The sequence below is a fragment of the Marinobacterium sp. xm-g-59 genome, from assembly GCF_013283315.1.
Taxonomy (GTDB): domain Bacteria; phylum Pseudomonadota; class Gammaproteobacteria; order Pseudomonadales; family Balneatricaceae; genus Marinobacterium_E.
The window spans coordinates 1-57,671 of the sequence record NZ_WBYR01000010.1 but is presented as its reverse complement, the minus strand read 5'-3'; the positions used below and the strand labels follow the sequence as shown (position 1 = coordinate 57,671).

Genomic DNA, 57,671 nt, shown 5'->3' with positions numbered 1-57,671 from the left:
ACCAACTCCGGCGGCAGAGATCTGCATGCCGATCAGGTTGGTCACATGCGATTTTGCGACTCGCTCTGAGGTGGTTGAAAGCAGTGCTGGGAAGGTTGGTGCAAAGCCAAGGCCGACCAGAGCAAGCCCATAGACCCCACCTGGCCCACCTATTTGAAGGGTGAACAGAACCAAGCCAATCAGTGAAAGTAAAAGACCATAGAGCGTCAGCTTCATCTCACCTAACTTGGGCGCAAGCAGGCCCGAAACGATTCGACCAAGGGTAAAAGATCCCCAGTAGAGAGTGACCCAAAGCCCTGCCGTGGCAAGGACCACACCCCTCGACTCCGTCAACAGGGTAAATGCCCAAAAGCCCAATCCAATCTCTGCCGAGGTGTAGAGAAAAAAGGCCAACATACTTAGCCATGCCGCCGGTAGTTTGAGCGTGGCGAGCATGCTGGCATTACCCTGCTCTTCCGGTTCACCAGCACTAGGCTGGTCACTCCATAAGCCGCGATAGTGGATAAAAGCAGAAAGCATCAATAACATCAAAAACGCGACCAACAGATAGCCAGGCCGCCACAGACCTGTCATCGCCAGCGATAGGGTCATGATGGCAGGACCTAGAGTGACTCCGACACCAAAACTGGCATGCAACCACTGCATGATACGGCTTGAGTAGTGTTTCTCCACATAGGCATTGAGGCCCGCATCGATACCACCACCGCCCAGACCGGCAATCAGTGCGACAAAGGGCATCCAATACCAGTCAGGCACAACCATAAACAGCACCAATGCGATGACGGTAAGTGAAGCACTTTGAATCAGCAGGCCAGCCAATCCAATACGATTAACAATTGCACCGATCATGAAGCTGCTCAGAGCATAACCGACGGTTCCGCCGGTCATGATGATTCCGAGACGATCCAGAGTGGTTGAGAACTCATCGGCCATGGTAGGCCAAGCCACAGCGAGCAGCGCATCAGGCAGACCTAAAGAGATGAACGCTATAAAGCAGAGAACTAAAAGAAGGCGGCTAGGATGCATGTAAAACTCACTAAAAAAGAGCTTCAATCTAGCGAAGCTCTAATGAAGTTACCAATCCAAAATGTTCTTAAATATCAGTTGGCGACAAAGCGCAAAATCATCTCTTGTACCTGCTGATTAAGATGACTTTGCCCCTCTTCCGTAAATAGATCGTTGCCAAAGGCTGCACTGAAGGTTGAGCGGTTTGAGTTATTGAAGAAACAGGCTGAACTGATCAACCAGTGAAGCTCAATGACACTGATGCCCGATCGAAAAACACCCTCCTCAACACCTCGTTGGTAGATCTCGCCAAGCCGATCGATGGCAGGGTTGTTAACCTCCTCAAACGCCTCTTTTGCGATCAGATTGCGTCCCTCGTGAATGTTCTCAATCATAACCAGACGAATAAACTGCGGATTGTTGCGCTGATGTTCAAAAGTGAACGCCACCAGTGAGCGAAGCGCCTGCTCGGGATTGAGATCATTCAAATGCAGCTGTTGCTCGCCCAAACGGATATCTCGGTAGGCAGCCTCAAGAACGGTACGGTAGAGCTCTTTTTTATCGCCAAAGTAGTAGTAGATCATCCGCTTGGATGTATCGGTTTTTTCAGCGATCACATTGACCCGCGCACCGGCATAGCCTGAGGTGGCAAACTCTTCGGTGGCGACACGCAGGATATTGGCTTTAACTGCTTCAGGATTACGTTTTTTTGCGGCTGAACGGTTCGATGTAGAAGGGATACTCATTTTACTTTTAACCAAACGTTTAAAAAACGGTTATAAAGGTTCTAACAAATTGTTTTAACCAAATAGTACAAAAAGCTTGAATGCCTGTATAGGGCTATGGCAAATTTGCACTACTTAGTTTTAACCAAGTAGTACAAAAGCTAAGAGCAAGACAATAAAACCAGCTTGCTTGGGGTAGGTGGTTTTAGACATCTTGCTACAAAAAATCTTGGAAACGTCATCTCTAGGCGTGAAACGATAATAAATTGGAGAGCCCAATGAAAAAGGCGATGCTAAAAACTCTTGTTGCTACTGCTGTAGCCGCTGCTTCTGTTTCAACTTTTGCAGCACCCACTATCAAACTAGGTCACGTTGACGGCGCTGACTGGCAGACATCTAAAAAAGGTGCTGCTGGTGTCATCTTCAAAAACATTGTTGAAGGTGAGACAGATATCAAAGTAGAACTTTTCCCAGCAAAAGCTCTAGGTAACGAAGGCGATCTAGTTCAGCAAGCACAGGAAGGCACTACGCACATGGCGATCGTTTCTGGCGCTATGGCTAAAATCTGTAAAGAAGCTGACGTTCTAAACATTCCTTACACATTCTCAAACGCAACGATCGCCTGGGACGTACTTGACGGTCAGTTTGGTCAAGATCTTGCTGCACACTGTCTAGAAGAGACTGGCCTACGCACACTTGCATACGGTGAGACAGGTTTCCGTAACTTCACTAACAACGTTCGTGAGATCAAATCTCCAGCAGACATGAAAGGTCTTAAGTTCCGCGTTCAGCCAATCCCTCTATACGTAGAGATGGTTGAAGGTCTTGGCGGTGAACCAACGCCTATCGCTTGGTCTGAACTTCCAAACGCACTTACAACTGGTGTTGTTGACGGTCAGGAAAACCCTGTCGGCACTATCTACAACAACAACCTTCACAAGCTACAGAAGTACATGGTTCTTGATGGCCACGTTTACGCTGCTGACTTCATCGTAATCAACGACGAATTCTTCCAGTCTCTAAGCGCTGCTGAGCAGGACATCATTGCTAAAGCCGCTCGTACTGCAGGCCTAATGGGTCGCGCAATTCAGCAGTTCAACACGGCTGAAGGCGTAACGAAAGTGGTTGCTGAAGGTATGAAAGTACACTCACCAACAGCTGACGAAATGGCTCAGTTCAAGAAGCTTGCACAGCCAGCGGTTAAAGAGTGGCTTGCTAAAGAGCTAGGTAGCGATGAGTGGATCGCTAAACTAGACGCTGCTGTAGAAGCTGCTTCTAAGTAATACTCCAAACCTCTTCAGGTTTGCACGGCTCCGACCATCCGGTCGGAGCCTATTTCTCAAAAAACTTATAACTGTCGGTATGACTTATGCACACTCTATTGCGTAAGGTGACCCGCTTCGTCGGTACCTTTTTTGCAGCAGGTTCAGCCATCTCTATGGCTTCAGTGTTCCTGATCATCTTCATAAACTCAGTACGCCGTTACACCATCGGAGAGTCGATCCCATGGGGCGAGGAGTTACCCGTCTACCTGGCAGTCTACGGAATTATGTTTGGCATGGCTTGGGCTTACCTGCTCGATCGCCATGTCTCTTTTGATCTTGTCGCGGGTCTGCTGCCTAAAGCAGCCCACAAACCGATCAATTTCTTTGTGGACCTCTGCATGGTCGTTATAGGTGCGCTGTTGAGCTACTCCGGCTACCTCTTCATGATGAAGCGCGGCAAAGTCGATGCATCCAGCATCCTTTCAAGTGCGCGTGAACTTCGAGATCTATTCGGTATCGAACAGCTTGCGGTTCTTGGGCAGATGTACCCCTACTACTTCGCTATGGTGCTGGGTGGCGCCATGCTTGCAGTAGCAGCACTACTGCGCCTGCTAAATCGAGCTGCGAATACCGATCAACATGAAGCGGAGGGCGCATTCTAATGACTTATGCCATTCTTCTAGGCGGTATCTTTATTGGCCTACCCATCGCTTTTGCCATCATCGCTGCACTGCTCTACTTCATGGCTGTGGGCGAATTCCCATACCACCTTCGCATCGTGGCAACACAGATGTTTGGTGGCATGGCCTCTTACCCACTATTGGCGATCCCTCTATTTATTCTTGCCGGCGAGCTGATGAATGAGTCGGGTATCACCAGTCGTATCATCGCCTTTGCGAACGTTTTGGTCGGCAAAATGCGTGCCGGCTTAGCCATGGTGAATATCTGGGCTTCGGTCATATTTGCCGGTCTCTCTGGCTCTGCGGTTGCGGATACATCGGCGATTGGTCGTGTCTTTATTCCAGAGATGGAGAAGAAAGGCTACCCACGTGAGTTTGCTGCTGCCATTACGGCGGCCTCTTCCGTCATTGGTCCGATTATTCCACCATCGATTCCTGTCATCATCTATGCCCTGACTGTGACGGGTGTCTCGGTACCCGCGCTATTCATGGCCGGTGTGGTTCCCGGTGTAATGCTTGCGATCTTCCTTTCGGTCTACGTCTACTTCTTCAAAGGCCACTACGAGAAGCAGGGCACAGAGCACGAACTTGGCGAAAAGCAGAGCAACTCTCGCGCCCTGATCCAAGGGATTATTCCTCTATTGATGCCTGTCTTCGTGGTTGGCTCAATACTGATGGGGGTCGTGACGCCAACGGAAGCGGCCAGCTTTGCCGTGGCCTACGCCCTGTTTGTCGGAATCTTTGTCTTCAAAGAGCTGAAAGTCTCTAAACTGGCCGGTCTTTTCGCCCGAGCGATGCGCGACAGCTCGATCATCATGGTCGTTATCGGTGCGGTTGCTGCTGCTAACTGGTTGATGAACTACAACCGCGTTCCCAACATGATCACTGACTTCGCCTTGGAGTACATGACGGTTCAGTGGATGTTCTTAGTCGGCGTCATCATTCTCTTCTTAGTGGTCGGTCTGTTCCTAGAGGGCATCGCGGCAATGTTGGTACTGGTGCCGATTCTGCACCCAATTGCTGTGAGTCTAGGCGTCGACCCAACTCACCTTGGCATCATAATTATCTTCAACCTAATGATTGGCTTGATCACACCACCAATGGGACTCTGCCTGTTTGTCGCGGACTCCATCGCTAAGGTCGGTATGGCGAAGCTGAGCAAGGTGATTTTGCCGCTATTCTTAGTGGAGCTTTTAGTTCTTATTATTATCACGTTCGTTCCAGATTTGGTGATTGGATTACCAACAGCACTGGGCTTGCTGTAAAGGATGACAGCTATGAAGCAACTTAAACTGGGTTTAATCGGTAACTCAATCTCACAATCGCGTGCCCCTTTCCTGCACAAGATGTTGGGCGATATCTATGGCTTTGATGTCTCTTACGACTTGAAGGATCCGGGTCAAAGTGACAAAGAGGCATTTAAAACCATGCTTCAATCACTTCGTAATGATGGATTTACCGGTTGCAACGTCACCTTCCCCTTCAAATCCATTGCCGTTGAGTTCGTTGATGAGCCCGATGAAGCGGTACGTGAAGTAGGTGCAACCAATACACTCTACCTAGCCAATGGTGCTGTAAAGGCAACAAACACGGATTACACCGGTTTTATTCACGGCTACAAAGCTCAACGTGGTGACAAGCCAGCAGGTGAAGTACTGATGCTAGGCGCCGGCGGTGTCGGTCGAGCGGTTGCCTTTGGACTGTTCCATTGTGGCGCAACTAAGCTGAACATCTTTGACCTAAATGTTGAAGGGGCTGAAGCGTTAGCGGCTGCGGTACGGGCTAAAGGCTATAACGCTGAAGTGATCTCTAAAGAGCAGCTAGCCGAAACAGCTAAAGCCGCCAACGGGTTGGTCAACTGCACACCCGTTGGACATTACGCTACACCTGGCATTCCACTAGACCCAGAACTATTTGGTGGTCAAGAGTGGGCGTTCGATGCGGTCTATGTCCCACTAGAAACTGAGTTCCTAACGGCCGCTCACGAAGCGGGTTTGGATATCGTCAGTGGCTTTGACCTCTTCTTCCATCAAGGCATTGATGCGTTTGATACCTTTGCTGGTATCAAAGCGGATGGGCATGAAGCGTTGGGACGTTTTATTGAAGAGTTTGATATTCAGAGCACGTTTATCAAGTTGCGCTGAATGACTTGGGCGCTGTTGGAGCGATCTTGTAAAAGGTCGCGATTCTCTTTCAAATCTATCGCCTCATCTGCGATAAGGCTCCTACAAAGGGCAGCAAAGAGATACTGCACGATCGGTTGGAGCGATCTTGTAAAAGGTCGCGATCTCTTTTCGCCTCATCTGCGATAAGGCTCCTACAACAAAGACTCTACGATGACTCCGTGGATCAGCTTTATAGAGACCAGCAACAGTCCGACTTCTACTAAGCCAAAGAACCATCGATCCTTCAAAATCTTAGTCAGCTTAGCCCCCATAAAGGTACCCAACAGTGCACTGGGCACCATCCAAAGCGCCAGCGTTAAATCCTCTGTGGAGTAGCCACGAAGCGCTAGGTAGGGTGGCAGTTTTGAGAGGTTGATCACAGCAAAGAAGAGCGTTGCTGTCCCGGCAAACACCAGTTTCTCCAGTTTTTGTGGCAGAACATAGACCTGAAAGGGTGGGCCACCAGTATGGGAGATAAACGAGGTAAAACCGGCAATGGTGCCCCAGATCCAACCGCCCACTTTGGTCGGTTTTTTCGCCTCTTTTACTTGGCGCTTTCCAAACCAGATATAGGAGACAAACGTGAGGCCCATAATACCGATCAGCAGGGCGACAAACTGATCAGAGACAATGGATGCCGTTGCCCAACCAATAAACACCCCTAGCAGACCCGCGGGGATAAGATTTTTCAGATTGATCATTGAGAAGTGTTTTCGATAGAGCCACACCGCCACCATGTCACTGATGATATAGATGGGTAGCAACAGAATGGCACCCGTCATAGGTGACATCACTAGGGAGAGGATCGGCACCGACAACATAGCAATGATGGGCAATCCACCTTTTGATAGGCCAACAAACCAGGCGGCAATCAACGCAATGACAAAGGCTGTACTTCCAAATTCAATCAATTAGGGAAACCTGCACTGAACATAAAGAGCTTCAAAGTATACGGCTCTTTTTCAATCTATGTACAAAAGATGTTGCACTCATGCGGCAGGATCTTAGACTAGGAAGCCTGCGAATAAGTCCATAGCATCTCAGCGAGATCTGAAATGTGTAGATACAAGGCGCTTTTTGCCGCTAATGGCCGTAGTCCTTAGCAAGAAGAGCAACACAGTAGATGCACATTACAGGTCACGCCCTGCGGGGCTTACAGTCAAATCCATCTTCAGCGTTGTGCTTTCTCGACTTAGCCCGCTAGGCCTTCGAAAACACGCCTTGATAATGAATTTGACTGTAAGCCTGAGATGCCATGGACTTGTTCGCAGGCTTCCAAAGCGACCAGTTGTCTGGCAAACAGTTAAGGATAGAACCATGGCAAAAATACTTCTGCTTCACGGCATCAACCACGCAATGTTCGGCAAGCGTGATCCGAAACATTACGGCACCTTTACGCTGCAAGATATCGAATCGGCCGCAGCTAATTGGGCTGCTGAGCAGGGGTGTGAGCTTGAGTGCTACCAGACAGACATCGAAGGTGAGCTGGCACGCAAAATTCATCAAGCCTTTTTGGAAGATGTTGATGCGATCGTTATCAACGCAGGTGCTTGGACTCACTACAGCTACGGTCTCACCGATGCGTTGGCGATATTCAAAGACAAAGGCCCTATCGTTGAGGTGCACATGTCCAACGTTCATGCGCGTGAGGAGTTCCGACATAAATCGGTCTTCTCACAGGTCGTTATTGGTCAGATATCAGGCTTTGGCTTGACCAGCTACAAGTTGGGTATTACCGCAGCAGCGGACGCACTTAAAGGAGCCTGATTGCATGAAAGGTTGGTGTCCAGTTTGTGAAACTCGACGCCCTATTCAACGTGAAGAGGGTATGGGCACTGACTACATTTGTACAAGGTGCAAAACAAAACTGTCACTCAGTGGTAAGAATCAAATTCTTATCTTGCCGTTTTTTTTAGCCGTTCTATGGTTAATTATCACTACGGTGTTTACCGAGAGAGGAGCCTTCAATGCTTATGAGATAGCCGCTCTACTCATCTCCATTCCACCATTTGCGCTTTACGCTTTGCGCTACATCACTTTTGAAAAGATCTGCGAGCAGTAGACTCGGCAGTTAACATTCTTGCTTTTAACGGCAACCCCCAGCGGTAACCTCCCAATGAGCCATCACTTCTGACGGCACGATGGCATGGCACCCAATAAGCAATGTTATTTGCACTCAGTGCTGATCCAACCGCCCGAACAGCTTTGGGATTTTTAATGTTTAAAGCAAGCTGAGAGTAGCTCACTGTATCACCCTCTGGAATCTGACAAACCGCTTGCCAGACCTCTTTTTGAAATTCTGTACCGATCACCCATGCTGAAGGTTTGGGTTGATGACAAAAACTCCCAAACAACTCAACCGCCTTCTCATTCGAGATGTACCAGTTTGCGTTGGCAAATCGTTTGCTTAAATCATCCCAACCACAAACCTCATCCCCTTCATAAAACCCAAGAAAAAGGAGACGGTCGTTAAACCATGCAGATCGAGCCACACCAAACTCAGTCCTTATGTCGCCCGTTAATATATCGAGCTGAGAACCTTGATTTTGTAGATGAGCTTTCGGTAACGCTATTAATTCCAAATGACTCATGACTAACCCCGCTAACTTTCTTCGACTCGCTGTTATTAATTGTTAACCCAAACGTCACCAAACTGTCATGTTTAAGGCGTTTAATCACGCTACTAAATTGATAAACGATAAAAAGGTAGCTGCACAATGAATCATAGTGATGCGCTAGTAAGAATGCACCATCGTGGCTTTAACGTTTCTGAGCTTAAAAACCAACCTAATATTGACCGCACCGATCTTGATGCTGCGTTGAAAAAGATCGAACGCGAGCATGAAACCTCTAAAAGAGGTCTAGCTCAACACTCGCAAGCCAGCTTTGCGATGCGACTTTAGACGCTAATTGCTCCAATAGCCCCTCATCTTCGTAGATTAATTGGACTTACACGAACCTTTGGTTATAAACTTATTCGATCGGGCGCTCTAAGCTAAATTTAGCTCCATAAGAGCAAACGAAAGTTCATGAATTGAGGTGGATATAATGAAAAAGACTCTACTTGGCCTAACAGCCGCTGCTCTTATGGTTCCTGCAACTGCAATGGCTGAGCGTGATGGCGCAACTGTATACAACACATACTGTCTAGCTTGTCACATGGTTGGCGTTGCTGGCGCTCCTAAAATGGGTGACGCTGCAGCATGGGCTCCACGTGCCGCTAAAGGTATCGATGCGCTTCTAGCGACTGCTAAGACGGGTATCAACGCAATGCCTCCAATGGGTACTTGCATGGATTGTTCTGATGCTGAACTTCAGGGCGCTATCCAACACATGCTAGATTCCTCTAAATAAGTTTTAGACGTCTCTACAAATAACCGGCCTAGTGCCGGTTTTTTGTTTTCTGGCATACAATAGCGGCTCTTAAAAACTCTCGGGGTACAGCTTGTCTGATCTAATCTGGTGGCAATACCTTCTCATTGCACTCATCTTTGTCTGGAGCGGCTTTGTTCGAACCGGCCTTGGCTTTGGTGGTGCCGTACTCGCCCTACCGTTTCTGCTGTTAATCGTTGATGATCCCCTCATCTTTCTGCCCATAATCGCCGTGCACCTGCTCATCTTTTCAGGGGCTATTACGCTGGGGAATCATTTCAAAGCGAAGCGTTTGGGAACCAGTGGGCTCAAAGAGAATGTCGATTGGCCCTATCTGAAGAAAACCCTAAAAGTGATGATTATCCCGAAGCTGATTGGGGTATTCGGGCTCTTAACACTGCCCAACGAGATCATGTCTGGGCTAATTTTTGTCATCGTCATCGTCTATTCAATTGGTTACATTCTTAATAAACCCTTTAAAAGCAACTCCGCTTGGATCGATAACCTCTTCTTAATGCTGGGAGGCTATGTCAGTGGTACTTCTTTGATTGCAGCGCCACTGGTCATGGCCGTCTACGCTAGCCATGTCGCTAAAGAGCAACTGCGCGATACTCTGTTTGTTCTCTGGTTCATTCTGGTGGTTATCAAGATGGGATCCTTCTTTGTCGTAGGCGTCGATCTGCAGTTAATCCACCACCTCTGGTTGCTGCCCTGCGCATTCATCGGCCACCTTCTTGGGCAAAAGCTGCACCGCTATCTGGTCAAGACCGATTCCGCCCGTTTCTTCAAAATTATTGGCACAGTACTGATCATTACCAGCACCATCGGTATTGCACGGACCTTTGCTTAAGGACAGGGTATACTACAAAACTTGTTCGCAGGTTCCCTAAATTTAAGGACTGAGTAATCATGGCAGAAAGCAAACAGACAACTGACTTCGAAGGCTCCCTAAAACGGTTAGAAGCCCTGGTTTCAGAGATGGAGAAGGGGGACCTCTCTATCGAAGAGGCACTAAAATCCTTTGAAGAGGGGATCAGCCTGACCCGCGAATGCCAAAAAATTCTGCAATCGGCCGAACAGAAAGTCGTGATGTTGACGGAGCAATCCGGCGAGCTGGTTGAACAACCGTTTAACGAATCTGAACAAACCTAATGCCACAACCAATGCTAGCTCTGTACCGACAGAGAGTTGAAGCTGAGCTCAGTCGACGTTTAGCTGAACGTAACGGGATTGACCCTAGCCTTCATCAGGCGATGCACTACAGCCTGATGAATGGAGGCAAGCGCCTTCGTCCCACGCTGGTCTACCTGGCCACTGAGTTACTAGGTGGACAAATTGAGCAAGCGGATACGGCCGCGTGTGCTTTGGAGTGCGTTCATAGCTATTCACTGGTGCATGATGATCTACCGGCTATGGATAATGATGAGCTGCGCCGCGGCAAACCAACCTGCCATATCCAGTTCAATGAAGCGACCGCCATATTAGCCGGTGATGCACTGCTAACCTGGGCATTTGAACTGCTCAGTCAGCCTATTGATGCACTACCAGCGTCCACTCAGTTACAGATGGTTCATACCCTAGCTAGATGCAGTGGTGATCTGGGTATGGTTGATGGACAAGCCTTTGACCTAGGCTCAGAGGGTAAAAGACTGAGTCTAGAGCAGCTGAAAAGCATGCACGCAGCTAAAACGGGCGAACTCATTCGTGCAGCTCTGCGTTTAGGCGCTTTAGCCAGTGGTAATGCTACCGATACGGATCTAGAGGCACTCGATCGTTACGCGCAAAAGATTGGACTAGCATTTCAGATTCAAGATGACATCTTAGATATCGAAAGCACCACAGAACAACTGGGCAAACCCCAAGGTTCTGATGAAGAGAGAGACAAAGCCACCTACCCTGCACTTATTGGGCTTACTCAAAGCAAGCAGTGGTTGAATGAATTGCACCAACAGGCGATTGAAGCTCTAGAAACCTTCGGTGAACGTAACCAGTCATTAATAGCCCTTGCTGATTTTGTCATTGCCCGTAACCATTAATGATTACTGATATCCCCACACAACGTCCTGCGACTCCACTGTTGGACCAGATTGACTCCCCTTCAGATTTAAAAGGGTTGAATCTGGGCCAATTACAGCAGCTAGCGGATGAGTTACGTCTCTATCTGCTCTTCTGTGTCGGTCAGACTGGGGGACATCTTGGTGGCGGACTAGGGGTTGTCGAACTGACACTAGCGCTTCACCAGCTATTAGACACACCAGACGATCATCTGGTTTGGGATGTAGGTCACCAAGCCTATCCGCACAAAATTCTGACGGGTCGTCGTGAGGCGATGCTTAACATACGGCAACGAGAGGGGCTTACTCCCTTTCCCGATCGAGCTGAGAGTATTTACGACTGCTTTGGCACTGGGCACTCCAGCACCTCTATCAGCGCCGTTCTCGGCATGGCGATTGCCGACACACTGCAAGGCAATGATCGTAAATCGGTGGCTGTTATAGGTGATGGGGCTCTGACGGCTGGTCAGGCCTTTGAAGCACTCAACCACGCAGCACATACTGATGCGAATCTACTCGTCATTCTGAACGATAACGACATGTCGATCTCGCCCAACCAAGGGGGATTGGCCACCTATCTAGCCAAGAATCTACGTGAGCAAGCACCCACTAACCCTGTGATGCCTCTATTTGAAGCACTGAACTTTGAATACTCTGGCCCTATTGATGGTAATGACCTGAGCCAATTAATCCCTGCCCTTAAGCAGTCATTGAGCCAAACAGGGCCTCAATTCCTGCATATTAGAACTCGTAAGGGGTTTGGGTTTAAGCCAGCTGAAGAGGATCCGGTCGGCTATCACGCCATCACTAAACTGGAAAAACCATCAGAGATCAGTGCTCCTAATCTGAAATACAGCGATCAGTTTGGCCAATGGATCTGTGAAACTGCTTCAAGTGACCCTCGAGTAGTCGCGATTACCCCGGCCATGAGGGAGGGTTCTGGCCTTGTGCAATTCGCTGACCAATACCCAACACGTTACTTTGATGTTGCCATTGCAGAACAGCACGCAGCCACCTTTGCAGCCGGCCTTGCGGTAGGTGGGATGAAACCGGTTCTGGCAATCTACTCAACTTTTTTGCAGCGCGCTTTGGATCAGGTCATCCACGATATCGCCCTGCAAAATCTCGACTGTTTGATCGCTGTAGATCGTGCAGGATTGGTTGGGGAAGATGGTCCAACCCACTCAGGTATCTTCGATATCCCAATGCTTCGCTCGCTACCCGAGGTTGTCATTATGACGCCCTCCACACTGGATGAGCAGCAGCAGATGCTGACTCTAGGCTACCAATACAATGGCTGTGCTGTGGTCCGCTACCCTCGAGGCGAAGGCGTTAAGAGCAGAACTCCATTAGCGTCCTTAGCCATGGGTCAAAGCCGGTTGGTAAGAGTTGGTAAAGGTGGCGTCATACTCAACTTTGGCCCTCTTTTACCAGCAGCCGAGCAGGTCGCTGATCAGTTGGATCTTGGCTTAATCGATATGCGCTTCGTCAAACCACTCGATGAAGCTATGCTTGAAGAGCTAGTGAATACTTACTCTCACTTTATCACCCTGGAAGATGGGGCTATTGCGGGCGGAGCGGGCAGTGCTGTGAATGAGTGGCTGACTCATAATGGCCAGAACTTACGTTGTCTTAACCTTGGCATTCCCGATCGTTGGATTGAGCATGCGACTCGGGATGAACAGTTACAAGATGCCGGCTTAGATGCTGACTCAATTCGAGAGCAGATAGAGCACTTTCTACAGACCTAAAAAAACCCCAGCACTGCTGCTGAGGTTTATCAATGCACCAAATCAGTACCAACCTATGCCATTAAGCATCCGGTTTGAAATGCACTTCGCTCATCATATGACCGAGTTTACCCATTTTCGTCTCTAGGTAGTGCTCGTTGTAGCGGTTCTTACCGACTTGCAGTGGCACACGCGACGAGACATTCACACCATACTCTTCGAGTGCAGCGACTTTACGCGGGTTGTTGGTCATTAAGTTAACGCTCTTAACACCGATCGCATCCAACATTGGCTGACACATTGAGTAGTTACGCATATCAGCGGCAAAGCCTAAGCGCTCATTGGCCTCTACCGTGTCACAGCCAGAGTCTTGCAGGTTGTAGGCTTTGACCTTATTCAAAAGACCGATACCACGGCCCTCTTGGCGTAGGTAGAGCAGAACGCCTTTGCCCTCTTCGGTAATGCGCTTTAGGGCCTCTTGCAGTTGAAAGCCACAGTCACAGCGCAAGCTGAACAAGGCATCACCTGTTAGACACTCTGAGTGCATGCGGGCTAGAACGGGTTCGTCACCTGCAACATCACCGTATACCAGCGCGATGTGCTCTTTACCGCTCTCGACCTCTTCGAAACCAACCATACGGAATACACCCATAGGCATTGGCAATTTACATTCCGCTATCAGTTTAATATCCAAAATCTTATCCTCAATTCGATGCATCCTTGCATCTTTACCTCTGAATTAGTGAAAGGTATTACGACCAGATCACTAAAGCAGATTGCTATACAGCATAGTTTACCGCTTGCACGACCCCTAGCGCCATCAATCCAGCCAATAGATCATCCAACATAATGCCTAGGCCACCCGAGACGCGTCGGTCTGCCCAGCCTATCGGCCAGGGCTTCCAGATATCGAATAGACGGAACATCACAAACCCGAACACGACCCACTCCCAGCCCGTCGGAAGCGCAATAAAGGTAATCCATAGGCCAACAAACTCATCCCAGACAATGCCGCCATGATCATGAACACCCAGATCGTCTGAGGTTTTGCCACACAACCAGCAACCCAATAAAAAGGTCACCAACATTAATAAAAGATAGGGTATCAGTGCCCAATCGTTGAATAGGTACCAAATAGGAATGGCCGCAAGCGTACCGACGGTGCCGGGTGCTTTTGGCGCGGCACCACTGCCCAAACCAAAGGCTAAAAAGTGAATGGGGTTTCGCCAGATACTGGCAGGCGCTCTATTCATGTTCGTTTCCAAAATGGTTGAAACCCAATGAGGCAGGCAGAGGCACAGGTTCGCCCGATTTCAACAGTGTGATCCCTGTTTGTTGTGTGATCTTGCCTACTAGAGTCAGGGGTAGTGCTAGACGTTCACTGATTTGTTGAAGTTCAGGCACTCTATCCTGTGGAAGTGTAAAGCAGAGTTCAAAATCCTCACCGCCTGAAAGCGCCCATCTCTCTGCCAAATCTGGGGCAAGATCTTTAATGTCGGCTGATAGAGGTAGTGACTCAGTATGGATCTCTGCCCCAACACCCGAAGCGGTTAATAGATGCCCAAGATCCGCTAATAGACCATCCGACACATCCACGGCTGAATTCGCAATTCCACGCAGCGCCTCACCCAGCGCAAGTCGCGCGGTTGGGCGATAGTAGCGTTCAAGTAGGTAATCAGACCCACTTTCACACTCAGCAGTTAATAGCGCTAATCCGGCTCGGGAATCGCCTAGAGTGCCGCTGACCACAATGGCATCGCCAGCTTTAGCACCGCTACGTTTAAGCGCCATGCCTAACGGAACCTCTCCATGCACCTGAGCCGTAAACACTTGTTGTTGCCCTGAGGTGGTATCCCCGCCGACCAATATCAGTGAGTAGTGATGACAGGCCTCTGCTAAACCTTTTGAGAAGGCTGCTAACCACTCTCGCGTAGGCCCATTCAGTGTACAGGCAAGTGTCAGCCATTTGGGGAATGCCCCCATTGCCGCCAAGTCGCTGACACTACTGGCAACTAATCGCCACGCCAAAACTTCTGGATCGATGTCCGGTAGAAAATGAACACCTTCAACCAGCGTATCGACAGAGATAGCGAGTTCGGTATGGGGACTGGACGTTAACAGAGCGCAATCATCACCAATGCCGAGTTGAACACTGGGATGATCGCCACTGATGGAGTCAAAATAGCGGCGAATCAGATCGAATTCGCCTGGCATTACTTACCGCGGTTGGCTTTGATCTCGACAGCGCGGACTTTTTGCGCCAGCTTATCGAGGACGCCATTAACGTACTTGTGGCTCTCGGTTGCCCCAAAAATTTTCGCCAACTCAACGCTCTCGTTGATAGCGACTTTATAAGGGACTTCGATACGATTGATCAGCTCATAAGCACCGATACGAAGTACGCTCACTTCCACCGGATCTAACTCTTCGACGTTACGATCCAGATAGATGTTAAACGCTTGATCAAGCTCTGCTTTTTGCGCATTCACGCCTTGCAACAGTTCAGAGAAGAGCGGTACATCGGTTTCACTCATGTCGTTGTCGACACGAAAATGAGCCTCTACCTCATTCGTTGGGTTTTTTGTCAGCTCTTGAGAGTAGAGTGCCTGCAGCACAAAGCTGCGAGCGTTGCGACGCTTCTCTGTATTAGAGACTTTTTTGCGCTTAGGAGCCTGTTCTTCGCTCATCTTAAACCTCAAGTTGGCGAAGAAGACTCACCATCTCAACAGCTGATAGCGCGGCTTCAGCGCCTTTGTTACCTGCTTTCGTGCCAGAGCGCTCGATTGCCTGCTCGATAGAGTTCACTGTCAGAACGCCGTTTGCAACTGGGATATCAAAGTCGAGAGATACCTGGGCTACACCTTTAGACGCTTCGTTAGAGACGTACTCAAAGTGTGGCGTACCACCACGAATTACCGCACCCAGTGCGATGATTGCATCATCTTGTTTCTGTTGAGCGACGCGCTTAACCGCCAATGGAATCTCAAACGCACCCGGTACACGAACGATGCGGATATTATCTTCAGAAACGCCGTGGCGTTTAAGAACGTCGATAGCACCTTCTAATAGGCTCTCTACGACAAATGAATTGAAACGGCCAACAACGATTGTGTAGCGACCATTTGCAGCGACAAAATCGCCTTCAACTACTTTTACACTCATGATCTTTTACTCTGCAAAAGGGATGTATTCATCAATCTCAAGATCAAAGCCTGAGATTGCATTAAATTTCATTGGTGAACTGAGCAGGCGCATTTTACCTACCCCAAGATCACGTAGAATCTGTGAACCTGTACCTACTGTCAGGTAAGCGCCGGACGCGCTGACATTCACTTTAGACGGTTTAGAACCACTGGTGATCTGGCTGATAGAGTCGCCAAGATCGATGCGATTACCACTATCCAGAAGCAGGGCAACACCCTTACCTTCTGCAGCGATACGCTCTAGTGCGCGACGCAGTGTCCACTTAGCTTCACTCTCCTCAGCTACGCCAACCACGTCACGCAGAACTTCAGAGCGGTTGTGTACACGAACCATAGTCGGCTCATCAGCACTGATATCACCTTTGTGAAGTGCAAGGTGGGTACAACCGAGGATCTCATCGTTATAGGTCGTGTAATTAAATTGACCGTAATCTGTCTCCAGTGAACCGGTGTCTGCCACCGTCACTGTCTGTTCATTAGTCGTACGGTAGTGGATTAGATCTGCAATGGTACCGATCTTCAAACCGTGCTCTTTAGCAAAGATCTCAAGATCGGGACGACGCGCCATGGTGCCATCTTCGTTCATCACTTCGACGATCACAGACGCTGCGCTCATGCCTGCCATACGAGCTAGATCACAACCCGCTTCTGTATGACCGGCACGGCTTAGAACACCACCTGGTTGCGCCATCAATGGGAAGATGTGACCCGGCTGAACGATGTCCTCAGGTTTAGCATCACCCCGCACGGCTGTACGCACAGTATGGGCACGATCAGCGGCTGATATACCCGTGGTCACACCTTCAGCAGCTTCAATAGAGACCGTGAAGTTGGTGGAGTAGGCTGCACCGTTGCTCTGCACCATCAGCGGTAGGTTCAGACGTTCACAGTGTTCACGCGTCAGGGTAAGACAGATTAGACCGCGGGCATTCTTCGCCATGAAGTTGATGTCATCTGGACGCACCATTTCGGCCGCAATCACTAGATCACCTTCATTCTCACGATCTTCATCATCCATCAAGATAACCATCTTACCTTGGCGAATGTCGTCGAGTAGCTCTTCGACGCTGTTTAATTGCATATCCACTCCTAAATTAACGCCTGTGCATAAAGCCTGCAGAGGCCAACATCTCCAATGAAATCCCTTCACTGGACGATTCAGATTCCTGCTTCGTTTGAAGCAAACGCTCTAAGTAGCGAGCGATCATATCCACTTCGATATGAACACCATGCCCCACTTCATACTGACTAATGATCGTCGTATCTGCCGTATGAGGCACAATGTTGAGGTGAAAACTGTCTGCATCAACACTGTTCACCGTCAAACTTACGCCGTCTATTGTAACCGATCCCTTCGGCGCGATATAGCGAGCTAACGAGCTTGGCATGTCGACGGCGATGCGCACTGAGCGGGCATCGCGCTCAATGGAAGCGATGCTACCCACACCATCGACATGTCCAGAGACTAAGTGCCCGCCTAGACGGGTTGTTGGCAGCAGTGCTTTTTCAAGATTGACCGCTTCACCGGGTTGCAGATCCATCAATCGAGTATGTGCCAGACTCTCTTGCGAAACATCGGCCGTGAAATGTTGCTGATCATACTCAATGACGGTGAGACAGACCCCGTTGGTGGCAATACTGTCACCTAATGCCACATCAGACATATCCAATTGACCCGTTGCTAAGGTCAATCGAAGGTCGCCACCAACCTCTTGTTTGGCAGCGACGGTACCGATCGCTTCTATAATTCCGGTAAACACCTTCTGCTCCTAAACCGTCCAGGTCATACGAAGATCATGACCAAACTGTCGGACATCTTTCAGTTTCATCTCGATCGCTTCAGACATCTCAGTTAATGGAAGCTCAGCTAGCGGGCGTGCATCAGACCCCATCAATTTAGGTGCCATATAGTGAACCAACTCATCCACTAGCCCTGCTTCTAGCATGGCTCCGGCTAACTGGGCGCCACACTCAACCAACACTTCATTACAGGACTCTTTTTCCGCCAAATAGCTAAGCAACTGCGGCAGATCGATACGCCCTGCCTCGTTCGCTAGTTGAACCTGTTCAGCACCCTCAAGTAGGTTGCAGTCGTTTGCAGCGACAACCTGTAAGGTTCTGCCAGGCAGCGCCAGCATCTGGGCTGAGGCTGGCAGTCTTCCCTGAGAATCCAGTACCACGCGCAACGGCTGACGAACTTCAGTCAGAGGCACAACGGATGCAGGCAACTGAGCTTCCCGAACCGTCAAAGCAGAGTCATCTTGTAGTACCGATCCGACCCCGGTAATCACTGCACTACTGCGGGCACGCAATCGTTGCACATCGGCACGCGCTTCAGGCCCAGTAATCCACTGCGACTCACCCGATGCCATGGCCGTTCGGCCATCAATACTGGTGGCAAGTTTCAATCTAACAAAAGGACGGCCGCGCTCCATTCTGGAAAGAAACCCAGGATTCAGTGCCCGCGCTTCACTCTCAAGTAACCCGGCAGCCGCATCGATTCCCGCCGCTTTCAACATTGCAATGCCTTTTCCGGCGACTTCAGGGTTTGGATCAACCATGGCCGCAACGACACGCGTCACTCCGGCGTCGATGAGTCCTTGAGAGCAGGGTGGCGTCCGACCAAAGTGGCTGCAGGGTTCCAGAGTGACATAGGCAGTCGCACCGGTTGCATCACCGGCCGCTTTTAACGCGTTGACTTCTGCATGGCCCTCACCGGCGCGCTGGTGGTAACCCTCGCCGATAATCACACCATCGCGCACCAATACACAGCCGACTCTGGGGTTAGGGTCTGTGGTGTAGGTGCCTTTAGCCGCCAGCTGTATGGCTCTTGCCATGTACTGGCGATCTTCGATCGTAAAACTCAAAGTAGCTCGTCTCCAAACAGATCTGGACTATCTGGAACCTGTGGCTCCGGTTTTTTCTGACGAGATTTACGACTCGGTTTCGATTTAGGTTCTGGTTGGGCGTTAGCCGTCAGTGCCGATTTCGAGGCACTTTTAGTCTCAACTACTTCGGGCTCAGCTAGACGCTCAATTTCAAGTTTAAACTCATTGATGTCTTGGAAGTCACGGTAGACCGAAGCAAAACGAACGTAAGCGACCTGATCAAGCTTACGCAGTTCAGCCATGACCGCTTCGCCGACCAGTTTTGACTCAATTTCACGCTCTCCCGGTGCACGCAAACGCTGCTTTACACGGTTCAAACAGGCTTCAATCTGTTCAATACTGACCGGGCGCTTCTCTAGGGAACGTGTAATACCTGAACGGAGTTTCTCTTCGTCGAACGGCTGGCGACTGCCATCATTCTTAATCAGACGCGGCATTAACAGTTCAGCCGCTTCAAAGGTGGTGAATCGCTCATGACAGCTCACGCATTCGCGACGACGACGAACCTGCTGACCTTCTGAGATCAGTCTTGAGTCGTTCACTTTGGTGTCCGATGCGCCACAGTAGGGACAATGCATATTGGCCTCTCAGTGCTGTTAAAAGAGCGAAAAAGGGCAGCTCAATGCTGCCCTCGGTATTCTATGTGGTTGAGAGCGAACTCTCAAATCCACAATTAAGCGTAAACTGGGTACTTCGCGCAGATCGCTTTAACCTGCTCTTTCACGCGGTTGATCACATCATCATTGTCGATGTTCTCAAGCACGTCACAGATCCAGTTAGTTAGCTCAGCCACTTCAGCCTCTTTGAAGCCACGACGAGTAACGGCTGGAGTACCGATACGTAGACCTGAAGTGACGAACGGTGAACGTGGGTCGTTTGGAACCGAGTTCTTGTTCACAGTGATGTTAGCACGACCTAGTGCCGCATCAGCATCTTTACCGCTGTACTCTTTGCCAATTAGGCTCAGTAGGAATAGGTGGTCATCAGTACCGCCAGAAACGACATCAAAGCCACGCTGCTGGAATACTTCAGCCATCGCCTGTGCATTCTTAACAACCTGTGCTTGGTACGCTTTCCACTCTGGCTCCATCGCCTCTTTGAAGCAGACAGCCTTAGCCGCGATAACGTGCATCAATGGACCGCCCTGAGACTCTGGGAATACCGCAAAGTTCAGTTTCTTCTGCAGCTCTTCATCAGCGCGCGCAGATAGAATCAAACCACCACGTGGTCCGCCCAGTGTTTTGTGAGTCGTTGTTGTCACGACGTCAGCGTATGGCAGTGGGCTTGGGTAAACGCCAGCAGCCACTAGGCCTGCAATGTGTGCCATATCGACAAATAGGTATGCACCCACTTTGTCAGCGATTTCACGGAACTTAGCCCAATCAACGACACGCGAGTAAGCAGAGAAACCGGCAATGATCATTTTCGGTTTATTTTCTAGAGCAAGACGCTCAACTTCCGCGTAGTCTAGGTCACCGTTCTCATCAAGACCGTACTGGAAGGCATTGTAGATACGGCCTGAGAAAGAGACTGCAGCACCGTGAGTCAAGTGACCACCGTGTGCAAGGCTCATACCCAAAATAGTATCGCCGGCTTTACAAAGCGCCATAAATACAGCCGCGTTAGCTTGTGAACCTGAGTGTGGCTGAACGTTTGCAAACGTTGCACCGAAAAGCTCTTTAGCACGCTCAATCGCAAGCGTTTCTGCTTTATCAACGTACTCACAACCGCCGTAGTAACGTTTGCCTGGGTAACCTTCCGCGTACTTGTTAGTAAGAACTGAACCCTGCGCTTCCATAACACGTGGGCTGGTGTAGTTCTCTGACGCAATGAGCTCGATGTGCTCTTCTTGACGCGTCTCTTCAGACTGCATTGCTGCCCAAAGTTCTGCATCGTAGCTAGCGATGTTCATATCCTTACTAAACATGGAGATCCCCTGTATTGGTTCAACGATCTGACGACTTTGGCTGCAATCGAGAAGCCTGGTCAGCTCGAAAGATTTTGATGGCGCGCATTATAAGGCAAAACGGGTAGAAAAATCACTTGAAAAGCGATCAGGTCAACCTGCAATTGTTCTCAAGTTTAAGTGTGCCGCCCTGTGATTTGACCGCCCCCTATCTGGTATACTCTGCGCAACCTTTTTAAATGGGTCATGCAACGGCGTTGTAGCCCAGATATTTTGCTAGGAATCAACACATGGCACAGTTTGTCTACTCAATGAACCGCGTTGGTAAGGTGGTCCCACCTAAACGCGAAATTCTTAAAGATATCTCTCTATCCTTTTTCCCTGGCGCGAAGATCGGTGTCCTCGGTCTTAACGGTGCAGGTAAATCAACGCTGCTAAAAATCATGGCAGGCGTTGATCAGGATTACATCGGTGAAGCGCGCCCAATGCCCGGCATTAACGTCGGTTACCTACCGCAGGAGCCTGAGCTGGATGAGACAAAAACCGTTCGTGAAGTGATCGAAGAGGCGGTGGCCGATGTTAAAGGCGCTATGGCTGAGCTGGACGAAGTCTACGCAGCATACGCTGACCCAGATGCTGATTTTGATGCCCTAGCTAAACGCCAAGGCGAATTAGAGAACCTGATCACCGCCAAAGATGGTCACAACCTTGATACAGCATTAGAGCGTGCGGCCGATGCGATGCGTCTACCGCCTTGGGATGCTGAGGTAAAACACCTATCTGGTGGTGAGCGCCGCCGTGTTGCTCTGTGTCGTTTGCTGCTTGATCACCCAGACATGCTGCTACTCGACGAGCCGACCAACCACCTGGATGCTGAGTCGATCGCATGGATCGAACGCTTCCTCCAGGAGTACCCTGGCACCGTGGTTGCGATTACCCACGACCGTTACTTCCTTGATAACGCGGCTGGTTGGATTCTGGAACTGGACCGTGGCCATGGTATTCCATGGGAAGGCAACTACAGCTCTTGGCTAGAGCAGAAAGATGCACGTCTAGAGCAAGAAGCGAAACAAGAAGCGGCTCACCAGAAAGCGATCAAAGCGGAACTTGAGTGGGTTCGCCAAGGCGCTAAAGGTCGTCAATCGAAATCGAAAGCGCGTTTGAAGCAGTTCGAAGAGATGAACTCTAAAGAGTTTCAGACTCGTAACGAGACACAAGAGATCTACATTCCACCTGGCCCACGCCTAGGTGACAAGGTGATCGAACTGAATAACGTGACTAAGAGCTACGGCGACAAGTTGCTATTCGAGAACCTAAACTTCTCCATCCCACCGGGTGCAATCGTCGGCATCATCGGCCCTAACGGGGCCGGTAAATCGACTCTATTCCGCATGATTGCCGGTGAAGAGCAGCCAGATTCAGGCTCTGTAGAGCTTGGTTCAACGGTACAGCTTGCCTACGTCAACCAGTCTCGCGAATTAGATGGCAACAAGACGGTCTTCGAAGAGATCTCTGACGGTTCAGATATGATCACGGTCGGCAACTACACCACACCTTCACGCGCCTACTGTGGTCGCTTCAACTTCCGCGGCTCCGATCAGCAGAAGTTTGTCAAAGATCTTTCAGGTGGTGAGCGTAACCGCCTGCATATGGCGAAACTGCTTAAAGAGGGTGGCAACGTGCTGCTTCTCGATGAGCCGACCAACGACCTCGATATCGAGACACTTCGTGCACTTGAGGAGGCGATTCTAGCCTTCCCAGGTTCTGCGGTAGTGATTTCCCACGACCGTTGGTTCCTAGACCGTATCTGTACGCACATGATCGCCTACGAAGGTGACTCACAGGTGACCTTCTTCGAAGGTAACTACACTGAGTACGCGGAAGACTACAAAAAACGCTTCGGCAAAGATCATCAGCCAGAGCGTATCAAGTATCGCCGCATGAGCTAAGCTCCTGCCACCATCAAAAAAGCCGCTTCTCAGCGGCTTTTTTTATCTCTCAATCCTGATCAAAAACCAGATCTGCCTTTCGGCTTCGTTCTACCACCGTTTTGGCGTTCGGAAGGTCGTTCTTCCAAGCTTTTTGCTCAGCCTGCTGTTGTGTGTAGCCATGATCTAACCAACGTTGGATCAGACGACGTTCCAGCTCTTCAAATGTGGGTGATGTGAACACTGTCAGATCAAAATAGGGGGCCAACTCTGACCAAGGCGCCTCGTCTAGTAGAAGGTAGTTACCCTCTACTACGACCACTTCACACCCTTTAGGCAGAAGACCCGCATCGATATGACTCGCCTCAATTGAGCGATCAAAAATGGGGTAACGCACATCAGCATCCGCTTGTTTAATACGTCTTACTAGGCTGATCAATCCCTGCACATCGAAGGTGTCTGGAGCACCCTTTCGATCTAGACGACCTCGTTCGACCAGGATCTCATTGGTTAGATGAAATCCATCCATTGGGATAACAGCGGCCTGTCCATCCCCTTTGGTGTTATTGTAAGTGTCGACCAGCTCCTCAGAGAACGTCGACTTGCCGGCACCGGGCGGGCCAACAACAGCGATGACAACCCGTGTGCCAAGCTGATGATAATTGGTTAACCATGAGAGTAGATGTTGTACCTGTTTTGAAATCATTAGTGCTAACTCAGATTAGATAGAGTCTAAGGCTTCAGAGAGGCGATCAACGGCGATGATCTTCATACCCGGAACGTTCTCTTTTGGCTTGTTCCCTTTGGGCACAATCGCACGAGTAAAGCCGTGTTTAGCCGCCTCTTTAATTCGCTCCTGCCCGTTTGGCACTGGACGAATCTCACCGGACAAGCCAACTTCACCAAAGACGATCAAGTCGGTTGGCAGTGACTTATCACGAAAACTGGAGACAATCGCCGTTAATAGCGCCAAATCCGCGCTGGTCTCCATGACTCGTATGCCGCCAACCACGTTGATAAACACATCTTGATCACCGGTCATTAATCCACCATGACGGTTCAATACCGCTAAAAGCATCGCCAGTCGATTTTGGTCCATCCCCACGGCCACACGTTTAGGGTTGGAGTGGTGCGATGTATCGACTAGGGCTTGAAGCTCGACCAGCATCGGACGGGTGCCCTCCCAAACCACCATCACGACACTGCCCGGCCTTGCATTATCATCACGACTTAGAAAGATAGAGCTGGGGTTCTTAACCTCTTTTAACCCTGTCTCGAGCATGGCAAACACACCCAACTCATTAACGGCGCCAAAACGGTTTTTATGGCTGCGCAGTGTGCGGAATCGGCTGTCGCTCTCGCCCTCTAGTTGCAGTGAACAGTCGATCATATGCTCTAGTACTTTAGGGCCTGCTAATGAGCCATCTTTGGTCACATGACCTACCAGAAAGATCACCGTGCCCGTCTGTTTGGCGTAACGCGTTAAATAGGCCGCACTTTCACGAACCTGAGATACAGAACCTGGTGCAGACTGGACATCGGAAACGTGCATCACCTGAATAGAGTCGATGACTAACACCTTAGGCTTGAGTTGATCCGCCACATCACAGATAGTCTCGACAGAGGTCTCAGAGAGCATCTTCAGATCCCCAACTGCTAGGCCTAAGCGTTTAGCACGCATGGCGACCTGTTGCAGTGACTCCTCACCGGTCACATAGAGTGCTGGCATATCGGCCACCAGTGCGGCCATGGTTTGTAACAACAGGGTCGATTTACCGGCACCGGGATGCCCACCGATCAACACGGCAGATCCAGGTACTAAGCCGCCCCCTAGGACTCGGTCCAATTCACCGATCTTACTGCTGATACGATCTGTCGCTTTCAGCTCCACCTCTGAGAGGCTCACCACTTTCGACTGACCCGCTTCACCGGCATAACCCTGACGACGCACGGCAGCCTGAGCACCACCTGCCGGTGCAGAGCCAAGACGCACCTCTTTCAATGAGTTCCAAGCTTTACAGGCAGTACATTGCCCTTGCCATTTACTGTAATCAGCTCCGCACTCGTCGCAGACGTAGGCTAACTTTGCCTTTGCCATATAAGGTTATTACTCCATAGAAGTTGCGTAAGGTTTGGATTACGCGTACAAAATGTCTATCTATTTTGCATTAAGCGTAGATCAATAAGAAGAGAAGGAAAGATAAATGAAATTGGAAACACAAGCGGTACACGCGGGCTATCAAATCGATCCAACCACCAAGTCGGTTGCGGTACCTATCTACCAGACAACCTCTTACGCTTTTGACGACGCACAGCATGGCGCTGACCTATTCGACCTTAAAGTAGTCGGCAACATCTATACGCGCATCATGAACCCAACGACTGACGTTTTAGAGCAGCGTGTCGCAGCGCTAGAAGGTGGCATTGCCGGTCTTGCCGTCGCTTCAGGTATGGCAGCGATCACTTACGCCATTCAGACCATTGCCGAAGTCGGTGACAACATCATCTCGGCCAGCGATCTTTACGGCGGTACCTACAACCTATTTGCACACACACTGCCACGCCAAGGCATTGAGGTACGCTTTGTAGCCAGCAATGACATAGCCGCCATCGAATCTAAAATTGATGCGCGTACCAAAGCGCTCTACTGTGAATCGGTTGGCAACCCATCGGGCCGTGTTGCAGACATCGAAGCACTGGCAGAGGTCGCACACCGTCACGGCATCCCGCTGATCTGTGACAACACCGTTCCAAGCCCTGCGCTTTGGCGTCCCATTGAACAGGGTGCCGATATCATCGTGACTGCTGCCACTAAATACATCGGCGGCCACGGCAACTCCATTGGTGGTGTGATTGTCGATTCCGGCAACTTCCCCTGGGCTGAGCATGCAGACCGCTTCCCGCTTCTCAATACGCCTGACATCTCTTACCACGGCGTAGTCTATACAGAAGCCTTTGGTCCGGCGGCATTCATCGGCCGTTGTCGCGTAGTGCCTCTGCGTAATACCGGCGCAGCGATCTCTCCAATGAACGTCTTCTTGTTGCTACAGGGCATTGAGACCTTGCCACTGCGTATGGAGCGCATCTGCTCAAACGCACAGAAAATCGCTGAGTTCCTTGAGAATCACGATCAGGTAACTTGGGTGAAATACGCAGGCCTTGCCTCGCACCAAGATAACGCACTGGCTAAGAAGTACATGGACGGTAATGCGTCTGGTGTCATGAGCTTTGGTGTCAAAGGTGGACGTGAAGCAACGCGTAAATTCTACGATGCTCTGCAGATCTTCCTGCGCCTAGTGAACATCGGTGACTGTAAGTCACTCGCCTCTATCCCCGCCGAAACGACTCACCGTCAGTTGAATGCCGAAGAGTTAGCCTCTGCCGGTGTAACTGAGGATATGGTGCGCCTATCGATCGGTATTGAGCACGTTGACGATCTGATTGCCGATCTTGATCAGGCATTAGCAAGCGTCTGATACGAAGAAGAGCCAACAAAAAGCCCGCAAATTTGCGGGCTTTTTACTGTTTATTAGCCGCTCGGGCTCAGTTTAATCATGATCGCAGAAGGTACTGCAGGTATGACCTTCAACCTGCGTGCCTTTCGCTTCGATCAGATTCACTGCTTCGATAAAGGTAGGGCGAATCATCTCTTTGCTGCTAACCGTGAAGCCAAGGTCACGCAATAGACCATCACCAAGACCGTAGATCCATCCGTGTACGTTTAGCTCTTGGCCCCGTGCCCAAGCATCGGTAACCGTGGTGGTGTTACAGACATTAAGTGCCTGCTCAACCACGTTGAGTTCACAAAGACGATCAACTTGATAGGGTTTCGCTTCCCACTGCCCCAGGAACTTGCGGTGATTATAGTAGACATCACGAATGTGGCTTAGCCAGTTATCGATTAGGCCGTGGCGTTCATCTTCCATAGAGGCTACGACACCACCACAGCCGTAGTGACCAACGACCATGATATCTTTGACTTTCAAGACATCGACTGCGTATTGAATCACCGACAGACAGTTCATGTCTGAGTGCACGACAAGATTCGAGACGTTGCGGTGAACAAACAGCTCGCCCGGCATCAGATCCACGATCTCATTGGCAGGGACGCGACTGTCAGCACAGCCTATCCAGAGATACTCCGGTGCTTGCTGTGCTGCCAAGGTTGCGAAAAACTCTGGATTAGCCCGGTGGATCTTTTCCGACCAGCCTCGGTTTTTTTCAAACAGCCCGCTCAGTTTTTTCATAGTCTCTCGTCTACCGCAGTCTCAGTTTAATCCTGGTGCTTCTTATTTGTGGCGCTTCTTATTTATGGTAAGGGACACTCAGCTCATGCACCGCATCGACAAAGATTTTGGCGTGATCTGGGTTCACAAACTGGTGAATACCGTGGCCAAGGTTGAATACGTGACCGGTACCCGAGCCGTAACCTTCAAGAATGCGGCTCACTTCAGCGCGTATAGTATCAGCCGGCGCATAAAGAACCGATGGATCCATGTTGCCTTGCAGTGCCACTTTATCACCGACACGACGACGCGCATCTGCAATGTCTGTTGTCCAATCAAGACCCAGTGCATCCGCACCCGCATCAGCCATCGACTCAAGCCACTGACCGCCGTTCTTAGTGAACATGATCACCGGTACTTTGCGACCATCGTATTCACGAATCAGACCATCGGCGATCTTCTTCATGTAGTCGAGTGAGAAGGCTTGGTACATAGGACCGCTCAGAGCACCACCCCAAGTATCAAAGATCTGAACCGCTTGAGCACCGCTGCGAATCTGCTCATTTAGGTAGAGCGTGACCGACTCAGCAAGCTTATCCATCAATTTGTGGAGTACTTCTGGTTGTGAATACATCATCGCTTTGATGTGACGGAAGTCTTTAGAAGAGCCCCCTTCGATCATGTAAGTCGCCAGTGTCCATGGGCTACCAGAGAAGCCGATTAGAGGAACACGGCCGTTCAACTCGGAACGAATGGTCTTCACCGCATCCATCACGTAGCCAAGATCTTTGACTGGGTCTGGAACCGGAATCGCGTCAACGTCTGCCTCTGTGCGTACCTCTTTCTTAAAGCGTGGGCCTTCACCCGCTTCAAAGTAGAGACCCAGACCCATCGCATCTGGAATCGTCAGAATGTCAGAGAATAGAATCGCCGCATCAAGATCGAAACGCTCTAGAGGTTGAATGGTCACCTCACAGGCTAGATCTTTGTTCATGCAGAGTGACATGAAGTCACCCGCCTGGGCGCGTGTTGCTTTGTACTCAGGAAGGTAACGACCCGCCTGGCGCATCATCCATACTGGCGTGTAATCGACTGGCTCTTTCAATAGAGCACGAAGAAAACGATCATTTTTCAATTCAGACATGTTCGCAAATTCCTAAAAATAACTGCGCAGATTGTACCTGCTTTGAGCCTGTTAAGCAGTTAATAAAAAGCCGCTGGGGTCAGCGGCTTTTGATGTAGATCAGCGAGGATTAAACCTCTAGGTAATCAAGAATACCTTCAGCTGCGTTACGGCCTTCGTAAATCGCGGTTACGACCAGGTCAGAGCCACGCACCATATCACCACCGGCAAACACTTTAGGGTTTGACGTCTGGAACGGCAGGCGATCACCCTCTAGTGCAGCATCGACACGACCGTCTTGGTGAAGGTTGATACCGAAATCAGCCATCCAAGGCGCTGGGCTAGGACGGAAACCGAATGCAACCAATACCGCATCAGCAGGTAGGATCTCTTCTGAACCTTCGACCACTTCTGCGCGACGACGACCGTTCTCATCGGGCTCACCCATCTGAGTCGTAACCACTTTGATACCGGTTACTTTGCCGTTTTCACCAACCACTTCAACGGGCTGACGGTTAAACATGAAGTTGACGCCCTCTTCACGCGCGTTTTCGACTTCGCGCTTAGAGCCTGGCATATTCTCTTCGTCACGGCGGTAAGCACAGGTTACGCTCGCCGCTTTTTGACGGATCGAGGTACGGTTACAGTCCATCGCAGTGTCACCACCACCAAGCACAACAACCTTCTTACCTTCCATGCTGATGTATTCAGAAGCATCTTTCTCGTAGCCACGGCAGTGGTTTACGTTAGAGATCAAGAAAGGCAGTGCATCGTAGACACCGTCAAGATCTTCACCTGGGAAACCACCCTTCATGTAGGTGTAAGTACCCATGCCAAGGAAGACTGCATCGAACTGATCAACCAGTTCCTGCATCGTGATGTCTTTACCCACTTCAGTGTTCAGTTTGAACTCAACACCCATCGCTTCGAAGATCTCACGACGCTGAACCATGACATCTTTCTCAAGCTTAAACTCAGGAATACCGAAGGTCAGTAGACCGCCGATCTCTGGGTTACGATCGAATACCACTGGCTTAACGCCGTTACGCGCAAGGATGTCGGCACAACCAAGACCTGCAGGGCCTGCTCCGATAACAGCAACCTTCTTGTCAGTCCACGTCACATTGGACATGTCTGGACGCCAGCCCATCGCAAAAGCGGTATCCGTGATGTACTTCTCTACCGAACCGATGGTCACCGCACCAAACTCTTCGTTGAGTGTACAAGCGCCTTCACAGAGGCGATCTTGTGGGCAGACACGGCCACACACTTCGGGCAGTGAGTTTGTCTGGTGCGACAGAGTAGCCGCTTCAAACAAGTTACCCTCTGAAACCAACTTCAACCAGTTAGGGATGTGGTTGTGTACTGGGCATTTCCATGAACAGTATGGGTTACCACACTCAAGACAACGATGTGCCTGTGCGTTAACGTCCTCTTGCTCAAACGGCTGATAGATCTCAGCAAACTCGCCACGGCGTACTTCTGCTTCGATCTTTTCTGGGCCCTTACGGCCTACTTCAACAAACTGAAAATTGTTGTGAAGACGGGTAGTCATAGTCCCACCTCTTGTCTAAGCCCAGACGCATCTGGGCGATAATCTAATAAACCTAAATCTTACTCTGGAGCGTGTGTCATGCTGTTAAGCAGAACATCTAGGCTCGCCGCCTTTGGCTTAACCAGCCAGAAGCTGCCAAGGAAATCTTCGTAGTTATCCAGAATTTCCTGACCCCAAGCACTGCCCGTTTCACGAACGAATTCGATGATCACTGAGCGCAGGTGGTTTTTGTACTGCTCCATGTGTTCGGTGTGGATACGGTGGATATCAACCAATTCGTGGTTGTACTTATCCACGAAACTACGATCTTTATCCAGTACATAAGCGAAGCCGCCCGTCATACCTGCACCGAAGTTGTAACCTGTATCACCCAGAACCGTTACCAAACCGCCCGTCATGTACTCACAACAGTGATCACCGGCGCCTTCAACCACGGCATGTACACCTGAGTTACGAACACCGAAACGTTCACCTGCACAGCCCGCTGCGAACAACTTACCGCCCGTTGCACCGTATAGACAGGTGTTACCGATAATCGCAGTCTCTTGTGAGGCGTAAGTCACTTCAGAGAATGGTTTGATGACGATCTTACCGCCCGCCATGCCTTTACCAACGTAGTCGTTCGCATCACCCTCTAGAAGAAGGTTCTGACCACCGGCGTTCCAGACACCGAATGATTGACCAGCGTGGCCACGGAACTTAAAGGTAATTGGGCTGTTTTCCATGCCCAAGTTACCGTGTTTCTTAGCGATAGCACCCGAGGTGCGTGCACCCACTGATCGGTCACAGTTAGTGATCGTTAGTTCAAACTCACCGCCGGCTGCTGAATCGATTGCTGCTTGCGCCATCGCTAGCATATCAGTGTTTAGACGGCCTTCATCAAACGGAAGGTTGCGCTCTTGCTGAACCGTCTGTGGACGATCTGCTGGCACACCGGCATCGCTGATGAGTGGTGAAAGATCCAGTGATTTCTGACGATCTGTTTTGCCTTCGATGATCTCTAGTAGATCAACACGGCCAACCATCTCTTCGACAGTGCGCAGACCAAGCTGAGCCATGATCTGACGAACCTCTTCTGCCACAAAGCGGAAGTAGTTCTTAACCATCTCTACGGTACCGCGGAAGTGATCGCTACGTAGACGATCATTCTGCGTCGCAACACCGGTCGCACAGTTGTTCAAGTGACAGATACGTAAGTACTTACAACCTAATGCAACCATTGGCATGGTACCGAAACCGAAGCTCTCTGCACCCAGTAGCGCGCCTTTAACAACGTCTAGACCCGTTTTCAAACCACCGTCTGTCTGCAGACGAATCGCACCACGCAGGTGGTTACCGCGCAGTGACTGGTGAGTATCGGCTAGACCAAGTTCCCAAGGCGAGCCTGCGTAGTGAATCGACGTTAGAGGTGATGCCGCTGTACCACCGTCGTAACCAGAAATTGTGATCAAATCTGCGTAGGCTTTAGCAACACCACAGGCAATGGTACCAACACCTGGACGAGAGACGAGCTTCACAGAGACCAGACCTTCAGGATTCACCTGCTTAAGGTCGAAAATAAGCTGTGCCAAATCCTCGATCGAGTAGATATCGTGGTGCGGTGGAGGTGAGATCAATGTCACACCTGGCACCGAGTAACGTAGGCGTGCGATTAGGCTGTTAACCTTACCGCCTGGTAGCTGACCACCTTCACCCGGTTTCGCACCCTGAGCCACTTTAATCTGCATAACATCGGCATTCACCAGGTATTCCGGAGTCACACCAAAACGGCCCGATGCGATCTGCTTGATCTTAGAGCGCTTAATGGTGCCGTGACGGACAGGGTCTTCACCACCCTCACCTGAGTTAGAGCGACCGCCCAGTTCGTTCATAGCAACAGCTAGAGCTTCATGCGCCTCTGGAGAGAGTGCACCCAGCGACATTGCCGCTGTATCAAAACGTGGGTAAATCGCTTCAGCGGGTTCTACTTCATCAATACTAATCGGAGTGACATCTTTAAGCTTAAGCATGTCACGAATCGTCGCGATGCCACGTTCATTAACCAGTTTAGCGTAACGGTCGTAGTGCTTCTGATCACCCGACTTAACCGCTTCGTGGATCGCTTGTACCACATCTGGGTTGTAAGCATGGTACTCACCACCAAACTTGTACTTCAGTAGACCGCCATCAGTGATTGGCTTACGCGCGATGAAGGCAGTTTTAGCCAACGCCGCTTGGTCCTCTTCAAAGTGAGCAAATTTAGAGCCCTGAATACGGCTGGTAACCCCTTTGAAACAGAGATCAACCACTTCATCGCTAAGGCCGATCGCTTCAAACAACTGAGCACCACGGTACGACGCGATGGTTGAGATACCCATCTTAGATAGGATCTTGAATAGGCCTTTATCAATACCTTTACGGTAGTTCTCGTGGCTTTGTAGAGCATCTTGTAGCATCTCGCCAGTACGACAAAGATCAGTCAGCACACGGTAAGCCAAGTATGGGTAGACCGCGGTAGCACCAAAACCGAATAGAACTGCGAAATGGTGTGGGTCACGAGCCGTACCAGTCTCTACAATGATGTTGGCATCAGTACGGATACCTGTATCGATTAGACGGTGGTGAACGGCACCCGTCGCCATCGCTGCATGGATAGGTAACTTACCTTTCTCAATGTTGGCATCCGATAGGATGATGATCGATTTTCCAGCACGAACCTCAGCTTCAGCCTTATCACAGACAGCAACGATCGCTTTATCAAGCGATAACTCTTCTGGGTTGTAATTAAGATCGATAACAGCAACCTCAAACCCTTTTTCGTCGTTGTCACGAATACGGTAGAACTTGCTTGCAGAGAGTACTGGCATCGTCAATACAACACGACGAGCGTGATCCGCAGTCTCTTCAAATACATTTTGCTCACGACCTAGGCAGGTCTCTAGTGACATCACGATCGCTTCACGTAGTGGGTCGATTGGTGGGTTGGTCACCTGTGCAAACTGCTGACGGAAGTAGTCGTATGGCGAACGAATCTTCTCTGACAACACGGCCATTGGCTTGTCATCACCCATTGAGCCGACCGCTTCCATGCCACTTTCGCCCAACGGACGAAGTACCTGGTCACGCTCTTCAAAGCTTACATTGAACATTTTCATGTAAGTCTTGGTCTCTTCTGGAGACATATCACTGAGAGCTTCCGCTTCAACGGATAGATTCATCGTGTTCTCTAGACGCAGTGTGTTCTCTTTCAACCACTGCTTGTATGGCTGTGCCTTTTTAAGACGATTATCGACATCATCAGTGTGCAGTACATCACCTGTCTCTGTATCGATTGCCAGAATCTGACCCGGTCCAACACGGCCTTGAGCCACGATATCGCTTGGTTCGTAGCTGAATACACCGATCTCAGAAGCGGTACAGATCATGCCGTCTTTGGTCATTACCCATCGAGATGGGCGAAGACCGTTACGGTCTAGAAGACAGACCGCGTAACGACCATCAGTCATAACCATGCCAGCAGGACCATCCCAAGCTTCCATGTGCATTGAGTTGTACTCGTAGAATGCACGTAGCTCAGTGTCCATGGTGTCAACGTTCTGCCACGCAGGTGGAATGATCATACGAACCGCGCGGTAGATATCGATACCACCGACCAGTAGGAATTCGATCATGTTATCCATTGATGACGAGTCAGAGCCGGTGGTGTTAACGATTGGCTGTAACTCATCAAGATTTGGAATCAATGGAGTAGCAAATTTAGAGGCACGTGCACGAGCCCAGTTGCGGTTACCTTCTACCGTGTTGATCTCGCCATTGTGAGCAAGGAAACGGAATGGCTGTGCAAGAGGCCAGCGCGGTGCTGTGTTCGTTGAGAAGCGCTGGTGGTAGGTACACACCGCTGTCTTCAACTCAGGATCTGCAAGGTCTTTATAGAACACAGGAAGATCGACAGGCATCATCAAGCCTTTGTAGCTGATCACGCGCTCAGATAGGGTACAGATGTAGAAATCTGCATCATCAGACAGAGCGATCTCAACTTTACGGCGAGCCACAAACAGCGCAACTTCAAGCGCTTTTGCATCCATGTCTGACACATTGATCAGAACTTGTTCGATCTGTGGAAGCGTCTCTTTCGCGATAGGACCAAGGCAGCTGTCATCCGTCGGAACTACACGCCAGCCAGCAACGGTAAGGCCCTGCGCTTCAAGTTCGCGATTCATGACAGTACGAGCATTGTCAGCCGCCGCGGCATCCTTAGATAGGAATACCATGCCAACAGCAAAGGTGTCAGTCAGGTCGACATTCAACTCGTTCTTAGCGGCTGCACGCATGAAATCGCGTGGCATCTGCATCAACAGACCACAGCCATCACCCGTCTTACCATCCGCTGCAATACCACCACGGTGAGTCATGCAGGCCAATGCTTCAATGGCGTTATCAAGTACCTTATGACTTGCTTCGCCCTGCATGTGGGCCATTAGACCAAAACCGCAGTTATCTTTAAATTCATCCGCGCGATACAGACCGTTGCTCATACGCTATTCCTACCTAAAAACTTAAATAAAATCAGGCACTTAAAACCTGAATACACCTCTAGAGAAATGACACAGAGGCAAAATGGGACCGTAATTCTACACTTCTACGGCTCTGGCTACAAATCGACCAAGAAAAAACAAAAAACGCGCCAAGTTGGCGCGTTTTGTAAGTCGGAATTTTTTTATTCGCCGCTGTAGTGCTGCTTTAGTGTCGATTTTAGGGCTTCGGGGTCGACCTCGCTGGTAACGACTGCCTGACCTAGCTGTTGCAGCAAGACGAGTCGAATCTGACCGTCTAAAACCTTCTTATCAACCGACATCAACTCAATAAACCGATCCGGCGTCATATCTGCTGGAGGTGCTATCGGCAACTTCGCTCGACGCAAGAGTGTTTCAACACGTGCTAAATCAGCAGGCTCTAACCAACCGAGACGCATCGAAAGATCTGCAGCCATCCACATACCTGCTCCCACCGCTTCACCATGCAGCCAATTTCCGTAGCCCTGATCGGTCTCAATGGCATGGCCAAAGGTGTGACCAAGATTCAAAATGGCACGAATACCGCCTTCACGCTCATCTTGTGCAACGACCTCTGCTTTGATTTCACAAGAACGTTTAATGGCATATTCCATCAACTCAGGATCACAGTCGTTAAGTCCATCGATGTTCTTCTCCAGCCAAGCAAGAAATTCAACATCGTAGATCAAACCGTACTTGATCACTTCAGCAAGACCCGCGGCCAACTCACGCTCTGGGAGTGTCTTCAAGACATCGGTATCGGCCAATACCGCTTTGGGCTGATAAAAGGCACCGATCATATTCTTACCCAATGGATGGTTAACGCCCGTTTTCCCCCCCACCGATGAGTCTACCTGGGAGAGCAAGGTTGTCGGTATCTGAATGAAATCGACACCACGCTGATAGGAGGCCGCTGCGAAACCAGTCATATCTCCGATAACTCCACCACCTAGAGCGATCAGTGTGGTCGTGCGGTTGTGGCGCATCTGCAACAAGGCATCGAAAATAAGGTTAAGAGTATCTAAAGTTTTGAATGACTCACCGTCTGGCAGAATCACTTCGTCCACTTGAAGGCCAGGAAGCTGGTCACGCAGCGCGCTCAAGTAGAGTGGAGCAATCGTCTCATTGGTGACGATCATTACCTGCTTACCCCGAACCGCACCCGCAATATCTACTTTCTGAAAAAGATGGTCGCCTACGTAGATAGGGTAGCTACGGTCACCTAAGTCGACTTTTAACTCTTGCATGCGATGAATCCTGACTACGCGCTTTTCAGAACGCGATGTTTTTTAAGGGCTTTGACGATCTCACTGATGACCATACGCGGATGTCTGCGATCAGTGCGCAGTATCATATCGGCGGTGTCGCGGTAGAGTGGATCTCGTTTTTCTAAAAGGGTCTCTAGTGTCTTGCGAGGATCTTGGGTTTGCAGCAGAGGACGGTTGCGATCACGCGCGGTGCGCTCAATCTGCTGATCAATACTGGTTTCTAGGTAGATAACGAAACCACGGCTGCGGAGGAATTCTCGGTTGGCTGGGCGCATCACAGCACCACCGCCCGTCGCTAAGACGATGTCATCTTGCTGAGTGATTAGATCGATAACCGTCTGCTCGCGATCGCGAAAGCCCTCTTCACCCTCAACATCGAAGATCCAAGGAATATCGGCGCCAGCACGGTCAACAATCACTTTATCGGAGTCAATAAACTCCAATTTCAGCTCGTTAGAAAGCAAACGCCCTATGGTGCTCTTTCCAGATCCCATAGGGCCAATTAAAAATATTTTCAAAAAACAGCCTTACACTACCGCACGTTCAGTGACTCACGAATCAGTTTCGGGGTAATGAAGATCAACAACTCATCTTTAAACTCTGATGTTGACCTATATTTGAATGCATTTCCGACAACTGGTAAGTCCCCAAAAAATGGGACTTTTTCTCTACCTGTTCGAGAATCCGTCTTGAATACTCCACCAAGAACAATAGTATCACCGTCTCTAACAACTACAGAAGTATTCAGTGTATTTTTCTCAACGTCTGTAGAAGTTGGGATTGGTGTTTCTTGGTTAATATTCAAATCCATCGCAATTCTTCCACCAGGATTTAACTGAGGTGTAACTTCTAGAGTAAGAAGAATATCGACAAAGTCAGAAATTGAATTTCCGTTCTCATCTTGGGTAATAACTTCACGCGCGGTACCAGATGAAATTTTACCTACTTTACCGTTCATAGTTATAACTCGCGGCTGTGAAATCACTTCACCATCACCTGAGCTTTCTAGGGCAGCTAACTCAGCTTGTAACAAAAGAGAATTGCTCAAAAACCCAACCGCAAAAGCAGGGCCTGTTGCTGTTCCAAAGTCAACTCCCAACGAACCAGGTATAGCTAATGCAGAATCACCAAAATCTGTTTTACCTCCAAGCTGGATAGTATTTCCATTTGTCTCTAAGGTTTTAAACATTCCCCATTTAACACCGATATTCTCACTAAATGACGTGTTAGCTGTCACAATTCTTGCTTCCACCATGATCTGAGCGACTTCAACATCAAAGCGCTTCAGAGTACGGCGGATATCTTCGATGGCTGCGTTAGTCTCACGCACCATTAGGACGTTGGTTTGGTCATCAGCCAATACAAAACCACGCTCACTGATCAGATTGGCCGCCGAAAGATACTCTTTCATCTCAGAGGCACGGCGGTAGTCGATCTGGATGTATTCGGTTACCAGCGGCGCCAGCTCTTTAACCTGTTGCTGGTTTTCAAGCTCTTGACGTTCACGATCGGCGATTTGTGTTGCATCGCCCACTAGCATGACGTTACCCACGACACGCTTATCCAGCCCGTTGGTCTTCAAAATAATATCCAGCGCCTGATCCCAAGGGACATTCTTCAAACGAAGCGTGGTATTACCACTCACTTCATCGCCTACCACTAGGTTCTTCTCTGCCACTTCCGCAATGATCTGAAGGACTGATCGCACCTCTACATTTTGGAAGTTTAGATCGATCTCTTCACCGGTAAACGGGAACAGATCTTTCTGAAGATCCGCTTGAGCACTCAACGAGATCGGTTTGAAATCTAGCACTAGTTGGTTGTTGGATTGGTACGCGAGGTAATCGTAAGGGTCGCTAGAGGGCAGAATCAAAATTGCCGCACTGCCATCAGCATTCATCGAGTCGATAAAGTTAATCGGTGTCGCAAAGGCTTTGACATCAAGCTTTTGAGACAGCCCGGGTGCCAAGGTTGCCCCGACCAGATTAACAATGACGCCGTTACCCTCTTCGATAATATCCAATCCAGCACGATCGTCACTCAGAGAGATCGTCACCCGACCTTGATTGCCTTCTAGGCGTTCAAAATCGACACCCACTACTCGTGTTGTGTCATCTACAGTGGTTTTTTGAGCAGGAGCTGCTTTAGATGCCGTTGCTGCAGTAGCGGCTGAAGCTTGAGTTGAGTTACCCATTGAGAGGATCAATTGATTGCCCTGCACTGAGGTTTGGTAGCCAACCGATTCCGTCAGCTCGACAACGACACGAAGGCGATCGTTGGTTTCTGCAAAACGCAGTTTTGATACGGGACCAGAGCCAACACTGATTGAACGATCCAACTGCTCAGATTTATCAACACCCCACAAATCAACCACCAACCTCGCAGGTGTATCCACTGCGTAAATTTTTGGTTCGGCCGGTTGATCCGTGAAGTCAAACCTCAACTCTGTCTGATTGCCCGGCAGCGCAGTCGCAACCACAGCATTTAACGTTTGCGCCGACGCCATCGTCGACATAAGCATCAAAGTGACCAGAGTAACTAAACGCTGAACCGACATATTTAATTTCCATCTCTTCATATTCATGGCTTACTCCAATCCCGGCAGTTTGACGACTCTGGGTCTGCTCATCCAGCCGCCGCGGCCGTTCGATACAATCTCTTTCAACTCAATACCGCGTTCATCAATATTCACTACAACACCATAATCGATGCCCATGCGAGCACCCATTTTAATCTGATGCACTTCAGAGTTACTGTCTCTGACTAGGGCGATCAATTGACCATCCATTGGCGAGGTAATTGTCCCTACCATCTGCAACTGCTCAACCGGAAACTCTTCCAAGTACTCTTTAATACGATTGAAATCAGGCATGATTGTTGGTGCAACCACGACCTCATCGTCATCGAGAAACTGTTGTGGCAATAGCGGTACAAAGGGATCACGCTGCCAAGGTCCTTCATAAACAAAGGCTTCGTAGGCGATCAGCTCAGGCAGCGGTTCAATGCCACCTCCAGGCGCCGCCAGCTTCTCACGAACAAAGAGTTTAAGGTCCGACGAATCATCTACCCAGATACAACCCTGCAAAAGAGATGCCAATAGCGCGATGAGAGAGAGATGTTTGATTGTTCTATTCATCACATCACTCCTCATCATCATAGCGGTAAGTTTTAGCGCTGATGCTCATGGTCAAAAGATCACCATTGGCTGGGCTAAGGTTGAAATCATGTAGGGTTACGATGCGCTTAACGCTGGCAACACCCGACACGAACTGACCCATCTGATGGTAGGTACCTTTAACCTGAATGGCGATCGGTAGCTCGACATAGAATGAGGCTTTGCGTTCTGGCTGCAGCGCGATGGAGTCTATTTCAAGTCCCGCGTTTCGACCTGTCGCACTGATATCCTCGAGCAGACCCGGTACCTCTTTCTCTGTTGGCAGTTGCGCCAGCATCTCAGCAAAGCGCAACTCAACGTCCGCCATTTGACGTCTCAGTGCATCCAGTGAGGCCACTTGGTAGGACTTCGCTTCAAACTGAGTTTTGAGTGTCTGCTCTTTACCAATCTCTCTGTCGAGCGACTCTTTTTGATCCATCACTAAGAAGTTAAAGCCGACACCATTAATAACGATGAACAAAAGAGCAAACGCGATCGCTTTTACGCCATAAGGCCAGCTCCAAGCTTCGGACAGATCTAAGTTATTGATGTCAAAACCGCGAAACGCGCGTTCAAACTTCTGTTTTAGGGAAACTGAGCTCATTGTGCAGCCTCCTCAACATTGGGGCGCTCAAGCGGCACTCGCAAATTAAAACTCTTCAAACCATTCTGTGTCGCGACTTTCGACAACGAGGGCTCACCAAACCAGATGGAGTCATTTAATGTGCGCATCAACGACGAGACATCTTCATTAGCAACCGCAAGGCCATTGATCGACATCTCTTGGCCAGAGCGGTTCAATGACTGGTAGTGAATGCCATCAGGCATAACCTCTACCAACTCATCAAAGGTGCGAACAATAATAGGACGTGTACCCTGCAGCTCTTGAATTGCAGTCAGTCGTTCTAGCAGGCGTTCACGCTTATTTTTAAGCTCTTGTATCTCTTTCAGTTTGACATCTAGGCGCGAAATTTCGCTGGTTAAATAGGCATTTCGATCCTGCTGCCTATTCAACATAACTGTTAGGTAGTAGTAACTCGCTCCGACAATCGAAGCGGCCAACAGAGCAGTGACGATAAGTTGTGTGTAGAAACGTTTTTGCAGGAAAGCATTTCGCTCTTCACGCCAAGGTCTCAGGTTAATGGTTCTCATATTGCCCCCCGACACCACGCAAGGCTAAAGAGAGTGCTTTAGTCAAAGCGTTCTTCTCGGCATTTAATCGATCCATATTAATCTGGGATGCAATCTCTACCCTCTCAAACGGATCTAAACCATGAACCCTGATACCTAACTCACTACTCAATTTATCTTTAATACCAGGTAGAGAGGCTAGACCGCCCGTAATATACAGTGTCGATAACTGCTCTTGGGACCCCGAAGCTGAATAGAACTGCAAAGCTCTAGAGACCTGCTGAACCGCTGAATCAGCAAAGCTCTCCATGAGACTGATAAGCGAGGGATCTAGTTCACCGTGTCGCAGCTGTGCAGCCAATTCATCATGCGGCAGCTCTGTGTAGAGTTGCAGTTGCTGCAGTAGTTCCTCGCCCCCAAAGGTATGCTCACGATGGTAGCTAATCAAGCCATCCTTAAAAGCGTAAAAGGTAAGATTATGAGCGCCAAAATCGACAATCGCACAGGCTCTTCCAGGCACCAGCTCTTCTGGTGGGAGTGCGCGTTCATAGACATAGGTATCTACATCAACCACATCGCATTGGAGCCCAGCCAAATCTAGGCAATCCTCTCGAGCAGAGACGCCGTCGCGACGACAAGCGACAATCCCAATTCGATTAAATGCCGGATTACCTTGCACAGGCCCTAGCACCTCGAAATCCAGTGCAACATCCTCTATTGGATAGGGGATAAATTGATCGGCTTCAATTTTAACTTGCTCTTCAAGGTCAAAGCCGTAGAACAGTTCAGAAATTTGAATCTCTTTTGTGATCACGTCAGAGGCGGCTACGGATGTGATGGCTCGCGTGGCTTTCACACCCGCCAGACGTTGTGCTTTGACAATGGCATCGGCAACCTCTTCAGGTTTCTCAATACTGCCATCTACAAAGGATTTTTCTGGCAGAGAGATGACGCCAAAGCCGTCCAGCACAGGCGTCTTTCCACGAAAGCTTAAAGCAACAAGCTTAAGAGAGGAGTTCCCGATATCAACTCCCAAAACACTTTGTTTGTTACCACCAAAGAGTTTGAACACAAAAATACCTAATAATTAGTGGATATTATCTAACTTCACTCTAGACTAGGTCACAAAAGTTACAAGTGACATTATGGACCTAAATCAAGTTCTCGTTATAATCCTAGCTCAATTTAAGAAATTTGCAGATTAATGCGCATAATTAAAAAAATTATTAAATGGTTGATGGCACTGGCTGCAATTGGATTGCTGGGAGCCGTTTTGGCAGCCGGCGGAATCTACTACTACTTTAGCCCACAATTGCCTGACGCTGAGACCCTGCGTGAGGTTGAGTTTCAAACCCCTCTGCGCGTATACAGTGCAGATGAAAAGTTGATTGCTGAGTTTGGAGAAATGCGCCGAACGCCAATCAGCTATGCCGATATCCCGCAACACTTTATCCATGCTCTTCAAGCCGCAGAGGATGCACGATTTTTTGAACACCAAGGGATCGATCTTCGCGGGCTTTTTCGTGCAGCCTTTCAGCTAGCAACTTCTGGCAAAATTCAGAGTGGCGGCTCGACCATCACCATGCAGGTGGCTAAGAACTTCTTCCTAACGCGCGAGCGTACCTTTGAGCGTAAATTTGTTGAGATTCTGTTAGCACTCAGCATTGAACAATCACTCTCTAAACAAGAGATCCTTGAGCTCTACATCAACAAAATCTATCTAGGCCACCGATCGTATGGCATACAAGCCGCCGCACAGGTCTACTATGGCAAAACCATTGATCAGCTCAACATCGCTCAACTGGCAATGATCGCAGGTTTACCTAAAGCGCCATCAGCCTATAACCCCATTACTAACCCGCAACGAGCCCTCGAACGTCGTAACTGGATTCTTGGTCGAATGCAGGAGCTAGGCTTCATTACAACGACTGACTACTCCGACGCGGTCAATCAACCGGTTACGGCTAGCTACCACGGTGCTGATATTGAAATCCCTGCGCCTTACGTTGCAGAGATGGTTCGTGCGGAGCTCTATGAAACCTACGGTGAAAGGATCTACACCGAGGGTATGAAAGCCTACACGACCATTGACAGCACCATGCAGCGCAGCGCCAATCAAGCGCTCAGAACGGCGCTGCTGGCTTACACGGAACGCCACGGCTACCGTGGTCCAGAGCAGCATTTTGATCTAACAGAGATTGAACCCTCTGCACTGCAGAAAAAACTTAAAGCGACACCAGCCTATGGCGGACTTGAGGCGGCTCTGGTGAAAGCGGTGGATGATTCTGAAGCGACGCTACTACTTGGTGATGGCAGCGAAACGACGCTGCGCTGGTCAGGTATCAGCTGGGCTCGAGCATATAAAGGGGTTAACTCAACCGGCTCTGAACCGAAAAAAGCATCCGAAGTGCTGGCTGTTGGCGATATGATTCGAATTCGCCAAACCGCTGAAGGCTGGCGTCTCTCGCAACTGCCCGAAGTGCAAGGTGCGTTCATTGCCATCAATCCTGAGAATGGCGCAATTCAATCCCTAACCGGCGGATTTAGTTTCTATCTAAACAAGTTCAACCGAGCCACTCAAGCGTACCGTCAGCCGGGTTCTAATATTAAACCTTTTCTATACAGTGCCGCTCTGAGCAATGGCTACACTCCGGGGTCAGTAATCAATGACGCTCCCGTTGTTTTCCATGACGTCAGCCTAGAGGGTAACTGGCGGCCTGAGAACGATAATGGCAAGTTTGGCGGTCCGACTCGACTTCGTGAGGCGCTATACCGGTCACGTAACCTAATATCCATTCGTCTGATGCGAGCTTTAGGTATCGAAGAGACGCGAAACTTCATACTCGGTTTTGGTTTTGAAGAGGATAAGCTTCCTAAAAACTTATCACTCTCGCTAGGCAGTGCTGATGCCACACCGCTTCAGGTTGCAACAGGATATGCCTCGATTGCCAATGGTGGATTCAAAATCAATCCTTACATCATTGAGTCGGTGCTAGACCGTGAAGGACTACCTCTGTTTGCTGCCAATCCGAGTATTGCCTGCGGTAGTTGTCCTGAACGCCAGCAAGCAGAGTTAATCGCTCAAGAGCTCGCCGACATGGCTTCCAATGATACAGCTTCTGAGGCGCAAGCCAGCACCGAGAGTGACCCGCAACTAGTGACGTTAACGGGACAACCTCTCGCTGAACGTCTGCTAGATGAACGCACCGCTTACATCATTCACGACATGATGCGCGACGTCATTAAAAAGGGTACTGGTCGTCGAGCACTGGCTCTGAAACGTGGTGACCTAGCTGGCAAAACGGGAACAACCAATGATCAAAAAGACTCTTGGTTCAGCGGTTTTACCCCTAAATTGAGCGCAACGGCTTGGGTCGGCTTTGACCAACCGTCTCATCTAGGTAAGCGCGAATGGGGTAGCACGGCTGCACTGCCTATGTGGATCGACTTCATGGGAGATGCTCTTCGTAACATCCCTGAAAGTTACCTGCCTGAACCGGCAGGTATTGCGACGGCTCTGATTGATCCTGCGACAGGACTACTAGCTTACGAAGGACAGAAAAACGCTTACAACGAGATTTTCAAAGAGGAGCAGGTACCGACTGAGGTCGCTCCTAAACCGGGCAGTGAAGTAGCTCCTCCTACTTCTGAAGAGCTGTTCCGATAATCCGTTAAGTTCTGTAATGTGTTTAACACAAAAAAAGGGAAGCCAGTGGCTTCCCTTCTTATTTACCTCAGAGTGATTAGCTCAGTGGGTAGTTCTCTGGCATGCCTTTAACGGCAACACCTGAATCGATCGCTGCTTTAGCCACTGCGTAAGATACCGCGCCCAAAAGACGTGAATCTGTCGCTTTCGGCAGAATGTATTCACGACCGAACTCTAGGCTCTCTAGGCCGTAAGCATCCAGTACTTCTTGTGTAACAGGTTGCTTAGCAAGTTCTGCTAGTGCGATAACGGCTGCGGCTTTCATCTCTTCGTTGATCGCTGTTGCACGAACATCTAGAGCGCCACGGAAGATGAATGGGAAACCTAGCACGTTGTTTACCTGGTTAGGGTAGTCTGAACGACCTGTTGCCATGATGACATCTTCACGAGTCGCGCGAGCAAGTTCTGGCTTGATCTCTGGATCAGGGTTTGCACAAGCGAAGACAACAGGATTAGTTGCCATCTTAGCTAGGTTCTCTGCTGAAAGCAGATCAGGACCTGATAGACCAAGGAATACGTCAGCGCCATCGATAGCATCTTCAAGTGAACGTTTATCCGTTTCAGTTGCGAAGATCGCTTTCTCGGGAGTTAGATCATCACGACCCGAGTGGATAACACCCTTACGGTCGATCATGTAGATATTCTCGTTGCGAGCACCCATGTTGATCAACAGCTTCATACAAGCACTTGCTGCAGCGCCAGCACCAAGACATACAATCGATGCCTCTTCTAGCTTCTTACCAGCAAGCTCAAGTGCGTTGATCATACCGGCAGCGGTAACAATCGCAGTACCGTGCTGGTCATCGTGGAAGACTGGGATGTTACAACGCTCGATCAACGTGCGTTCGATTTCAAAACACTCTGGTGCTTTGATGTCTTCTAGGTTGATACCACCGAAGGTATCAGCGATGCGAGCGACAGTATCGATAAACGCCTGTGGGCTCTCAGCATCCACTTCGATGTCGATAGAGTCGATGTTTGCAAAACGTTTGAATAGAAGCGCTTTACCTTCCATGACTGGCTTAGAAGCCAATGGACCTAGGTCGCCAAGACCCAAAATAGCAGAGCCGTTTGAGATAACGGCAACCAGGTTGCCTTTGGCTGTGTAACGGTAAGCATTTTCAGGATCTTTAGCGATCTCACGCACTGGCTCAGCAACACCTGGAGAGTATGCAAGAGATAGGTCGCGTGAAGTTTCAGCAGGTGTAGATAGTTCTACGCTGATTTTACCTGGCATTGGAAACTCATGGTAATCCAGTGCTGCCTGTTTAAAGTCTTGAGACATTGTAGAATCCTGAATGGTTATAGGCCCATAGGCATAATGCAGATAGGCTAAGTTATGTTCTAGTTAAAGGTCGTTGTGGGATGATATAAAAATAACCTCTCGGTAGAAAGGTCTATTCTTGGAAACTGTCTAAGCAATTGGGCTTATAACCGTTTCACATTTTGATATGCCGTTTATCTAAAACCGGCAGCAAAAAGGGTTTAAATCGCGAGCCCGGCTTTAAAGAGTCACGGCGATCCAAAATCCAGCCTCGCACCTCCAGTGAGTTGCCCAATGTAAAGGAGAGACTCCTGTTCCACTCTTTCGGTATGCGAACCGCCAATCGATCATCCAGTTCGACGTAGAGGTACTTTTTAGCCTGATCAATCTTGGTAATGCGTCCCGACACCAAATTGAAACCACCCTGTTCAATCTCTTTAGCGGCAGCAATGGATTTTGACCATACTCCTTTTCCTAGAGTTCTTGGTCTCTTTTCGGATGAGAAGAGACAATCCGCTAGTCGATCATTAGGGGGAACACTGATCGCCCAACCCAAACCCTCGTGGATCAAACGTTGCGAGAGCGTTTTCGATCCATCGAACAAGTAGCCCAATACACGACCGTAACGATCTTTAGGCTCACGTCCGAAATAGAGCTGCAAAGATTCTGACTCGTTTACCCAAGATTGCAATTGGCGTTTAGCCTGCAGGGCCCCCTCTTCAGCCCTTGGCTTTGAGTAGAGCTCAGGGGTATTAACGCCTATCAAGCGCACCTTTCGCCCATCGGTTAGATGAACGGTATCGCCATCGACCACTTTGGCTACCCGTACCGATTCAGATGCACCTTGTGGGGTACAACTACTCGCTTGCGCTGACTGACAGGCAATAAAAAAGGCACTCGCGATGAGTGCCTTTTTAATGTTCTGCATGCAGAGACCCAAGTTACTTCTTGAGGCTGCGAGCACCGAAGCGCTTGTTGAAGCGATCCACTCGACCACCGGTCTGAGCTTCTTTCTGCTTACCAGTGTAGAAAGGGTGACACTGACTGCAAACGTCGACAGCCATTGTGCTCTCTTTCATAGTAGAGCGAGTTGTCATTACGTTACCGCAAGAACAGTTGAAGGTAACTTCGTTGTACTCTGGGTGGATACCAGCTTTCATAGTATTAAACCTCTATGTTTTATGTGCCGCCACTTAACGCTTGATGCATATTTTATGCTGCTTAAGCACCGCACGACTGACGAAAAATTCGCCGGGAAATGTCAAGGCGCGCAATTATACGCAGGCACTGTACGAATAACAACCACTGATCACCCAATACCTTGAAGCCGCTATTTCCAACTGCCCGATGGGTGCTAGACTTGCCCTTCGCTTATTAGACATTTTGACCATGATCGTACGTGTTGCACTACCGGTACCCCTAAACCGTCTGTTTGACTACGCCATTCCGCAAGGAGTGGCTGTGCCCGCTATCGGAGCTCGTGTGCTGGTCAAATTCGGGCAGCGCAGCTTGATAGGGATGATTCATAGTCTTAGCGAGCAGACCGAGGTGCCACTAAATAAGCTGAAACCTTTCGAAGCGTTACTCGATCAGGAGCCCCTCGTCGATGATGAGCAGATACAACTCGGTGAGTGGGCGGCAAGCTATTATAAGTACCCACTGGGCGATGCCTTAATTCACCTTCTACCCAACTTAGCACGCAAAGAGCAGCACCCCTTCTCTGAGCCCGATTACTGGCGTTTAACCGAGCACGCCGATATTGAATCGCTGCCCAAACGGGCCGTCAGACAGCGTGCCCTGTTTACACTGATTGAGAATCGACAGCCAATCAGCACATCCGCAATTAGAGAAGCTGAATTCACGTCACAAGTGCAAAAGGCACTGATTGAATCGGAGCAGATCGAACCCTGTGAAGCGCCTTTAATCGGTGCACAGCTGGTCAACACTGTCCTACCTAGCGTTGCAGGCTTGGCACTGAATGCTGAGCAACAACGAGCAGTTGATCAGATCAAACAGAGCGAGGGATTCAGCCCAATTCTATTAGTCGGCGTGACCGGCTCGGGAAAAACCGAAGTCTATCTACAATCGATCGAGCAGGCGTTGGCCGACGGCAAGCAAGTGCTGATTTTGGTGCCCGAGATTGGCTTAACCCCACAACTGGTTGAGCGCTTTACTGCTCGCTTCAACACGAACATTGCTTCACTGCACTCAGGCCTTACGGATCGAATGCGCTTTGAGGCTTGGCAGTCGATCCGGTCCGGGGAGACATGCATCGTCATTGGTACACGCTCAGCGATCTTCATTCCTTTTGCTAATCTTGGGATGATCGTTATTGATGAGGAGCACGACCCATCGTTTAAACAGCAAGAGGGTTTCCGCTATCACGCACGAGACCTTGCTCTGGTTCGTGCAAAACAGCTTGATATACCGGTCATCATGGGCAGTGCGACACCGGCACTGGAATCGCTACTTAACGTTCAACAGGGCCGCTTCAAAGAGTTACAACTGACACAGCGTGCGGGTCGAGCAGCGGCGCCCAGCTTTGAGCTGTTTGATACGAAAGGTGTTGAGTTAGATACTGGCCTCGCTCCAGAGATTATCAGTCGCATTAACGATCACATTACCCTTGGCAACCAAGTCCTGGTATTTATCAACCGCCGCGGCTTTGCCCCAACGCTGACCTGTCAGGATTGCGGATCAACCGTTGACTGTACACGCTGTGATGCACGCATGACGCTGCACCGCAAACCACCAAAGCTGCACTGCCATCACTGTGATCGACAAACCCCTATCCCGCGCCACTGTCAGCACTGTGGCAGTGATCAACTAAGACCGGCCGGTAGCGGTACGGAGAGAATCGAACAGAGATTGTCAGAGCTATTCACCCATACCAGCATCAAACGTGTGGATCGTGATTCAACCCACTCTCGCCAAGCCTTTGAGTCCTTGATGAACGAAGTTAACAGTGGCGATCCATGCATCTTGGTCGGTACTCAAATGCTGGCCAAAGGCCATCACTTTCCGAACGTCACACTGGTCGTCATCGTCAATACCGACGCAGGCCTATTCAGTGCCGATGTTCGTGGCATGGAGCGTACCGCGCAACTTATTATGCAGGTTGCCGGCCGAGCGGGGCGAGCGGAACGTCCGGGCGAAGTGGTGTTACAAACCCACCAGGTTGATCACCCTCTACTAAACACCTTGGTAACCTCTGGCTATCTCACCTTTGCAGAACAGGAGTTGATGAGTCGCAAACAGGCTCAACTTCCCCCCTTTGCTTTTCAAGCGATTATCCGTGCTGAAGCGAAAAAACAGGGCTGGGCCGAAGCACACCTTATGCGTTTAAGGAGATCCCTAGAGGCTACCTACCCAAGAGAGCAGCTTCCGATGATCAGCGGCCCCTTCCCCTCCTTCATGGAGAAGCGTGCTGGCATGTATAGAGCGCAACTGATGTTCACGGGAGACTCTCGCACGTCGATCCAAGGCACTCTAAAAGCAGCACAAAATTGGTTAGAGCAAGACAAAGAGTCGAGTCGCGTTCGCTGGAACATCGACATTGACCCTGTCGATAGCTTTTAAGGGCTGCAAAACGATATAATGCAGCCAACTTTGTAGTGACAGACTACACCATCGATCTATTTCACTGAGTAAAGACATGAAAGAACAGATAGCGCTCCTGTTAAACGGCGCCATTGAAGCACTGAAAGCAGAGGGCAAACTCCCTGCTGATCTTGAGCCAAACATCCAAGTTGAAAACACACGTGACAAAGCGCATGGAGATCTTGCGACCAACCTTGCGATGACACTGGCCAAACCGGCTCGCCAAAACCCACGCGCTATTGCAGAGATGATTTTGCAAGCTCTTCCAGCTTCAACGGTCGTTGATAAAGCTGAGATCGCTGGTCCTGGCTTCATCAACTTCTTTGTCAACGATGCTGCAATCTACTCAGTAGTTGCCGATGTACTGGAGCAGACTGACCAGTTTGGCCGCAGTAAACCAACCAGCGATGATCGTGTACAGGTAGAGTTTGTCTCTGCTAACCCAACAGGACCATTGCACGTAGGTCATGGCCGCGGTGCCGCTTACGGTGCAACACTGGCCGACCTACTGGAAGCCGGTGGTATGAACGTTGAGCGTGAGTACTACGTCAACGATGCGGGTCGCCAAATGAACATTCTGGCGGTCAGCGTCTTTCTTCGCTACCTCGAGTTGCTTGGCGATACCATCACCTTCCCAGCCAACGGCTACCAGGGTGAGTACATTCGTGACATCGCTGCTAGCTTAAAAGCCACTCAGGGTGATGCACTGCAGTGTTCACTCGATGATCTCTATCTCGATGTCCCTGCTGATGAACCGGCCGGCGGCGATAAAGAGCTTCACATCGATGGGCTTATCGATCGCGCTCAAAACATCCTTGGCGCACAGTACAGAACCCTATTCGATGCCGGCCTGGACTCTATCCTAGGCGATATTCGCGAAGACTTGGGTGAGTTCGGCGTGAACTATCAGTGCTGGTTTAGTGAGCGCTCACTTACTTCCAGCGGTGATGTTGATGAGGCACTGAAACGCCTTGATGATAAGGGCTACCTCTACGAAGAGGGTGGCAATATCTGGTTCAAATCGACCGATTTCGGAGATGATAAAGATCGTGTGGTTAAACGTGCCAACGGCCAAACCACCTACTTTGCCTCTGACATCGCCTACCACATGAACAAGTTTGAGCGCGGCTTCCAAACGGTCATTAACGTCTGGGGTGCCGATCACCACGGCTACATCACTCGTGTCAAAGCGGCCATTCAGGCACTTGGATACGATCCAGAGCGTCTGGTCGTGAAACTGGTTCAGTTCGCCATACTTTACCGTGGTAGCGAGCGCGTTCAGATGTCGACTCGTTCCGGTTCATTCGTCACACTGCGTGAGCTTCGCGACGAGGTGGGCAATGACGCTTGTCGATTCTTCTATGTCACTCGCAAAGCCGATCAGCACATGGACTTTGACCTAGACCTTGCCAAGTCAGAATCTAAGGATAACCCTGTCTACTACATCCAATACGCACACGCGCGCATCTGTTCGGTACTGCGCAAATTAGAGAGCGAAGGGATGGCTTGGGATCAAGCGATGGGCTTAGCATCACTGGAGCGTTTGGATAGCGAAGCGGAGCGTGACCTTGTCACCGCCCTAGGTAAATATCCAGAGACGGTTAAACAGGCTGCAGCCAACTTCGAGCCCCACCAACTGGCTAACTACCTGCGTGACCTCGCGTCGGACTACCACACCTACTACAACGGCCATAAGATGCTGATTGAGGATGAAGCACTGCGTAATGCACGCATCACGCTTTCCGTGGCGGTGCGCCAAGTCATCGCAAACGGTCTCACCATTTTGGGTGTATCGGCACCTGAACAGATGTAATCATGTCGAACCGAGACTTTGCATCCAAACCCAAGTCAAATAAGCCTCGAGCTGGTGCCACTCGTACCACTTCGAGCGCTCGCAAAACACCGGCTGCTCCTCAACCTTCAGGAGTATCTGCAGGTTTAGTGCTTGCTGTTGTCGTGGCTTTGGGTCTGCTTGCTGGTCTGATCTTCTTTTTGATTAAACAACCGGCACCAACGAGCAATAGCAAAGCGGTTCAGCAGGTTCCAACACTGGAGCCCGTGATTCCCGCTAAAGTCGAACCCCGACAACCTGGGGAATCTCTGCCTTTAGATAACATCGACCTAGAGTCACAGGATGAGCGGTTTGGTTTCTACAAGCTATTAGAAGAGAGCGAAGTCCAAACACCTGAAGAGTCAGCCTATGTTTCGACCCCCAAAACGGCTTCACTGGATGCCGTTTACCGACTGCAGACAGGCTCATTCCGCAATGCACGCGATGCTGAAGCTCAGCGTGCACGACTGGCACTTTCTGGCCTGCCAAACGTGACCATGTCCCGTACAGAGGGGAGCAACGGCGTTTGGTACCGAGTATCGACTGGAAACTTCTCGACCTATAACGAGTTAAAAAGCGCCACAGCCAAACTCGAAAAGCTGAACATCCACCCAGTTAAGCGCAAAGTAAACTACCCTTGAAAACGGGCGATTCATCCCAATAAATGCAGATAAGCTTATGATTGGGAAAATCTCTAATGACCACTATTGTTTCTGTTCGCCGCGGTGATCAAGTCGTTGTAGGCGGCGACGGCCAAGTCTCTCTGGGTAATACCGTAATGAAAGGTAGCGCCCGTAAAGTTAATGTCATCGATAAACACAAAGTCATCACAGGCTTTGCTGGAAGTACTGCCGATGCGATTACTCTTCGCGATCTATTTGAGCAACAGCTTGATAAACACCAAGGCAACATTGTGAACGCGGTTATCCACCTTGCTCGCGAGTGGCGCTCGGATCGAGTGTTGCGTCGTTTAGAGGCCTTGATGCTGGTGGCCAACTCTGAGAAGACCTTTCTTATCTCCGGCAGCGGCGATGTGATCGAACCTGAAGACGGTGTTATTGCGATCGGTTCAGGGGGTAACTATGCCCTTGCTGCAGCTCGCGCGCTGGTCGATAACAGTGAACTAAACGCACGTGACATCGTTGAGAAGAGCCTTCAGATCGCAGCAGATATCTGTGTCTTCACTAACGCCAACCTAACCATCGAACAACTCGAGTCTGTCGCTTAAGGAGCCTTTTATGTCAGCTATGACCCCTCGCGAGATCGTATCAGAACTCGATCGTCACATTATTGGTCAGGATTCCGCTAAGCGCTCTGTTGCAATTGCCTTGCGTAATCGTTGGCGCCGCATGCAACTGAATGAAGAGATGCGCGGAGAAGTTACCCCAAAGAACATTCTTATGATTGGTCCAACCGGTGTGGGTAAGACTGAGATTGCACGTCGTTTGGCGAAGCTTGCCAACGCTCCATTCATTAAGGTTGAAGCGACAAAATTCACCGAAGTCGGCTATGTGGGTCGTGATGTTGAGACCATCATCCGCGATCTGGTCGACCAATCGATCAAAATGCTGCGTGAACAGGCGATCGAGAAGAACAAGTTCCGTGCTGAAGAGGCTGCAGAAGAGCGCATTCTGGACGCACTGCTACCTGAAGCACGCCCTATCGGTAGTGAAGAGCTAGACAAAACAGACTCAGCAACCCGCCAAATCTTCCGCAAAAAGCTGCGTGAAGGTCAGATCGACGATAAAGAGATCGATATTGAAATTGCTCAACCCAAAGTTGGTGTTGAGATCATGACACCACCAGGCATGGAGGAGATGACGAATCAGTTGCAGAGCCTCTTCGCCAACATGGGGCAGGATAAGAAGCAGTCGCGCCGTCTTAAAGTATCAGAAGCCTTCAAGCTTCTAACCGAAGAGGAAGCCGCTAAGCTGATTAAAGAGGACGACCTCAAACAGCAAGCGCTAGAAGCGGTAGAGCAGAATGGCATTGTCTTCTTAGATGAGATCGACAAGGTGTGTAAACGCGCCGAGTCTGGTAACGCTGACGTATCACGTGAAGGGGTACAGAGAGATCTTCTACCACTAATCGAAGGGTGTACGGTCAGCACGAAGCACGGCATGATCAAAACCGATCATATACTGTTCATTGCGTCAGGCGCCTTCCACTTGGCTCGCCCATCAGATCTGATTCCAGAACTCCAAGGTCGCTTACCGATTCGTGTAGAACTGGAAGCACTGACACCAGAAGACTTCTCTCGTATTTTGACCGAGCCCAAAGCCGCTCTTACAGAGCAATATAAAGCCCTGATGGCTACTGAAGGCGTTTCGATTGAGTTTACTCAAGAGGGGATTCAGCGCATCGCCGAGCTCGCCTGGTCGGTGAACGAGAAGACCGAAAACATTGGAGCACGACGTCTGCACACGATGATGGAGCGCCTACTTGAGGAGCTCTCTTTCAGCGCTGCGGATAAGAGTGGTCAAACCGTCGAAATTGATCGTAACTTTGTAGACCAATACCTTGGTGAACTGAGCGCCGACGAGGACTTGAGTCACTACATTCTGTAATACGAGGTTACCCCATGAGTTCTGTGCCCATGCCTAAACAGATCCATCTTCACAAGCGCTCTAAGACTCTTGAGTTGGTTTATGAAGATGGCAACTATGAGCTGACCGCAGAGTTTTTGCGTGTTCATAGCCCCTCTGCAGAGGTTCGTGGGCATGGCATTGGTCAAGAGGTCCTTCAGACTGGCAAGCGCTTGGTTGGACTTAAAGGTGTCGAAGCAAGCGGCAACTATGCTCTGAAGCTGATCTTTGATGATGGGCACGACTCTGGGCTCTATACCTGGGCCTACCTCCACGACCTAGCGCACAATCAACAGCAGTATTGGAGTGATTATCTCGCTCGACTTGATGCAGCCGGTGCTAGCCGAGACAACGGAATGATTGCGATAGGTTAACGACAAGCTCCCACTCAGTCGTTACAATAGCCCCATTGAACAGTTAAGTGGATCCAACCCCATGTCAGACAATCAGAAAAACACCACGCACTTTGGCTACCAAGAGGTACCGGTTGATGAAAAAGTTAACCGTGTTGCCGACGTATTTCACTCGGTAGCCGCTAAGTATGACGTGATGAATGATCTGATGTCGGGCGGTATTCACCGTATTTGGAAGCGCATTACGATCGAAAGTTCCGGTGCTCGTCCTGGACATAAAATTCTCGATATCGCTGGCGGAACAGGTGATTTAACACGCCGCTTTGCACAGATCGTTGGCCAATCAGGCAAGGTGGTGTTGGCGGATATCAACGACTCCATGCTAAAAGTGGGTCGCGACAAACTGATCGATAAAGGCGTTGCGGGCAACGTTGAGTACGTTCAAGCCAATGCCGAATGCCTCCCTTTTGAAGACAACACCTTCGATATCATCACCATCGCCTTTGGCCTCCGCAACGTGACCGACAAAGACGCTGCACTGCGCTCTATGAATCGGGTACTGAAGCCAGGCGGTAAATTGATGGTGTTGGAGTTCTCTAAAACTGAGAACCCACTACTGACAAAAGCCTACGACTTCTACTCCTTTAATCTACTGCCGAAAATGGGGCAGTTGATTGCTAACGATGCCGAAAGCTACCGCTACTTGGCAGAATCGATTCGCATGCATCCTGATCAAGAGACTCTGAAAGGGATGATGGACAGTGCCGGCTTTGTTCAGACGCGTTACCGCAACCTGACCCAAGGCATTGTCGCACTTCACACTGGGATTAAACCCTAACAGAGTCGGTTGAGAGGAGAGGTTTATGAATCTGATCGATGCGACTCTAACAGGCTCCATTGAATCAGCGATAAACGCTTATCTCGCTACGCGTCCTAGCGCTCGTAACACGCTCAGCAAGCTCGCCGGTCAGAGTTTAGGAATCACCCTGATACCACAAGAGCTGAGAATCACACTGATTTTTAGCGATGACCAAGTCGCCGTCATGCGTGAATTCGATGGCGAACCTACCACTCATTTAACGGGAGCAGCCTCAGATCTGCTTAAACTACTGAATGACCCCAATAGCGTCATGTTCGGCCAAGGCGTCGAGGTAAAAGGCGATTCCGCGCTGCTACAACGCCTCTCTCACGCATTTGATAACCCAAGCCTAGACTGGGAAGCTTGGTTAGCAGATCAAATCGGTGATCTTCCTGCCGCTATAGTTATGAAGCCGATCAATCAGTCGATCGAGTGGGCAAACAGCAGTCGTCAGACACTGACAACGACCGCCAAAGAGTACCTCCAAGAGGAGATCAACTTGCTGCCAACGCGCGTTGAGTTTGAAGGGTTTATTGACGACACTCGACAACTGAAGCAGAGAGCTGAGTTGATCGAGCGCCGTTTAGAGAGGTTGTTAAAAGGCGCTTAGAAAGGCTTCACAACAACAAAGATAAGTATCGGCACGAAGATGAGTAGTGGTAACTCATTAAAGAGTCGAAAGTAACGGCCACTCTGAGTAAGCTCATCGCGCTTTAGTCTCTGTAAGTAAGATCGACACCAGAAATGGAAACCGATCAAAAAACCAACAAACAGCAATTTAGCGTGCATCCAGCCACCGCTAAAGCCATATCCTAGCCATAACCAGAGCCCTAAGCCCAGTGTGAAAATCGCCATAATGGTCATAAAACCGTAGAGTTTTGACGCCATAATCGACAAGCGCGCAACATCTTGCCCTGCAGCCTTACCCTCTACATAGTGCACGAATATACGAGGTAGATAGAAAATACCGGCCATCCAGCTCGTCATCGCCAGAATGTGAAACATCTTAATCCAAAGCATACAAACTCCTTAAAGGCTTACCAGGGTATTGAAGAGCCATCCCAAGCTAAAAATTGACCACTCTGCCCCCCGCGAGCACTCTCCATAACATCCAGTAGCGCACTGGCGGCAAAGGTCGTAGTAAAGAGTTTACCTTCCGGTACTCTGGCCTGAAAGGGTTTAGACAGTTCTGTATCGGTTGTACCTGGGTGCAGCGCCAACAGTTGAACCTTAGGGTGAGTTCTTGCAAGTTCGATACTGAGGGTTTTAATCAGCATATTCAGAGCCGCTTTAGATGCTCGATAGCCGTACCAACCGCCTAGTTGGTTATCGGAAATACTGCCAACACGTGCCGATAGAAAAGCTATCTGCAGCTCTGACTGACGCGGAATAAGACGCATCAACTGGGCCAGAAACGCCATTGGGCCGAGGGCATTGACCTGCATTACTTGTGTCATCCAATCAAGATCTATTTCGCGCAGAGACTTCTCTGGACGTTGAGTCTCGTTGTGCAGCAAACCTTGAGAAAAAATGATTCTAACGGGATCAAATTCAAGCTCTTTCAACTGATCGATACAGGGCTTAAAAGTATTAGTATCGGTTAGATCAAGGACTATCGGCTCGTCACCCGATGAGGATCTTGTAGTTGTGAGCACTCGAGTGTCAGGGCTGCGAATGGTGGACTGTTCAGCAAACGCCTGACCAATTCCGCCACTGCCTATGATTAAAAGATCGGCCATGGTGCGTCCAAAATTAAAAGATACGCGTTAAACAGCGTTCTGGATGCAAACTGCTGTCAGGTTCTCTAACCCGCAAGGGCCTGACGTTTTCTCTCTAAGCGGATTGAGTAGCTGAAGGTCAGAACTAACACGATCAAAGAGCCTAAAATCACACCTGGCCAGTGCCAGATCGACCAGAAGGGCTGCAGATAGAAACCACCCAGACTAGCGCCGAGGTAGTAGAAGAGTAGATAGAGTGAAGAGGCGCTCGCTTTGGCATGCGTTGCTTGCTTGCTGACCCAACTGCTGGCAGTAGAGTGGCTAAAGAAGAAGCCAAAGCTATTAATTAAGAAGCCGATGATGATCATAATGAGCGAATCAAACAGAGTGACACAACTGCCCACCGCTAAAATGGCAATACCCAACGCCATCGCTCTCGGCTGAGAAAGATAGTCTGACACTTTGCCCGAAATGGCTGAGCCAAAAGTGCCGGTCAGATAGGTCAAAAACAACATACCCAGCAGACTGGCAGGCAAGTTGTAGGGATCATCCGCCAAAACGAAGGTAATGTAGCTGTACTGATTAATGAAGATAAAGAAGTTGAGGCCGCCAATGAGATACGCGCTCAGCAACATCGGATTGGAGAGGTGATCGCCCATTGATCGTAGCATGGGGCCTACTCTTAACGGTCTGGATTCAAAGCGTTTCGATCTAGGTAGCAGATAAACAAAGGTCGCCACGCAGGCTAGGCTGATCAGCGCCATCACTAGAAAGGCGCCTTGCCACCCCAATGACTCACCCACAAAGCCACCAATTAAGCGACCGCCAATTCCCCCAAGGGTGTTACCGCCAATGTACAGACCCACCGCCAAAGAGAGTGCGCGTGGAGTAAATTCATCGTTCATGTAAGCGATAGCAATGGCAGGCAACCCACCTAATAAAAGCCCTTGAGCGGCCCGTAGTATTAGAAGTTGGTGATAGCCTTCAACCTGACTCAACGCAAATCCACAGCCCATCACACCCGCCAGCGTCAGAATCATGATGCCTCGACGCCCTAAAGAGTCTGACAGTGCACCGTAGAACAACAAGGATAGACCCAAGGTCAGCGTAGTGATGGTGAAGGTCCAACTGGCCTCTAGCGCTGAGACCTGAAACTCTTCGGCTAGGGTCGGTAGGAGAGGTTGAGTGATGTAGACATTGGCAAAAATCATGAACGACCCTAAACAGAGGGCCAAGGTGGCACGCCAATATTCGCGGCTGTTCGCTTCAATCATGGTTAATCTGCAATCCGTGCAATGAATGGGCGAAGCCTACTCCTTTAGATCGGTAGTGACAAACCCAACAACTCTGAATACTATTTGCGTTCAATTTTTTAGGAGACACCCATGCTGTCAGTTAACTCTTACTTTGATGACAATGTAAAATCGATCGGCTTCGAGTCAGCCGACGGTCCTGTGACCTCTGGTGTTATGGCACCGGGTGAATATACGTTTGGCACTAGCCAGAACGAAGTAATGAAGGTGGTACACGGTGAACTGGTTGTTCGCCTCCCTGAAGCCACTGAATTCCAAAGCTTTCCAGCTGGCAGCCAGTTCAATGTTCCCGCTAACAGCTCATTCGATGTCAAAGTAGCAACAGCAACTGCTTACCTCTGCTACTACAGCTAACCGGCATTTTTAAAAGGCCCTCTTCTTAAAGAGGGCTTTTTTATGTCTAAATGTCCCGTCCTGAAATAGGTTTACACATTGAGGACCTATTATGGAAAAGGCAATAACACCAAGGCGCAAGCGTACCCAACGCGATTACACATTGGGCTTTAAATTGCAGGTTGTTAACGCAGTTGAA

Annotated in this window: 56 protein-coding genes and 1 pseudogene (1 of these 57 running past the window's edge); 24 read left to right on the top strand and 33 right to left on the bottom strand. The window is 49.7% G+C overall.

Translation table 11 applies throughout. The annotated features are described in order from the left end of the window. Both XMG59_RS10210 and XMG59_RS10205 read right to left on the bottom strand, forming a co-directional pair. Positions 1-1,026, bottom strand: partial view of a sugar MFS transporter gene (locus XMG59_RS10210; protein WP_173498651.1) — the 5' portion only. Its footprint begins 126 nt before the window's first position; only the first 1,026 of its 1,152 coding nucleotides appear in the window; the start codon lies at positions 1,024-1,026; its stop codon lies beyond the left edge, outside the window. A gap of 74 nt (positions 1,027-1,100) precedes the next feature. Next, a complete protein-coding gene (locus tag XMG59_RS10205; RefSeq protein ID WP_173480149.1) occupies positions 1,101-1,751 on the bottom strand; it encodes a TetR family transcriptional regulator in 651 nt (216 codons plus the stop codon). A 257-nt stretch (positions 1,752-2,008) separates the two neighbouring features. Between XMG59_RS10205 and dctP the strand changes: the two genes are divergently transcribed. The 4 genes from dctP (at position 2,009) to XMG59_RS10185 (ending at position 5,819) form a co-directional block, all read left to right on the top strand. Beyond that, positions 2,009-3,013, top strand: coding sequence for a DctP family TRAP transporter solute-binding subunit (gene dctP / locus XMG59_RS10200; protein ID WP_173480148.1), 1,005 nt, complete (start codon positions 2,009-2,011; stop codon positions 3,011-3,013). Between the two features lie 86 nt (positions 3,014-3,099). Continuing rightward, a complete protein-coding gene (locus tag XMG59_RS10195) occupies positions 3,100-3,657 on the top strand; it encodes a TRAP transporter small permease (RefSeq protein ID WP_173480147.1) in 558 nt (185 codons plus the stop codon). Then, on the top strand, positions 3,657-4,940 hold the full coding sequence (locus XMG59_RS10190) for a TRAP transporter large permease (RefSeq protein WP_173480146.1): 1,284 nt from the start codon (positions 3,657-3,659) through the stop codon (positions 4,938-4,940). Before XMG59_RS10195 ends, XMG59_RS10190 begins: the two co-directional genes overlap by 1 nt. A gap of 12 nt (positions 4,941-4,952) precedes the next feature. Beyond that, positions 4,953-5,819: a shikimate dehydrogenase gene (locus tag XMG59_RS10185; protein ID WP_173498650.1), complete on the top strand. Its 867-nt coding sequence runs from the start codon at positions 4,953-4,955 to the stop codon at positions 5,817-5,819. Positions 5,820-5,992: 173 nt separating this feature from the next. Here the strand turns inward: XMG59_RS10185 and XMG59_RS10180 are convergent, their stop codons facing one another. Further along, a complete protein-coding gene (locus tag XMG59_RS10180; protein WP_173489013.1) occupies positions 5,993-6,751 on the bottom strand; it encodes a sulfite exporter TauE/SafE family protein in 759 nt (252 codons plus the stop codon). Positions 6,752-7,157: 406 nt separating this feature from the next. Between XMG59_RS10180 and XMG59_RS10175 the strand changes: the two genes are divergently transcribed. Both XMG59_RS10175 and XMG59_RS10170 read left to right on the top strand, forming a co-directional pair. Continuing rightward, positions 7,158-7,607, top strand: a complete 450-nt coding sequence (locus XMG59_RS10175) for a type II 3-dehydroquinate dehydratase (protein ID WP_173484455.1) — start codon at positions 7,158-7,160, stop codon at positions 7,605-7,607. Between the two features lie 4 nt (positions 7,608-7,611). After that, positions 7,612-7,902: a hypothetical protein gene (locus tag XMG59_RS10170; RefSeq protein ID WP_173489012.1), complete on the top strand. Its 291-nt coding sequence runs from the start codon at positions 7,612-7,614 to the stop codon at positions 7,900-7,902. On the opposite strand, the gene XMG59_RS10165 is transcribed toward XMG59_RS10170, so the two are convergent. Continuing rightward, complete coding sequence (locus XMG59_RS10165) at positions 7,874-8,431, bottom strand: methylated-DNA--[protein]-cysteine S-methyltransferase (protein WP_173489011.1); 558 nt, start codon at positions 8,429-8,431, stop codon at positions 7,874-7,876. The genes XMG59_RS10170 and XMG59_RS10165 overlap by 29 nt on opposite strands. A gap of 126 nt (positions 8,432-8,557) precedes the next feature. Between XMG59_RS10165 and XMG59_RS10160 the strand changes: the two genes are divergently transcribed. From XMG59_RS10160 to XMG59_RS10135, 6 genes are all read left to right on the top strand, one after another. After that, a complete protein-coding gene (locus XMG59_RS10160) occupies positions 8,558-8,743 on the top strand; it encodes a hypothetical protein (protein WP_173480141.1) in 186 nt (61 codons plus the stop codon). Positions 8,744-8,888: 145 nt separating this feature from the next. Further along, positions 8,889-9,194 (top strand): cytochrome c5 family protein, encoded by a 306-nt coding sequence (locus XMG59_RS10155; protein WP_173480140.1) that lies wholly within the window; start codon positions 8,889-8,891, stop codon positions 9,192-9,194. Between the two features lie 91 nt (positions 9,195-9,285). Continuing rightward, the gene (locus tag XMG59_RS10150; RefSeq protein WP_173480139.1) at positions 9,286-10,062 is read left to right on the top strand and encodes a sulfite exporter TauE/SafE family protein; all 777 of its coding nucleotides are present in this window, start codon (positions 9,286-9,288) and stop codon (positions 10,060-10,062) included. A 59-nt stretch (positions 10,063-10,121) separates the two neighbouring features. Beyond that, positions 10,122-10,364: an exodeoxyribonuclease VII small subunit gene (locus XMG59_RS10145; protein ID WP_173484453.1), complete on the top strand. Its 243-nt coding sequence runs from the start codon at positions 10,122-10,124 to the stop codon at positions 10,362-10,364. After that, a complete protein-coding gene (locus tag XMG59_RS10140; RefSeq protein WP_173480137.1) occupies positions 10,364-11,248 on the top strand; it encodes a polyprenyl synthetase family protein in 885 nt (294 codons plus the stop codon). Before XMG59_RS10145 ends, XMG59_RS10140 begins: the two co-directional genes overlap by 1 nt. Then, positions 11,248-13,017, top strand: coding sequence for a 1-deoxy-D-xylulose-5-phosphate synthase (locus tag XMG59_RS10135; RefSeq protein ID WP_173482759.1), 1,770 nt, complete (start codon positions 11,248-11,250; stop codon positions 13,015-13,017). Before XMG59_RS10140 ends, XMG59_RS10135 begins: the two co-directional genes overlap by 1 nt. A gap of 61 nt (positions 13,018-13,078) precedes the next feature. Here XMG59_RS10135 and ribA read toward each other — a convergent pair whose 3' ends face one another. The 10 genes and pseudogenes from ribA to glyA form a co-directional block, all read right to left on the bottom strand. Continuing rightward, positions 13,079-13,690 (bottom strand): GTP cyclohydrolase II, encoded by a 612-nt coding sequence (gene ribA, locus XMG59_RS10130; protein WP_173480732.1) that lies wholly within the window; start codon positions 13,688-13,690, stop codon positions 13,079-13,081. 85 nt (positions 13,691-13,775) lie between these two features. Continuing rightward, positions 13,776-14,249, bottom strand: coding sequence for a phosphatidylglycerophosphatase A (locus tag XMG59_RS10125; RefSeq protein WP_173480135.1), 474 nt, complete (start codon positions 14,247-14,249; stop codon positions 13,776-13,778). Continuing rightward, positions 14,242-15,210, bottom strand: a complete 969-nt coding sequence (thiL, locus tag XMG59_RS10120; RefSeq protein WP_173498649.1) for a thiamine-phosphate kinase — start codon at positions 15,208-15,210, stop codon at positions 14,242-14,244. Before thiL ends, XMG59_RS10125 begins: the two co-directional genes overlap by 8 nt. Beyond that, positions 15,210-15,683, bottom strand: coding sequence for a transcription antitermination factor NusB (gene nusB, locus XMG59_RS10115; RefSeq protein WP_173480133.1), 474 nt, complete (start codon positions 15,681-15,683; stop codon positions 15,210-15,212). Before nusB ends, thiL begins: the two co-directional genes overlap by 1 nt. Position 15,684: 1 nt before the next feature. Further along, the gene (gene ribE, locus XMG59_RS10110; RefSeq protein WP_173480132.1) at positions 15,685-16,158 is read right to left on the bottom strand and encodes a 6,7-dimethyl-8-ribityllumazine synthase; all 474 of its coding nucleotides are present in this window, start codon (positions 16,156-16,158) and stop codon (positions 15,685-15,687) included. 6 nt (positions 16,159-16,164) lie between these two features. Further along, complete coding sequence (gene ribBA, locus XMG59_RS10105; RefSeq protein ID WP_173480131.1) at positions 16,165-17,280, bottom strand: bifunctional 3,4-dihydroxy-2-butanone-4-phosphate synthase/GTP cyclohydrolase II; 1,116 nt, start codon at positions 17,278-17,280, stop codon at positions 16,165-16,167. A gap of 13 nt (positions 17,281-17,293) precedes the next feature. Then, on the bottom strand, positions 17,294-17,959 hold the full coding sequence (locus XMG59_RS10100) for a riboflavin synthase (RefSeq protein ID WP_173480130.1): 666 nt from the start codon (positions 17,957-17,959) through the stop codon (positions 17,294-17,296). Between the two features lie 9 nt (positions 17,960-17,968). Then, positions 17,969-19,066 (bottom strand): bifunctional diaminohydroxyphosphoribosylaminopyrimidine deaminase/5-amino-6-(5-phosphoribosylamino)uracil reductase RibD, encoded by a 1,098-nt coding sequence (gene ribD, locus XMG59_RS10095; RefSeq protein WP_254447109.1) that lies wholly within the window; start codon positions 19,064-19,066, stop codon positions 17,969-17,971. Positions 19,067-19,203: 137 nt separating this feature from the next. After that, positions 19,204-19,665 (bottom strand): annotated as a pseudogene (nrdR, locus tag XMG59_RS10090) (transcriptional regulator NrdR); the annotation flags it as partial. A 95-nt stretch (positions 19,666-19,760) separates the two neighbouring features. Beyond that, positions 19,761-21,014, bottom strand: coding sequence for a serine hydroxymethyltransferase (glyA, locus tag XMG59_RS10085; protein WP_173480128.1), 1,254 nt, complete (start codon positions 21,012-21,014; stop codon positions 19,761-19,763). Positions 21,015-21,283: 269 nt separating this feature from the next. Between glyA and ettA the strand changes: the two genes are divergently transcribed. Next, on the top strand, positions 21,284-22,942 hold the full coding sequence (ettA, locus tag XMG59_RS10080; RefSeq protein WP_173482760.1) for an energy-dependent translational throttle protein EttA: 1,659 nt from the start codon (positions 21,284-21,286) through the stop codon (positions 22,940-22,942). A gap of 49 nt (positions 22,943-22,991) precedes the next feature. On the opposite strand, the gene XMG59_RS10075 is transcribed toward ettA, so the two are convergent. Together XMG59_RS10075 and radA are read right to left on the bottom strand one after the other, a co-directional pair. Further along, entirely contained in the window at positions 22,992-23,627 is a 636-nt protein-coding gene (locus tag XMG59_RS10075) for a nucleoside/nucleotide kinase family protein (RefSeq protein WP_173498648.1), read from the bottom strand. 15 nt (positions 23,628-23,642) lie between these two features. Next, positions 23,643-25,019, bottom strand: coding sequence for a DNA repair protein RadA (gene radA, locus XMG59_RS10070; protein ID WP_173489006.1), 1,377 nt, complete (start codon positions 25,017-25,019; stop codon positions 23,643-23,645). Between the two features lie 106 nt (positions 25,020-25,125). Here radA and XMG59_RS10065 point away from each other — a divergent pair, with 106 nt between their 5' ends. After that, positions 25,126-26,397: an O-acetylhomoserine aminocarboxypropyltransferase/cysteine synthase family protein gene (locus XMG59_RS10065; RefSeq protein WP_173482761.1), complete on the top strand. Its 1,272-nt coding sequence runs from the start codon at positions 25,126-25,128 to the stop codon at positions 26,395-26,397. A 72-nt stretch (positions 26,398-26,469) separates the two neighbouring features. Here the strand turns inward: XMG59_RS10065 and can are convergent, their stop codons facing one another. The 11 genes from can to pilM form a co-directional block, all read right to left on the bottom strand. Continuing rightward, on the bottom strand, positions 26,470-27,168 hold the full coding sequence (can, locus tag XMG59_RS10060; protein WP_173498647.1) for a carbonate dehydratase: 699 nt from the start codon (positions 27,166-27,168) through the stop codon (positions 26,470-26,472). A 58-nt stretch (positions 27,169-27,226) separates the two neighbouring features. Continuing rightward, the gene (hemE, locus tag XMG59_RS10055) at positions 27,227-28,291 is read right to left on the bottom strand and encodes a uroporphyrinogen decarboxylase (RefSeq protein ID WP_173498646.1); all 1,065 of its coding nucleotides are present in this window, start codon (positions 28,289-28,291) and stop codon (positions 27,227-27,229) included. 109 nt (positions 28,292-28,400) lie between these two features. Continuing rightward, entirely contained in the window at positions 28,401-29,825 is a 1,425-nt protein-coding gene (locus XMG59_RS10050; protein ID WP_173498645.1) for an FAD-dependent oxidoreductase, read from the bottom strand. A 59-nt stretch (positions 29,826-29,884) separates the two neighbouring features. Then, positions 29,885-34,339: a glutamate synthase large subunit gene (gene gltB / locus XMG59_RS10045; protein WP_173498644.1), complete on the bottom strand. Its 4,455-nt coding sequence runs from the start codon at positions 34,337-34,339 to the stop codon at positions 29,885-29,887. Between the two features lie 182 nt (positions 34,340-34,521). Beyond that, complete coding sequence (gene aroB, locus XMG59_RS10040) at positions 34,522-35,604, bottom strand: 3-dehydroquinate synthase (RefSeq protein ID WP_173482762.1); 1,083 nt, start codon at positions 35,602-35,604, stop codon at positions 34,522-34,524. A 14-nt stretch (positions 35,605-35,618) separates the two neighbouring features. Next, the gene (gene aroK, locus XMG59_RS10035; RefSeq protein WP_305792067.1) at positions 35,619-36,143 is read right to left on the bottom strand and encodes a shikimate kinase AroK; all 525 of its coding nucleotides are present in this window, start codon (positions 36,141-36,143) and stop codon (positions 35,619-35,621) included. A 14-nt stretch (positions 36,144-36,157) separates the two neighbouring features. Further along, positions 36,158-38,209, bottom strand: a complete 2,052-nt coding sequence (gene pilQ, locus XMG59_RS10030; RefSeq protein ID WP_254447107.1) for a type IV pilus secretin family protein — start codon at positions 38,207-38,209, stop codon at positions 36,158-36,160. Between the two features lie 3 nt (positions 38,210-38,212). After that, a complete protein-coding gene (locus XMG59_RS10025) occupies positions 38,213-38,761 on the bottom strand; it encodes a pilus assembly protein PilP (RefSeq protein ID WP_173480110.1) in 549 nt (182 codons plus the stop codon). A 4-nt stretch (positions 38,762-38,765) separates the two neighbouring features. Then, positions 38,766-39,383: a type 4a pilus biogenesis protein PilO gene (locus XMG59_RS10020; protein ID WP_173480109.1), complete on the bottom strand. Its 618-nt coding sequence runs from the start codon at positions 39,381-39,383 to the stop codon at positions 38,766-38,768. Continuing rightward, positions 39,380-39,931: a PilN domain-containing protein gene (locus XMG59_RS10015; protein ID WP_173480108.1), complete on the bottom strand. Its 552-nt coding sequence runs from the start codon at positions 39,929-39,931 to the stop codon at positions 39,380-39,382. The genes XMG59_RS10020 and XMG59_RS10015 overlap by 4 nt, the downstream gene beginning before the upstream one ends. After that, complete coding sequence (pilM, locus tag XMG59_RS10010) at positions 39,918-40,982, bottom strand: type IV pilus assembly protein PilM (protein ID WP_173480107.1); 1,065 nt, start codon at positions 40,980-40,982, stop codon at positions 39,918-39,920. Before pilM ends, XMG59_RS10015 begins: the two co-directional genes overlap by 14 nt. Positions 40,983-41,114: 132 nt before the next feature. On the opposite strand from pilM, the gene XMG59_RS10005 reads away from it, so the two are divergent. Next, complete coding sequence (locus tag XMG59_RS10005; RefSeq protein ID WP_173482765.1) at positions 41,115-43,577, top strand: penicillin-binding protein 1A; 2,463 nt, start codon at positions 41,115-41,117, stop codon at positions 43,575-43,577. 76 nt (positions 43,578-43,653) lie between these two features. On the opposite strand, the gene XMG59_RS10000 is transcribed toward XMG59_RS10005, so the two are convergent. From XMG59_RS10000 to rpmE, 3 genes are all read right to left on the bottom strand, one after another. Continuing rightward, entirely contained in the window at positions 43,654-44,901 is a 1,248-nt protein-coding gene (locus XMG59_RS10000) for a malic enzyme-like NAD(P)-binding protein (protein WP_173480105.1), read from the bottom strand. A 154-nt stretch (positions 44,902-45,055) separates the two neighbouring features. Continuing rightward, a complete protein-coding gene (locus XMG59_RS09995; protein WP_173498643.1) occupies positions 45,056-45,808 on the bottom strand; it encodes a thermonuclease family protein in 753 nt (250 codons plus the stop codon). A 13-nt stretch (positions 45,809-45,821) separates the two neighbouring features. Next, positions 45,822-46,040 carry a 50S ribosomal protein L31 gene (rpmE, locus tag XMG59_RS09990; protein WP_173480103.1) on the bottom strand — a complete coding sequence of 73 codons (219 nt, stop codon included), beginning with the start codon at positions 46,038-46,040 and terminating at the stop codon, positions 45,822-45,824. A 229-nt stretch (positions 46,041-46,269) separates the two neighbouring features. On the opposite strand from rpmE, the gene XMG59_RS09985 reads away from it, so the two are divergent. From XMG59_RS09985 to XMG59_RS09950, 8 genes are all read left to right on the top strand, one after another. Continuing rightward, the gene (locus tag XMG59_RS09985; RefSeq protein WP_217363731.1) at positions 46,270-48,459 is read left to right on the top strand and encodes a primosomal protein N'; all 2,190 of its coding nucleotides are present in this window, start codon (positions 46,270-46,272) and stop codon (positions 48,457-48,459) included. 76 nt (positions 48,460-48,535) lie between these two features. Next, entirely contained in the window at positions 48,536-50,293 is a 1,758-nt protein-coding gene (gene argS / locus XMG59_RS09980; protein WP_173495605.1) for an arginine--tRNA ligase, read from the top strand. A gap of 2 nt (positions 50,294-50,295) precedes the next feature. Continuing rightward, positions 50,296-50,952 (top strand): SPOR domain-containing protein, encoded by a 657-nt coding sequence (locus XMG59_RS09975; RefSeq protein ID WP_173489002.1) that lies wholly within the window; start codon positions 50,296-50,298, stop codon positions 50,950-50,952. Positions 50,953-51,008: 56 nt separating this feature from the next. Further along, complete coding sequence (gene hslV / locus XMG59_RS09970) at positions 51,009-51,539, top strand: ATP-dependent protease subunit HslV (protein WP_173480100.1); 531 nt, start codon at positions 51,009-51,011, stop codon at positions 51,537-51,539. 10 nt (positions 51,540-51,549) lie between these two features. Continuing rightward, on the top strand, positions 51,550-52,878 hold the full coding sequence (hslU, locus tag XMG59_RS09965; RefSeq protein WP_173480099.1) for an HslU--HslV peptidase ATPase subunit: 1,329 nt from the start codon (positions 51,550-51,552) through the stop codon (positions 52,876-52,878). Positions 52,879-52,892: 14 nt separating this feature from the next. Continuing rightward, the gene (locus XMG59_RS09960) at positions 52,893-53,270 is read left to right on the top strand and encodes a gamma-butyrobetaine hydroxylase-like domain-containing protein (protein ID WP_173480098.1); all 378 of its coding nucleotides are present in this window, start codon (positions 52,893-52,895) and stop codon (positions 53,268-53,270) included. 61 nt (positions 53,271-53,331) lie between these two features. Next, a complete protein-coding gene (gene ubiE / locus XMG59_RS09955) occupies positions 53,332-54,087 on the top strand; it encodes a bifunctional demethylmenaquinone methyltransferase/2-methoxy-6-polyprenyl-1,4-benzoquinol methylase UbiE (protein ID WP_173480097.1) in 756 nt (251 codons plus the stop codon). Between the two features lie 25 nt (positions 54,088-54,112). Beyond that, entirely contained in the window at positions 54,113-54,718 is a 606-nt protein-coding gene (locus XMG59_RS09950; RefSeq protein ID WP_173498642.1) for an SCP2 domain-containing protein, read from the top strand. Here XMG59_RS09950 and XMG59_RS09945 read toward each other — a convergent pair. The 3 genes from XMG59_RS09945 to XMG59_RS09935 form a co-directional block, all read right to left on the bottom strand. Next, on the bottom strand, positions 54,715-55,128 hold the full coding sequence (locus tag XMG59_RS09945) for a CopD family protein (RefSeq protein ID WP_173480095.1): 414 nt from the start codon (positions 55,126-55,128) through the stop codon (positions 54,715-54,717). The genes XMG59_RS09950 and XMG59_RS09945 overlap by 4 nt on opposite strands. 17 nt (positions 55,129-55,145) lie before the next feature. Next, positions 55,146-55,847 carry an SDR family NAD(P)-dependent oxidoreductase gene (locus XMG59_RS09940; RefSeq protein ID WP_173480094.1) on the bottom strand — a complete coding sequence of 234 codons (702 nt, stop codon included), beginning with the start codon at positions 55,845-55,847 and terminating at the stop codon, positions 55,146-55,148. Positions 55,848-55,912: 65 nt separating this feature from the next. Next, positions 55,913-57,100, bottom strand: a complete 1,188-nt coding sequence (locus XMG59_RS09935) for an MFS transporter (protein WP_173480093.1) — start codon at positions 57,098-57,100, stop codon at positions 55,913-55,915. A 111-nt stretch (positions 57,101-57,211) separates the two neighbouring features. Between XMG59_RS09935 and XMG59_RS09930 the strand changes: the two genes are divergently transcribed. Then, entirely contained in the window at positions 57,212-57,493 is a 282-nt protein-coding gene (locus XMG59_RS09930) for a pyrimidine/purine nucleoside phosphorylase (RefSeq protein ID WP_173480092.1), read from the top strand. Positions 57,494-57,671 lie beyond the last annotated feature (178 nt).

Bases quoted from the DNA above. Each gene is read 5' to 3' on its own strand.
- XMG59_RS10175 (WP_173484455.1), top strand. From the start codon at position 7,158: ATGGCAAAAATACTTCTGCTTCACGGCATCAACCACGCAATGTTCGGC.
- dctP (WP_173480148.1), top strand. From the start codon at position 2,009: ATGAAAAAGGCGATGCTAAAAACTCTTGTTGCTACTGCTGTAGCCGCT.
- hslV (WP_173480100.1), top strand. From the start codon at position 51,009: ATGACCACTATTGTTTCTGTTCGCCGCGGTGATCAAGTCGTTGTAGGC.
- XMG59_RS10065 (WP_173482761.1), top strand. From the start codon at position 25,126: ATGAAATTGGAAACACAAGCGGTACACGCGGGCTATCAAATCGATCCA.
- XMG59_RS10185 (WP_173498650.1), top strand. From the start codon at position 4,953: ATGAAGCAACTTAAACTGGGTTTAATCGGTAACTCAATCTCACAATCG.
- XMG59_RS10145 (WP_173484453.1), top strand. From the start codon at position 10,122: ATGGCAGAAAGCAAACAGACAACTGACTTCGAAGGCTCCCTAAAACGG.
- XMG59_RS10000 (WP_173480105.1), bottom strand. From the start codon at position 44,901: ATGTCTCAAGACTTTAAACAGGCAGCACTGGATTACCATGAGTTTCCA.
- XMG59_RS10165 (WP_173489011.1), bottom strand. From the start codon at position 8,431: ATGAGTCATTTGGAATTAATAGCGTTACCGAAAGCTCATCTACAAAAT.
- XMG59_RS10125 (WP_173480135.1), bottom strand. From the start codon at position 14,249: ATGAATAGAGCGCCTGCCAGTATCTGGCGAAACCCCATTCACTTTTTA.
- ubiE (WP_173480097.1), top strand. From the start codon at position 53,332: ATGTCAGACAATCAGAAAAACACCACGCACTTTGGCTACCAAGAGGTA.
- radA (WP_173489006.1), bottom strand. From the start codon at position 25,019: ATGGCAAAGGCAAAGTTAGCCTACGTCTGCGACGAGTGCGGAGCTGAT.
- nusB (WP_173480133.1), bottom strand. From the start codon at position 15,683: ATGAGCGAAGAACAGGCTCCTAAGCGCAAAAAAGTCTCTAATACAGAG.
- XMG59_RS10050 (WP_173498645.1), bottom strand. From the start codon at position 29,825: ATGACTACCCGTCTTCACAACAATTTTCAGTTTGTTGAAGTAGGCCGT.
- hslU (WP_173480099.1), top strand. From the start codon at position 51,550: ATGTCAGCTATGACCCCTCGCGAGATCGTATCAGAACTCGATCGTCAC.
- XMG59_RS09930 (WP_173480092.1), top strand. From the start codon at position 57,212: ATGCTGTCAGTTAACTCTTACTTTGATGACAATGTAAAATCGATCGGC.
- ettA (WP_173482760.1), top strand. From the start codon at position 21,284: ATGGCACAGTTTGTCTACTCAATGAACCGCGTTGGTAAGGTGGTCCCA.
- XMG59_RS10005 (WP_173482765.1), top strand. From the start codon at position 41,115: ATGCGCATAATTAAAAAAATTATTAAATGGTTGATGGCACTGGCTGCA.
- thiL (WP_173498649.1), bottom strand. From the start codon at position 15,210: ATGCCAGGCGAATTCGATCTGATTCGCCGCTATTTTGACTCCATCAGT.
- XMG59_RS10140 (WP_173480137.1), top strand. From the start codon at position 10,364: ATGCCACAACCAATGCTAGCTCTGTACCGACAGAGAGTTGAAGCTGAG.
- XMG59_RS09985 (WP_217363731.1), top strand. From the start codon at position 46,270: ATGATCGTACGTGTTGCACTACCGGTACCCCTAAACCGTCTGTTTGAC.
- aroB (WP_173482762.1), bottom strand. From the start codon at position 35,604: ATGCAAGAGTTAAAAGTCGACTTAGGTGACCGTAGCTACCCTATCTAC.
- ribE (WP_173480132.1), bottom strand. From the start codon at position 16,158: ATGAGTGTAAAAGTAGTTGAAGGCGATTTTGTCGCTGCAAATGGTCGC.
- XMG59_RS09975 (WP_173489002.1), top strand. From the start codon at position 50,296: ATGTCGAACCGAGACTTTGCATCCAAACCCAAGTCAAATAAGCCTCGA.
- XMG59_RS10020 (WP_173480109.1), bottom strand. From the start codon at position 39,383: ATGAGCTCAGTTTCCCTAAAACAGAAGTTTGAACGCGCGTTTCGCGGT.
- XMG59_RS09945 (WP_173480095.1), bottom strand. From the start codon at position 55,128: ATGCTTTGGATTAAGATGTTTCACATTCTGGCGATGACGAGCTGGATG.
- gltB (WP_173498644.1), bottom strand. From the start codon at position 34,339: ATGAGCAACGGTCTGTATCGCGCGGATGAATTTAAAGATAACTGCGGT.
- glyA (WP_173480128.1), bottom strand. From the start codon at position 21,014: ATGTTTAGTAAGGATATGAACATCGCTAGCTACGATGCAGAACTTTGG.
- XMG59_RS10195 (WP_173480147.1), top strand. From the start codon at position 3,100: ATGCACACTCTATTGCGTAAGGTGACCCGCTTCGTCGGTACCTTTTTT.
- can (WP_173498647.1), bottom strand. From the start codon at position 27,168: ATGAAAAAACTGAGCGGGCTGTTTGAAAAAAACCGAGGCTGGTCGGAA.
- pilQ (WP_254447107.1), bottom strand. From the start codon at position 38,209: ATGAATATGAAGAGATGGAAATTAAATATGTCGGTTCAGCGTTTAGTT.
- XMG59_RS09950 (WP_173498642.1), top strand. From the start codon at position 54,113: ATGAATCTGATCGATGCGACTCTAACAGGCTCCATTGAATCAGCGATA.
- hemE (WP_173498646.1), bottom strand. From the start codon at position 28,291: ATGTCTGAATTGAAAAATGATCGTTTTCTTCGTGCTCTATTGAAAGAG.
- XMG59_RS09935 (WP_173480093.1), bottom strand. From the start codon at position 57,100: ATGATTGAAGCGAACAGCCGCGAATATTGGCGTGCCACCTTGGCCCTC.
- XMG59_RS10155 (WP_173480140.1), top strand. From the start codon at position 8,889: ATGAAAAAGACTCTACTTGGCCTAACAGCCGCTGCTCTTATGGTTCCT.
- XMG59_RS10190 (WP_173480146.1), top strand. From the start codon at position 3,657: ATGACTTATGCCATTCTTCTAGGCGGTATCTTTATTGGCCTACCCATC.
- XMG59_RS10170 (WP_173489012.1), top strand. From the start codon at position 7,612: ATGAAAGGTTGGTGTCCAGTTTGTGAAACTCGACGCCCTATTCAACGT.
- argS (WP_173495605.1), top strand. From the start codon at position 48,536: ATGAAAGAACAGATAGCGCTCCTGTTAAACGGCGCCATTGAAGCACTG.
- XMG59_RS10205 (WP_173480149.1), bottom strand. From the start codon at position 1,751: ATGAGTATCCCTTCTACATCGAACCGTTCAGCCGCAAAAAAACGTAAT.
- XMG59_RS09960 (WP_173480098.1), top strand. From the start codon at position 52,893: ATGAGTTCTGTGCCCATGCCTAAACAGATCCATCTTCACAAGCGCTCT.
- XMG59_RS10075 (WP_173498648.1), bottom strand. From the start codon at position 23,627: ATGATTTCAAAACAGGTACAACATCTACTCTCATGGTTAACCAATTAT.
- XMG59_RS09995 (WP_173498643.1), bottom strand. From the start codon at position 45,808: ATGCAGAACATTAAAAAGGCACTCATCGCGAGTGCCTTTTTTATTGCC.
- XMG59_RS09940 (WP_173480094.1), bottom strand. From the start codon at position 55,847: ATGGCCGATCTTTTAATCATAGGCAGTGGCGGAATTGGTCAGGCGTTT.
- ribBA (WP_173480131.1), bottom strand. From the start codon at position 17,280: ATGCAATTAAACAGCGTCGAAGAGCTACTCGACGACATTCGCCAAGGT.
- XMG59_RS10025 (WP_173480110.1), bottom strand. From the start codon at position 38,761: ATGAATAGAACAATCAAACATCTCTCTCTCATCGCGCTATTGGCATCT.
- XMG59_RS10135 (WP_173482759.1), top strand. From the start codon at position 11,248: ATGATTACTGATATCCCCACACAACGTCCTGCGACTCCACTGTTGGAC.
- rpmE (WP_173480103.1), bottom strand. From the start codon at position 46,040: ATGAAAGCTGGTATCCACCCAGAGTACAACGAAGTTACCTTCAACTGT.
- XMG59_RS10015 (WP_173480108.1), bottom strand. From the start codon at position 39,931: ATGAGAACCATTAACCTGAGACCTTGGCGTGAAGAGCGAAATGCTTTC.
- XMG59_RS10160 (WP_173480141.1), top strand. From the start codon at position 8,558: ATGAATCATAGTGATGCGCTAGTAAGAATGCACCATCGTGGCTTTAAC.